This window comes from Streptomyces sp. Wb2n-11 (genome assembly GCF_001049855.1).
Classification (GTDB): Bacteria; Actinomycetota; Actinomycetes; order Streptomycetales; family Streptomycetaceae; genus Streptomyces; species Streptomyces altiplanensis.
The window spans coordinates 4,701,201-4,758,871 of the sequence record NZ_CVPB01000001.1; the positions used below are offsets into that span (position 1 = coordinate 4,701,201).

The window sequence follows — 57,671 nt, forward strand, 5'->3', positions numbered from 1 at the left end:
CGCGGCGAGAAGCCGGAGCGCTGGGTGCGCCAGACCGACTTCAGCAACGACGAGGCCGTGGGCTACCTCGCGGACCGCCTCAGCCGTCTCGGCGTCGAGGAGAAGCTGATGAAGGCCGGTGCCCGTGCGGGCGACGCCGTCGCGATCGGCCCCGAGGAGAACGCGGTCGTCTTCGACTGGGAGCCGACGGTGATGGCGGGTGCGGAGATGCTCGGCCGCCGTGGCGAGGACCACCGCCTGGACGCCCCGCGTCCGGCGGCTACGCGCCGCCGGGACCGCGAGGCCCAGCGCGACGACCCGCAGCGCGAGTACGACGAGTTCAACCCCTTCTAGGGGAGCGCGGCCGCGGCCGGCGGGCGGACTCCGCCCGCCGGCCGCGGCTGTGGCATCGCTCACCCCCGGGAGTGGACCCCCGGACACCTCCCGCACCGGCCCCCCACCACCGCACAGGCTCAAATGCGCGCGCCTGTGCGGTGGTTGGGGGCCGGCAAAGGTTTCGTACAGGTGTCGGCAGGGGGGCGTCCACCTTGCGAGACGGTCACGGAGAGTGCAACCATCGTGTGTCTCCCAGTCCTCGCGAGGTAGGTCGTCTGTGTCTGTGCAGCCCATAGCCAAGCCCCGAACCACAGCAGTCGTGCTCGCCGGTGGTACCGGTCAGCGCGTGGGCCTGTCGATCCCAAAGCAGTTGCTGAAGATCGCCGGCAAGGCGGTCATCGAGCACACGCTGTCGATCTTCGAGCAGGCGGAGGGCATCGACGACATCATCGTTCTCATGGCGCCGGGCTATGTGCCGGACGTCGAGAAGATCGTCGCGAAGGCCGGTCTCACCAAGGTCACCCGGGTCATCGAGGGCGGTTCGACGCGCAACGAGACCACCGAGCGCGCGATCTCCGCGCTCGGCGAGGGCCTCGCCGAGGGGGAGGACCGGAACGTCCTCTTCCACGACGCCGTGCGCCCCCTCCTGTCACAGCGGGTGATCCAGGACTGCGTCGACGCGCTGGAGCGCTACGAGGCGGTCGACGTCGCCATCCCGTCCGCGGACACGATCATCGTGACGCGCACGCACGGCGGCGACGGCGAGTTCATCACCGAGGTCCCGGACCGGTCCCGGCTGCGCCGCGGCCAGACGCCGCAGGCCTTCAAGCTGTCGACGATCCGCAAGGCGTACGAAGTCGCCGCCGGCGACCCGAACTTCCAGGCCACCGACGACTGTTCGGTCGTCCTGAAGTACCTGCCGGACGTGCCGATCTACGTCGTCGCGGGCGACGAGTACAACATGAAGGTGACGCAGCCGGTCGACGTCTTCATCGCCGACAAGCTGTTCCAGCTCGCCTCCACCGCCGCCCCGCAGCAGGCCGACGAGGCCGCCTACCGCGAGCTCCTCGCAGGCAAGACGCTCGTCGTCTTCGGCGGTTCGTACGGCATCGGTGCGGACATCGCGGCCCTCGCCGAAAGTTACGGCGCCAAGGTGTACGCCCTGGGCCGCTCCACCACCGGCACGCACGTCGAGAACCCCGAGCACGTCGACGACGCCCTGTCGAAGGCGTACGCGGAGACCGGCCGCGTCGACTACGTGATCAACACGGCGGGCGTGCTCCGCATCGGCAAGCTCGCCGAGACGGACAGCGCGACCATCCAGGAAGCGCTGAACGTCAACTACCTGGCTCCCGTGCAGATCGCCCGCGCCGCGCACAAGTACCTCGCCGAGACCAAGGGTCAGTTGCTGCTCTACACCTCCAGCAGCTACACCCGCGGCCGCGCCGAGTACAGCCTCTACTCCTCCACGAAGGCCGCCATGGTGAACCTCACCCAGGCCCTCGCCGACGAGTGGGCCGCCGACGGCGTGCGCGTCAACTGCGTCAACCCGGAGCGCACGGCGACGCCGATGCGCACCAAGGCGTTCGGCGAGGAGCCCGCGGGCTCGCTGCTGTCCTCCGAGGCCGTGGCGCGTACGTCGCTGGACGTACTGCTCTCGGAACTCACCGGTCACGTCATCGACGTACGGCAGGTGGACCCGACGCGTGGCGCGTCCGAGGCGTCGGGATTCGAGCAGGCACTGGCCGCCGTCCTGAATCGCCAGGAAGATGTGTAATACTGCTTGGCAATCTGTGATTCGGGCCTCTGTAGTCGCCAATAAAGCGATGCGCAGAGGCCCGAATTCGTGGAGCGGAATTTTATATTCCTCTTACACTGTAAATGACCGGCACCCCTCTGGAGCAGGTTCTTCGTGATTTCGACCGCCATCCGCCTGGCCCGCGTGGGCAGTGGGTCCGAACTGGCCGCCGCCGCCGTCCTGGGGCTGGGATATCCGTGCATAATGCTGGCGGCACTGATTCCGAACCTCTGGTTCTTCGCGGCCGCCGTGGCCGCGACCTACCTCGCGGACCAGCATCTGCACCAGCGCGGCAGCTACTTGGTCAACCGTCTGGGCAAGGTCCGGGCCGGCCTTTCGATCCGCTTCCTGGTACGCCAGTTGCTGCTGATCCTCCTGCTGGCCCGCATGGAGCTGGCCGAGCAGACGATCTTCTACGTGACGATCGCCGGCCTGCTGCTGTTCTACGCCCTCCAGGCCCCGCACGGCGCGCTCGTCACCCTGATCCGCCTGCGCCGCAGGATGCCGGTGGTGACCCGCAACATCGACCTCTCCATGCTGCGCATCCCGGCGGCCCCGCCGAGGCGGCTGCTGAACCGGTCCGCCGAGAAGATGCTCCACCTCGACGTCTTCGCCGTGGTGGGCGTGCTGGCCGCGGTCGAGAGCGGCCGGAGCGCCTTCGGCTACGCCGGCCTCGCGCTCACCCTGGTCCTGGCGATCGCCTACGTCGCGGCGCTGCTGCCGTTCACCCGGCGCGGCCGCCGGGTCCCGCCGGTGAACACCGTCCTGGAGGGCATCGACGGCTGGCTGCGCGACTACCGCCCGACCACGGTCCTGTACTTCTCCGGTTCCCGGGAGTCGGCGTACCAGGTCAACATGTGGCTCGACACCATGAAGCAGCTCGACGGCAGGCCGCTGATCATCCTGCGCGAGCGCCACATCGTGCCGCAGCTCGGCCCGACGTCGGTGCCGGTCATCTGCGTCCCGAGCGCCACGCACCTGATGAACATGGACCTCTCCACGGTCCGCGTCGCGCTCTACGCCGCCAACGTCGGCAAGAACATCCACATGCTGCGCATCCCCACCATGAAGCACGTCTTCATCGGGCACGGCGACAGCGACAAGGTCGCGAGCATCAACCCGTACAGCAAGGTGTACGACGAGGTGTGGAGCGCGGGCCGGGCCGGCCGCGACCGCTACGCGCTCGCCGACGTCGGCGTCCGCGACGAGGACATCGTCGAGGTGGGCCGCCCGCAGCTCGCCCCGATCCAGACCTGGGGCGGTACGCCGAAGAACCCGGTCCCGACCGTCCTGTACGCCCCCACCTGGGAGGGCTGGGACGACAACCCGGGCAACACCTCGCTCCTGCTCGCCGGCGAGAACATCGTCAGGCGCCTGCTGGAGGCCCGGGAGCCGGTCCGGGTGCTCTACAAGCCGCACCCCTTCACCGGGACCCGCAGCCCCCAGGCCAAGGCCGTCCACGAACGCATCACCGCCATGGTGGAGAAGGCCGCGACCGAGCGCGCCACCGACCCGCGCTGGGCGCAGGAGAGTTCCGCGCTCCGGGCCGAGCAGAGCGCGGCGCGGGCCGAGCTGGCCCGTATCGAGGCACGCCTGGGCGAACTCGGAGCCGACGGCAACGGCAAGACGAGGGCCGGCAAGGACGAGGCGGAGACCTCGCGTGACGCCCTGCCCGACCTGGCGCGCGAGGCCGAGCTGGCGACCCTCGGGGACGAGTGGAACGCCGCGTACTGGCGCTCGTTCGGGTGGTGGGAGCACCGGGTCGTCACCGGCGCCGAGCCGCGTCTGTACGACTGCTTCAACGAGTCGGACGGCATGGTCTCCGACATCTCCAGCGTCGTCTCGGACTTCATCGCGAGCGGCAAGCCGTACGCGGTGACCGACTCCGCGGAGCTGGGCGCCGAGGAGTTCAAGAAGCAGAACACCGCCGTGCGCGCCGCCGTGATCCTCTCCAACGACGCGCAGCAGCTCGGCGAGTTGCTCGCCGCCATCACGGGCGGCGAGGGCGCCGACACGCTGGCAGAGGACCGGCGCGAGCTGAAGGAGTACCTGCTGGGCCCCGACGAACCGGCGTCCATCGTGCAGTTCAACGACGCCGTACGGGCGCTCGCGGCCAAGTCCGAGGCCCGCAACCTGGGGGTGGCCCAGCGCACCGGCGTCGAGGTCGCCGTCACCGCGGCGGACCCGAGCGACTCCGCGCCGGAGGCCACGGGGCTCGACACGACCGTGGCGGGCTGACCCCCGACATCCGGACGACACTCGCACGAAGATCTGAATTCGGCCCGGCAGGGCGTCTTTCGAGACGTTCTGCCGGGCCGTTCGTGCGTGTTGTGGCAGGCGTCACGTGGAAAAGTAACGATGGTGAACAACCCTTACCCCTGTAACGGCGGTCTTGGATGTCGATGAACGAGAATGGGACGGGTATGGCCTCAGCTGAAATTCCCGATGTAACCGTGATCATCGGTGCCTACGAGGCGATGCCCTACTTGATCCCCTGCCTGGAATCGGTCGAAGCCCAGACGCTGGGCGCGGACCGCTTGGAGATCGTGGCCGTCAACGACGGCTCGACCGACGGGACCGGAGAATATCTCGACGATTTCGCGGCCAGGAGCAAGGTCAGGACGCGCGTGGTCCACCAGGAGAATTCCGGTGGTCCCAGCAAGCCCCGCAACGTGGGCCTCGACATGGCCCGCGGCCGTTATGTCTTCTTCCTCGACGCCGACGACTACCTCGGCGCGGAAGCCCTGGAGCGGATGGTCGCGATGGCCGACCGCAACGGCACGGACGTCGTGCTGGGCAAGATCGAGGGCATCGGACGCGGCGCGCCCAAGTCCATGTTCGGGCGCACCCTGGAACGCACGGACGTCTTCTCGTCCAACATCAAGATGACGCTCAGCGCGGAGAAGCTCTTCCGGCGCGAACTGCTGGAGAAGCACAAGATGCGCTTCGACCAGCAGCTGTACACCGGTGAGGACGCGCGCTTCACCCTTGAGGCATATGTGCGCAGCGCCGGGGTCTCGGTCATCGCCGACTACGTCTGCCTCTACATCGTGCGCCGCGACGACGGCAAGCACATCACGCAGAGCGGCAGTTACGCGATGCGCTTCGACTCGGCGAAGGCCCTGATGGACCTGATCGCCGAGCTCTACCCGCCCGGTGACAAGCGCGACGATCTGATGATCCGGCCGTTCGTGATCACGCTGCTGCCGCAGTTCGACCACCGCTGGCTGAAGGCCAAGGCCGGCACGCGCCAGGACAAGCTGGACCTCGCGCGGCCGCTCATGGAGAAGTACTGGACGCCGGGCGTGGCCCGCCGGCTGAAGGTGCCCGAGCGGCTGCGGATGCACTACGTCGCCGAGGGGCGGGCCGATCTCCTGGAGGACCACCTCACGTTCCTCCAGGAGAAGAAGGTGCCCGAGGTGATCCGCAGGGGCGCGGCGGCCAAGCCCTACCTCGCGTATCCGCACTTCGAGGACGAGGCGGCGGGCGTACCCGCCGAAATGTTCGCGGTCACGGTCTCGGAGTGGGTCGACGGGGTACGTGTCACCGCGCCCAGGGGGACCGTGCCCCAGCGTGCCGTACCCAAGCCGTCCTTCGCCCGGCGCGTGGTGCGCAAGCTGCGCAGGATGGCCCGCGGCGCGATGGCGGGCCGCCGCCCGGCCCGCTCCTGACGCAGGCTCACCAGACCCCTGGTCCGTCTCCCGGCCCTCCCGGAACCGGCGGGAGACGGACCAGGGGCGGTGTCCGGCCGGAAGCCCGGGCGGCGCGAACGCCGTCCGTACGACGACCGGCGGTCCAGCGGGCGGAATGCGCAGGCGCCGCCCGGAGCGGCTCACGTACATTGCGGGGAGAACCGGGCGAGCAAGAGTGGGGTCTGTACGTGTCAGGGGCAAGGCAGGGCGTCGCGGAGGCCCGCAGGATCGTCGTCAAGGTCGGTTCCTCATCGTTGACCACCGCGTCGGGGGGTCTCGACGCCGACCGCGTCGACGCGCTCGTCGACGTACTCGCCAAGGCGCGCAGCGGCGGCGAGAAGGAGATCGTGCTGGTGTCGAGCGGCGCCATCGCCGCCGGGCTGGCGCCGCTGGGGCTCGCCCGCCGCCCCAAGGACCTGGCCAGGCAGCAGGCCGCCGCCAGCGTCGGCCAGGGGCTGCTCGTGGCCCGCTACACCGCCTCCTTCGCGCGGTACGGCGTGCGCGTCGGACAGGTGCTGCTGACCTCCGACGACACCAGCCGCCGCGCCCACTACCGCAACGCCTACCGGACACTGGACCAACTCATCACCATGGGCGCGGTCCCGGTCGTCAACGAGAACGACACCGTCGCCACGGACGAGATCCGCTTCGGCGACAACGACCGGCTCGCCGCCCTCGTCGCCCATCTCGTCCGGGCCGACCTGCTGGTGCTCCTCTCGGACGTGGACGGGCTGTACGACGGCGACCCCAGCACCCCCGGCGCCTCGCGCATCGGCGAGGTGCACGGCCCCGGCGACATCGCGCACGTCTCCATCGGCAGCGCGGGCAAGGCGGGCGTCGGCACCGGCGGCATGGTGACCAAGGTCGAGGCGGCCCGTATCGCCGCGGCCGCCGGCATCCCCGTCGTCCTCACCTCCGCCAGCCACGCCGCCGACGCCCTCGCGGGCCGCGACACGGGCACGTACTTCCACCGCACCGGCCGCCGCAGCGCCGACCGGCTGCTGTGGCTCGCGCACGCCTCGACGCCGCAGGGCGCGCTCACGCTCGACGACGGGGCGGTACGGGCCGTGGTGGAGCGACGCACCTCGCTGCTGCCCGCCGGGATCGCCGGGGTCGAGGGGGAGTTCAGCGCGGGCGACCCCGTGGAGCTGCGGGACACGGCGGGCGTGGCCGTCGCCCGGGGGCTCGTCAACTACGACGCCAAGGAGATCCCGCAGCTGCTCGGACGCTCCACCCACGACCTGGCGAAGGAGCTCGGGCCCGCGTACGAGCGCGAAGTCGTACACAGGGACGATCTGGTCGTTCTCCACCCCTGAAACGGCTGAAAGACCCGATCCGGGACGGAGACCTTCGCGAAAACCGCCCCGCGCCGGGCCCAGGACTGGTCAACTTTGTTGCGGGGATCCAGGGGGACACGGCACAGCGACACATCAGAGGAGGCCGCCGGTGAGACGAGTACGTCCGGGGGCGCTGCCCCGAGGCACGGTCGGGCGAACCCTGACCAGTGTCGGGGCGGGAGCGGACTTCGACGGAGGCCCGGAGCCGGATCAGGCGCCGGGCACCGGCCGGGAGGCCCACGACAGCCGGGAAGCGTCGAGGCTCTGGCACATCACCCTCAGCGTCTCGGGGGCCGAGACGCCGCTGCAGGAGGTCAGACGAGGTCTCGAACAGCTCGCCCACGACCATCCCTTCCTGCTGACCAGCAGGTACGCCAACGACCACGCGGAGATCCGCTACTGGGAAGAGGCCCGGGACCTGCACGACGCCGCGGCCGTCGCGCTGCGCCTGTGGGGCGAGCACCGGTCCACGTCGAAACTGCCGCCGTGGGAGATCGTGGGCCTGGAGGTCATCGACCGGGACACCTACCACCAGCGGATCGCCGAGGGGTACGGCCCGCCGCCCGCGGCCCCGGTCGGTGTGCACCCGTACTGACCGGCCGCCGCACCGCCGGGGCGGCCGGGTCCCGGCGTGCGCTGTCTCGCGGAACGGGATACCCGGTGGATGCCCGCGGAGCGCGCATTAGTCTGCGGGTATGACCTCGCACTCTCCTCTCGCCGACTCCGACACGACCGCCGCCGGGTCCCCGGTCGCGTCGACCGCACGCCGTGCCCGCGTCGCCGCCGACGCGATCGCGCCACTTCCGCGCTCCGCCAAGGACGCCGCGCTGCTGGCCGTCGCCGACGCGCTGGAGGCCCGTACGGACGAGATCGTCGAGGCCAACGCCCGGGACACCGCGAAGGCCCGCGCCGCCGGGACGAGCGACACGGTGATCGACCGGCTGACGCTGACCCCGGAGCGGATCGCCGCCATCGCCTCCGACGTCCGGGACGTGGCCGCGCTGCCCGACCCGGTCGGCGAGGTCGTACGCGGCTCCACCCTTCCCAACGGCATCGACCTGCGACAGGTGCGCGTGCCGCTCGGCGTCGTCGGGATCATCTACGAGGCCCGCCCGAACGTGACCGTGGACGCCGCCGCGCTCTGCCTCAAGTCCGGCAACGCGGTGCTGCTGCGCGGCTCGTCGTCGGCGTACGCCTCCAACACCGCGCTCGTCGGCGTCGTGCGCGACGCGATCGCCGGGGCCGGTCTGCCCGCCGACGCCGTGCAGCTCGTACCGGGGAAGTCCCGCGTCTCGGTACGCGAGCTGATGCGCGCCCGCGGCCTGGTCGACGTCCTGATCCCGCGCGGCGGCGCGTCCCTGATCCGTACGGTCGTCGAGGAGTCCACCGTCCCGGTCATCGAGACGGGCACCGGCAACTGCCATGTCTACGTGGACGCCGAGGCCGACATCGACATGGCCGTCGAGATCCTGGTCAACTCCAAGGCACAGCGGCCCAGCGTCTGCAACGCCGCCGAGACGCTCCTCGTCCACCAGGACATCGCCGGCGCCTTCCTGCCGCGCGCCCTGGACGCGCTCGCCGGGGCGGGCGTCACGGTCCACGGCGACGAGCGGGTGCTCTCGTACGCCGAGGGGTCCAAGGCGGCTGTCGTGGCCGCCACGGAGGAGGACTGGGAGACCGAGTACCTCTCGTACGACATCGCCGCCGCCGTCGTCGACTCGCTGGACGGGGCCGTCACCCACATCCGCCGCTGGACCTCCGGGCACACCGAGGCGATCGTCACGACGTCGCAGGCCGCGGCCCGCCGCTTCACGCAGCTGGTGGACTCGACGACGGTCGCGGTGAACGCGTCCACCCGCTTCACGGACGGCGGTCAGTTCGGTTTCGGCGCCGAGATCGGCATTTCGACGCAGAAGCTGCACGCCCGCGGTCCGATGGGCCTGCCCGAGCTGACCTCGACGAAGTACATCGTGACGGGCGACGGCCACACGCGTTAGCGAACTCCTCGTTCGCACGTTCTCTGCCCAAAACGACCGTCCCGGTCTACGCTGAACGGGTGCCGGACGACGTGGGGGGCAAGCCGTTCGAGGACGGCTGGGAGCCCAGCGACGACCGCGGGGGCGCGGACGAGGACTTCGCCTCCGTGGTATTCGACGAGGATTTCGTACGGGCCGCCGAGGTCCATGAGCCGACCGCTGTCGAGCGGCTGCTGGCGGCCGCCCAGGCGCGCGCCGAGGCCGAGGCGGCCAGGGCGCGGGCCGGCAAGGTCCCCCCGGACGACGACCTCTACGAGGACCTCTACGACGACGGGTACGGATCCGGCTACGGCGCCCGCGGGTACGGCCACGACGGCGCGTACGGCCCGTTGGACGACGAGGACGAGTACGGCGACGGCACGGGCCCGTACGGGCGGCACGGCGGTGCCCTGCGCCCGTACCGCGGGAACGCGCGCTGGCACCGGCCCGTGGCGTGGATGCTGGCCCTGCTGATGGGCATCGGGATGGTGGCGCTCGCCTTCACCGCGGTCTACCGGGGCGCGTCGGCGGGGCGGCACGACCAGGTGCCGCTGCCCGCGACGAGTGACAACTCCCGGCCCGGCGGTCCCTCGGCCTCCGCCGAGTACTCCGCGCCGGCCGCGCCCGCGGTTCCGCGTACCACGCCCTGACCGGCGGGAACGGCCGCGGAGGGGCCGCCCGCCGAGCGGGCCGGGCTCGGGCGGGAACCGGTCACGACTTGGCACATACCAGGGCGTTTACCTCCGCCTCCGCCGACCTACTCTGAAGGTATGGCAGGGCGCGGAGACCCGCCGGAAGGCCCGCCCGAGGGCCTCTCCGGTGGCAGCGACGACGAATACCGGTCCGTCGTCTTCGACGAATCGTTCGTGCGGGCTGCCCGCCTCCAGGAATTCTCCGCGCAGGAGCGGATGAACGACCACGCGGAGGCCGTGCGCAGCCGGCCCGCCCGAGCGGCGTCCCGCCATGGCGGCAGCGGTGGCCGCCGCAGGGGCACGGGGGCCAAGCAGGCGCTGGCGCTCGTCCTGGTGGTCGCGCTCGCCTTCGCCATGGCGATCTACCTGGGCGTACGCCACCCCTACCAGCCGTCGCCAGCCCCGCACGCCGGACCGCTGCGGATGTCGGTGGTACCGCTGGCCCCGGAGAGCACGGTGCCGGGCGGAGCGCCCGCCGAGCTCTTCGAGCACAGCCCGGCCGCGCGGTTCCGGACGGGCGCGGAGGGCATCGCCCTGCCGACCGCACGGCGCACCGCACACTTCTCGGAGGGCCAGGTGCTGTCCGCCCTGACCATCGCGAAGGACTACCTCGTCGCGTCGTCCCTCGTCCCGGACGTGCTGAAGGGCTCCACCGTCCGTCCGGTGCGCGTACTGCTCGACCCCGACCAGCTGACGCAGTTCGACCGCAGCATCGACGCCCCCGCCGGTGACGGCAGGCACGCGGCCACGGGCTGGCTGGTGCGCTTCGATCCGGCGAAGGCGGCGCTCGCGTCCCCGCAGGTGCGCGTCCGGGGCGTACTGCGCGTCGAGGAGACGGGGACCGGCCGTCTCGAAGTGACCTCCGACCACACCTTCGTGTACGCGCTGCGGCCGGCGGGGGACTCCGCCGGGCTGCCGCGGGCGGACGGCGCGTCGCTGTTCACCGTCCGCCGCGAACTGCACTTCCGCTTCGACCGCGACGACCTGCGGATGCACCGGGCCGAGCTGCTCTTCTCGTCCGTCCAGGCCGGGCCCCAGGCATGCGCGGCCGACGCGGCGGACCGCCTGCGGCCCGTGCTGGCCGGGCAGCGGGCGGCGGACGGCCGGGGTCCCGCCGGGACCGATCCGTACGCGACGGGCCGGGCCACGACGGCGCTGTGCGGGACACTCGCGCCGAGCGCCATGCCCAGCATCCGGGACGACGGCTGACCCGGGGCGCCGCCCGGATCCGGGCCCGGGACGGGGCTCAGGACCGGAACCCGGACCCGGGATCCGGTGCTCAGCCGTCGGACGGGCTCGCCTTGCCTCCGCCGTTGAACTTGTCCCGCAGCTTGCCGCCGAGGTCCCCCGCACCGCCCGCGATGTCGCCCACGAGCTTCATCAGCGGGTCCTTGCTGGTGCGCACCGTGTCGGCGTAGTGGGAGGCGGACTCGCGGAAGGAGTCCGTGACGGACGTGTCGCCGTCCTCGTCGCGCTTCGGGTAGTGGCCGTCCATGATCCGCTGGTGGTCGCGGCTCTCGGCCCACTTCTTCAGCTCGGCGGCCCGGACCGTGGTGAACGGGTGCGAGCGCGGCAGGACGTTGAGGATCTTCAGCACGGAGTCGCGCAGGTCGCCTCCCGCTTCGTACTCCTCGGCCTGCTCCAGGAACGCGTCCACGTTCATCTCGTGCAGGTGATTGCCACCGGCGATCTTCATCAGGCCGCGCATCGACGCCTGGAGGTCCTGGCCGACCAGCAGGCCGGCCCGGTCGGCGGAGAGCTCCGACTTGCGGAACCACTCGCGCAGCGCCGTCACGATCCCCATGATCGCGATGTTGCCGAGCGGGATCCAGGCGACCTTGAGCGCCAGGTTCGTGAGGAACAGCAGGATCGTCCGGTAGACGGAGTGCCCGGACAGCGCGTGGCCCACCTCGTGGCCGACGACCGCCCGCATCTCCTCCTCGTCGAGCAGCTCGACCAGGCCCGTGGTGACCACGATGATCGGCTCGTCGAGGCCGATGCACATGGCATTGGGCTTCGGGTCCTGCGTGACGTACATCGGAGGGACCTTCTTGAGGTCCAGGATGTAACAGGCGTCCAGCAGCATCGTGTGCAGATGCGCGAACTGGGCCTCGCCCACCCGCACCGAGTCGGAGAGGAAGAGCAGCCGCAGGCTGCGCTCGGGAAGCAGGCCGCTGAGTGCCTTGAACACCGTGTCGAAGCCGGTGAGCTTGCGCAGGGCGACCAGGGCCGAGCGGTCCGCCGGGTGTTCGTACGCCCTGGACGAGATGTCCGGGAAGCGCCGGCGATTGCGGCTCGGTACGTTCTCGTGATTGCCGTCGGTCATGGATGGCCCCCTGTCTACGAGTGTTTCCCGTCCCCCGGACGGCCCCAGCGTATGTGCTCACGTGCGCCGCGCTCGGCCGGTTCCCGGAGCCGGTCATTGCGTGAACGACTGAGTCGGCGTGAGCGTGCCCGGGCCGCCCGCATACGATGTTCGTGAAGTCTCCCCTCCGACTCCCGACTCCCGATAGGTCCTGCCGAAGATGAGCCTCCACAGCACCGCCGCCTCCCTCGTGACCCTCGCCTCCGGTGAGGGCGGCGAGCACGGCGGGAACCACGCGTCCCTCAGCCCCTACGTCACCGGCGTCGGCGCGTTCCTCGCGCTCATGCTCCTGCTGTGGATCACCACGCGCTTCAACCGGGACCGCTGAGTCGGGGCCGCGGCAGGGGGCCAGTAGGCTCTGCACGCATGGGAGAGCAGCAAGTGCCGAGCGGTCCGGGCAAGCGCCGACTCGGCGTGATGGGCGGGACGTTCGATCCGATTCACCATGGGCACCTGGTGGCCGCCAGCGAGGTGGCCGCCCATTTCCACCTCGACGAGGTGGTGTTCGTGCCGACCGGGCAGCCGTGGCAGAAGAGCCACAAGCAGGTCTCCCCGGCGGAGGACCGCTATTTGATGACGGTCATCGCGACCGCGTCCAACCCGCAGTTCTCGGTGAGCCGGATCGACATCGACCGTGGCGGTCCGACCTACACCATCGACACGCTGCGGGACCTGCGTGAGCTGAACAGCGACTCGGACCTCTTCTTCATCACCGGCGCCGACGCGCTCGCCCAGATCCTCACCTGGCGGGACGCGGAGGAGCTGTTCTCGCTCTCCCACTTCATCGGTGTGACCCGGCCCGGTCACGACCTGACGGACGACGGTCTGCCCAAGGGGGGCGTCTCCCTGGTGGAGGTGCCGGCCCTGGCGATCTCGTCGACCGACTGCCGGGCGAGGGTCGCGGCGGGTGAGCCTGTCTGGTATCTCGTTCCGGACGGTGTGGTCCGCTACATCGACAAGCGCGAGCTGTACCGCCGCTGAGCGGTCGGCCCGGCCGTACGGGGAGCACAGACCAGCAGGGAGAGGGCCACCGGTGAACGACCGACAGCACCCGTACGACCCGTACGACCCGTATGCCCAGCAGCCGGAGATCATCGGTTACGACGCGTACGGGCAGCCGGTGTACCAGCAGGCGCAGCAGTACGACACGCAGCAGTACGACACGCAGCAGTACGACGCGCAGCAGTACGACACGCAGCAGTACGGCGCGCAGCAGCAGGGTTACGGCTACGACCCGTACGCCCAGCAGCCGCCGTACGACCCGTACGCCCAGCAGCAGGAACAGCAGCAGTACGGGTACGTCGACACCGCTCAGCAGCAGTGGATCCCGCAGCAGGCCGCACCCGCATCCGATCCCGCGCCCGTCCCTGAGCCCGCTCATGTGCCGGACCCGGACCCGGAGCCCCAGGTCGATTCCGTGCCCCAGCAGCGCCGCCCCACGCCCGAGTACGCGACCGAGCAGTTCTCCTTCGTCGAGGAGCCGGACGAGAACTCCGAAGACGTCATCGACTGGCTGAAGTTCACCGAGAGCCGCACCGAGCGCCGCGAGGAGGCCAGGCGCCGCGGCCGCAACCGTGTCGTCGCCCTGGTCGCCGCGGTGGCGCTGGTGGTCGCAGGCGGCGTCGGCTACCTCTGGTACGCGGGAATGCTGCCCGGCCTCTCCGGCAAGGAGGACACGCCGCCCGCCGCGGCGGGCGGCCCGCAGAAGCGCGACGTGATCGTGGTGCACCTGCACACCAGGGAGGGCGCCACCTCCACCGCACTGCTCGTGGACAACGTCACCACGAAACAGGGCACCACCGTCCTGCTCCCCAACTCGCTCGCCGTGGCGAGCGACGACGGCACCACGACCACGCTCGGCAAGTCCGTCGACGACGACGGTTCGGCGGGCACGCGCGAGGCGCTCGGTTCCGTACTGGGGACGAAGATCGGCGGCTCCTGGCGGCTCGACACCCCGTACCTGGAGAACCTCGTCGAGCTGGTCGGCAACGTGGAGGTCGACACCGACACCGATGTGCCCGACTCCAAGAAGGGCGCGTCACCCGTGGTGCGGCAGGGCAAGGGGCAGACGCTGAGTGGCCGCATGGCCGTCGCGTACGCCACCTACCGCGCGCCCGGTGAGGCCGAGGCCGAGCAGCTCCGGCGCTTCGGGCAGGTCATGCAGGGCGTGCTGAAGAAGATCTCGGACGACCCGCAGGCCGCGACCACCACCGTGCGCTCGCTGGCGCAGATCCTCGACCCCTCACTGCCGGAGAAGGACCTGGGCGCGTCGCTCGCCAAGCTCGCCGGACACGCCAAGGCCGGCGACCACCGGACGGCGCAGCTGCCGGTCCAGCCCGACGGCACGCTGAGCGACTCCGACGCCGAGAGTGTGGTGAAGGACATTCTCGGCGGCTCGGTCAGCAGCCCGGAGCAGGGCGCGGCCGTGCGGGTCGGCGTCAGGAACGCCCAGGGGACCACCGGCGCCACCGAGACCGCGAGGATTGACCTGGTCAACGGCGGATACGCGTTCGTGGACGCCGGCCAGGCCGCCTCCGTGGTCACGTCGTCGCAGGTCAGCTACGGCGACGCGGCGAAGAGGGCGACGGCGGAAGAGGTGGCGAAGACGCTGGGTCTGCCGACGGGCGCGGTGCGCAAGGGCAAGGCGGCCGCGAACGCCGACGTGACGGTCGTACTGGGCCAGGATTTCAAGGTGGAGTAATCCCGTCGGCGCCGTCGGCGGTCCGTGAGACCCTGGGGGTATCTCTGACCGCCGACGAAAGCCTGCTTGTGACCGCCACTGACCGTTCCATCGAGCTCATCAACGCCGCCGCTCAGGCGGCCGCAGACCGGCTCGCGCACGACATCATCGCGTACGACGTCAGCGATGTGCTCTCCATCACCGACGCCTTCCTGGTCGCCTCGGCGCCCAACGACCGCCAGGTCAAGTCGATCGTCGACGAGATCGAGGAGCGGCTGAACAAGGACCTTGGCGCCAAGCCCGTGCGTCGCGAGGGCGACCGCGAGGCCCGCTGGGTGCTTCTCGACTACGTCGACATCGTCGTCCACGTCCAGCACAGCGAGGAGCGCGTCTTCTACGCGCTGGAGCGCCTCTGGAAGGACTGCCCCGAGATCGCCCTGCCCGAGGACGCCGTCAAGACCCGCGGTCTGGCCGAAGAGCACGCGAAGCTGCATGCGGCCGGCGAAGTGGACGGAGACCTGAGCTGAACGCCAGCGACACCGGCAAGCGGAGCCGGGGCCGCAGGATCATCCTGTGGCGACACGGCCAGACCTCCTGGAACCTGGAGCGCCGCTTCCAGGGCAGCACGGACATCGAGCTGACCGAGACCGGCGTCGCCCAGGCGCGCCGGGCCGCGAGGCTGCTCGCCTCCCTGAAGCCGGACGCGATGATCGCGTCCGACCTCAAGCGGGCGGCGGCCACGGCCGGTGAGCTGTCGGCCCTGACCGGCCTCGACGTGACGTACGACGCGGGACTGCGCGAGACGTACGCGGGTGCCTGGCAGGGACTGACGCACGAAGAGATCATCGGGCGGTTCGGCGAGCAGTACGCGGCGTGGAAGCGCGGCGAGCCGGTGCGGCGCGGTGGTGGCGAGCTGGAGACCGAGGTCGCCGACCGGGCGGCTCCCGTCGTACTCGCGCACGCCGACAAGCTGCCCGACAACGGCACGCTCGTCGTGGTCAGCCACGGCGGCACCATCCGTACCACCATCGGACGGCTCCTGGGCCTGGAGTCGTACCACTGGGAGGGCCTCGGCGGCCTCTCCAACTGCTGCTGGTCGGTGCTGGGCGAGGGCGCCCGCGGCTGGCGGCTGACGGAGCACAACGCCGGGACGCTCCCGGAGCCGGTGCTCGGCGACGACGACTGACGGATTTCGCTTTCCGGCAGGTCGCAGGCTAAAGTTCTTCTTGTTCGCAGCGCACAGCGCAGAGAACAGCGGGGCTATAGCTCAGTTGGTAGAGCGCCTGCATGGCATGCAGGAGGTCAGGAGTTCAATTCTCCTTAGCTCCACAATCAGGATCCCGGTTCCTCCTCCAGGAGGGGCCGGGATTTCTTGTTGTGCTCGCCGTCGGGGGTGTGGGCGACGTTCCGGCGTTCCGTCGGCGGACAGCGACAGCGACACCGGCGCCGGGCTCGGCGCCATGGCGACGGCCCCACCTGCAAGTCCCGTATCCGGTAAGGGACCTGCCCCTGACGACTGCCCCGGGCCGGTTGCCCGGTGCGGCGGCATTCGGCACCCGCTTTCCGAACCGGCTGAAGGAGTCGGGGCGCACGCATACGCCGATGCGCTGTGGGTATGCGCCCTTGCGCCGGCTGCCGCGTCGATCTTCGGCGCCGCGGCGGGCCTCCTGTGCCCACGTCGCTGCCCCCTTGCGGAGCCATGGCAGAATCGGACGGCCGGAGGGGGACGACGGTCTGACGGGGAGGGAGAGCGCGATGCCCGTGAGCATCCTCGATGCGGTCCGTGCTCTGCCCGGCAGCGACAACGGAGGTATCGCGTACGTGTGCACGGCCTGCCGCCACAGCTGGAACTGAGTGATGGGCGCACACAGGCGGAAATGCGACTGGTGCGGCAGTGGCACGCCCATCGTCAGGGACATGGAACCGGTCAACGCCGACTACCAGTACTGGTGCGAGGAATGCGCCCGGGCGCTGATCATAAAAGGCGACCCCATCGAGACGTACCGCGAACTCGAGGGTGAGCCCATCTACGGCCGGCTGCTCGACGAGCACTGCACGCTCAAGCGTTTCTACTCCTTCGCCACAGCGTGAGCGCACCGTCGGTCATATGCGGACAGAACGGGCGTGTGGGTAAAGGATTTGGTGGAGCGCCGGGGGGCCGGTAATGTTGGCGGAGCCGCCGGGGAAGCCCGGGAAGCGGCAGAACGCACGGGGCTATAGCTCAGTTGGTAGAGCGCCTGCATGGCATGCAGGAGGTCAGGAGTTCAATTCTCCTTAGCTCCACAGAAGGAAGATCCCGCCCGGTCGAATCGACCGGGCGGGATTTTCTCTTTCCGGTGGGCCGGCCGGCTCAGCCCCGGCCGCCGCCCAGGGCCTTTCTGCCGCCACCCGGCAGCGCGGGCCGCCCCGGCCGTTCGGGGGCCTCCCGCTCGATGCGCAGCGCCAGCGCGGGGCAGCGTCGCACGGCGCGCTGGGCGGCCCCCTGGATGTGCACCGGAACCGACGCGTCCGCGAGGGTCGGATAGCCGTCGGGGCCGAGCCGGATCAGCTCCGGGACGATGTCGGCGCACAGCCCGTGGCCCTTGCACAGCGTCCAGTCCACCGCGAACTTCTCGCCGCTCGGGACGCCCTCCTCGTGACCGGGGCCCGGCAGCGGCAGTACGCCCAGCGTCTCCCGGCCGCAGCCGCCGCCCAGGACGTGCGCCGCCAGGTCGTCGGTGAAGGCGCTGAGGGTGGAGACGAAGAAGCGCACCGAACCGTCGGGGTGCTTGCACGCGCCCCGGCCCTTCACGGCCCGCGTCACTTCGCGCAGGGCCTCCAGTGCGGCCTGGCCGCCACCGTTGAGTACGTCGGAGAGGCCGCCGGCGGCGGCGGGCAGCCCCAGCCGGCAGGGGCCGCACTGGCCCGCCGTCTCCGCCGCCAGCCAGTTCGCGACGCGCAGTGACTCGCCCAGCGGGCAGGTCTCCGGGCCGATCGGGAGGATCGCGCCCGCGCCGAGCGCGCCGCCGAGGGAGGCGAGGGACTCGCGGGAGATCACGGCGTCGTGCGCGGCGACCGCGTCGATCCAGTTGCCGTGGTAACCCCCCGTCAGCACGCCCTGGGGCAGCGGCGGGGCGCCGGCCATCTGGAGGACGTAACGCAGCGGCACTCCGGTGGGCACCTCGACCACCATGGGGCGCGAGACCGCGCCGGAAAGGGTGAGCATGACCGTGCCCGGCTCGTCCACCAGGCCGGTGTGGCCGTAGCGGCGGGCACCGGTGCGGGCGGCGACGGCGAGCTGCGCGAAGGTCTCCGTATTGGACAGCAGGGTGGGAGCGCCCCCCACCCCTGTCTCGGAGGCGCGCTCGCGGCGGCCGGGCGGCAGGGCCGGGCCGCCGTTCGCGGCGCGGATGAGGGAGGACGCTTCGCCGGAGACCATGCGCTCGGGAGTGCGTACGATCCGCGCGCGCAATTGCTGACCGCGCCGGTCGGACAGGCCGCGTTCGGCGAAGGCGGCGCGGACGGAGGCCTCGGTCGAGTTGCGGGTGACGCCGACGACCAGGGTGCGGGCGCCGAGCGCCTCGGCCGCGAGCAGGGCGCCGTCGAGCGCGAGGTGCGGGGCGCGGTTGAGCAGGACGGTGTCCTTGCGGCAGGCGGGCTCGCCCTCGCTGCCGTTGATGACGACCACGGGCCGCACGCCGCGCCGGATGGAGGCCTGCGCGACCGCCCGCAGTTTCCTGCCGAAGGGGAAGCCGGCGCCGCCGCGGCCGCGCAGCGAGATGTGGTCGGCGAGTTCGGCCAGGCGTTCTCCGGCCATCGGTTCCAGCGGGCCGTGCACTTTCAGGTGCATACCGAGGTCGAGGCGCTCGACCAGGTCGAAGCCGGCCGTCAGCTGGGGGAGGCCGACCACGCGTACCTCGGGGACGTCGGGAAGGGGGGCGTTCAACGTCGGTCTCCTGCGGGTGCGTGCCAGGGTTCTCCGGCGGCGGGCCGGTAGAGCGGACCCGGCGCGGGTTCGGTGCCGTCGTGGGGGCGGGGGTGGGGGAGCGGTCCGGCGGGCGCCCGGGGAGCGTGCGCGGGGCGTTCGGGGACATACCCGGAGAGGCCGGGGGCGGCTCCCGGGCCGTACACCGCGCGGTCAGGGTCGTACGGCGGGCGGGCGGCCTGTGCGGGGGGAGGGGGCGACGGGGTCGGCCAGCGGGGCGGGGGAGGCGCCGTCTGGAGGGGGATCTCCTCGGTCGGGGGAAGGCGCTGCGCCGGGGGGATCTGTCCGGTGGGGGCCGAATCGGCGGAGGCGGCCGCGGCGGATACGGCGCGGTACGCCGCCGATATGCCGTTGTCCGGCGCCGCACGGAGCCCGTCGGGGGAGTGCCCGGCCTCGTACAGCGGTGGGGCGGGGGCCGCCGGCCGCTGGTGCTGCGGCTGCGGCTGTGGCTGCGGCGGTGCGAAACCGCCGCCCGGCAGCGGGGAGAGCGTGGCGTCACGGGGCGCCGGGCCGGGTGCCCCGGCCCGGGACCCGGACGTGGCCAGGGCCACGATCCGTTCGGCGGCGGCCCGCTTGAGCGGGGGCGGGAGCAGGCGCAACGACAGGACCGTCGCGACCGCCGCAAGGGACAGGGCGTACATCGTGACGACCCACCCGGCGGCGGGCCGGCCCGCGAACAGGCCGTGCACCAGGGCCGATCCCCAGGCCGGGTAGGAGAGCATGTGCAGCGCCCGCCAACGGCCGGCGATGCGTCCCGGGGTGGCGAACGCGCTGCGCAGCGCCCCTGTCGAAGCCGCGACGACCATGAGGAATCCGGCGAGGGAGCCGAATCCGATGAGGCCGGCCGTACCGCTGATTCCGAGGCCGAAGGGGACCAGGGCTCCGAGGAGCGCCACGTGCCCCAGCGAGACCTTGACCGAAACGTGCAGCAGCAGGAAACCGAGGGAGGCGACCGCGGTGGCCCGGTGGACGGCCTGGGCGAGAAGGCGGTGGCGCGGCCGGAGCAGCAGCCGGTCGGTGGCCAGCAGGCCCCAGGCGACGGCGGCGGTCAGGGAGACCAGGGAGAGGACGCCGGTGGTGAAGTCGAGCGCGGCCCGCAGACTGTCGCTGCCGGCCGTGGCGAGCAGGGGTATGAGAATCAGCGCGGCGGCGGTCAGGCCCCCTTGGGCGGGGCGGCTCAGTGCGGGGAGAGCGGGGGAGGAGCGGGTCTTTCGACGAGAGGCCGGGTGGGTGTCCGGGCGAGGGGCCGGGCGAGAACTCGGATGAGAGTGCGGATGAGGGCTCATGGGGCGACTCCGAATGCTTCGGCAAAGTGGTCCCGTTGCCGCATGCTAGGTCGCTCCATACTGGGCAGTACGGCGTTTGGAGGTTTAGCGCGCGGGCTGTGGGAAAACTTGCTCGGACGTTGCCCCGGATAGGGTCGATACGCGGAGTAACCCCGGCGGCGAGGGGAGCCCGGTCCGCCGGACGGACGCTCGATGCGGCCGTCCCGGGCCCTGCGGTACCCTGACGCCATGCGTGCCGTACGCCTTCTGCTTGGCGAGCCGCGCTGATCAGTCCCGACGGATGGAAGATCCGGTCGGAATCGGCGCGGCGTCCCCTCCTGTGCGAGGGGATTTTTCATTCCCGGATGTCACAGCGTGCATGTCCGTGAATGTCACAGCCTGAATGTCGCAGCCGCTGGCAGAGACGATTGATGGAGCTTTGAGGATCATGAGCGAGACGAATTCTGCTGCCGAGGTGGCAGCACCGCACCGCTATACGGCCGCGATGGCCGCTGACATCGAGGCACGCTGGCAGGACTTCTGGGACGCGGAGGGCACGTACGAGGCGCCGAATCCCAGCGGCGACCTGGCAGGCGACGCGGCGCTGGCCGCCAAGCCGAAGAAGTTCATCATGGACATGTTCCCGTACCCCTCGGGTGCGGGTCTGCACGTCGGCCACCCGCTCGGCTACATCGCGACCGACGTCTTCGCCCGCCACCAGCGCATGACCGGCCACAACGTCCTGCACACGCTGGGCTTCGACGCCTTCGGCCTGCCCGCCGAGCAGCACGCGGTCGCCACCGGCACGCACCCCCGGGTGTCGACCGAGGCCGCCATGGACAACATGAAGCAGCAGCTGCGCCGGCTGGGCCTGGGCCACGACAAGCGCCGGTCCATCGCGACGATCGACCCGGACTACTACAAGTGGACCCAGTGGATCTTCCTGCAGATCTTCAACTCCTGGTACGACGCGGAGGCCGGCCGGGCGCGGCCCATCGCCGAGCTGGTGGCGCAGTTCGAGAGCGGGGAGCGCACCACGCCGGACGCGCGCCCCTGGAGTGAGCTGAGCGCCGCCGAGCGCGCCGACGTCCTGAGCGAGTACCGCCTGGCGTACGCCTCCGAGGCGCCCGTGAACTGGGCCCCGGGCCTGGGCACCGTACTGGCCAACGAGGAAGTCACCGCCGACGGCCGCTCCGAGCGCGGGAACTTCCCCGTCTTCAAGGCCAAGCTGCGCCAGTGGAACATGCGCATCACCGCCTACTCGGACCGCCTGCTGGACGACCTGGACGGCCTGGACTGGCCCGAGGCGATCAAGCTGCAGCAGCGCAACTGGATCGGACGGAGCGAGGGCGCGCGCGTCGACTTCCCGGTCGACGACCACGCGATCACCGTCTTCACCACCCGCCAGGACACGCTGTTCGGCGCGACCTACATGGTGCTGGCGCCCGAGCACGAGCTGGTCGAGAGGATCGTTCCGGCCTCCTGGCCCGAGGGCACGCACGACGTGTGGACCGGCGGCCACGCCACCCCGGCCGAGGCCGTCGCGGCGTACCGCGCGCAGGCCGCCTCGAAGTCCGACGTCGAGCGGCAGGCCGAGGCCAAGGACAAGACCGGCGTCTTCACCGGCGCGTACGCCGTCAACCCGGTCAGCGGCGAGCAGGTCCCCGTCTTCATCGCGGACTACGTGCTGATGGGCTACGGCACCGGCGCGATCATGGCCGTACCGGCGCACGACTCCCGCGACTTCGCGTTCGCGCGCGCCTTCGAGCTGCCGATGCGCTGCGTCGTCGAGCCGTCGGACGGCCGGGGCACGGACCCGGCCCAGTGGGACGACGCGTTCTCCTCGTACGACGCGAAGATCGTGAACTCGTCGAGCGGGGACATCTCGCTGGACGGGCTGGGCGTCGTCGACGCCAAGGCGAAGATCACCGAGTGGCTGGCCGCGCGGGGCATCGGCGAGGGCACCGTCAACTACCGTCTGCGCGACTGGCTGTTCAGCCGTCAGCGCTACTGGGGCGAGCCCTTCCCGATCGTCTACGACGAGGACGGCATCGCTCACCCGCTGCCCGAGTCGATGCTGCCGCTGGAGCTGCCGGAGGTCGAGGACTACTCGCCGCGCACCTTCGACCCGGACGACGCTGACACCGAGCCGGAGACGCCGCTGTCGCGCAACGAGGACTGGGTGAACGTCACCCTGGACCTGGGCGACGGCCCGAAGAAGTACCGGCGCGAGACCAACACCATGCCCAACTGGGCCGGTTCCTGCTGGTACGAGCTGCGCTACCTGGACCCGCACAACAGCGAGAAGCTGGTCGATCCCGAGATCGAGCGGTACTGGATGGGGCCGCGCGAGGGGCAGCCGCACGGCGGTGTCGACCTGTACGTCGGCGGCGCCGAGCACGCCGTACTGCACCTGCTGTACGCGCGGTTCTGGTCCAAGGTGCTGTTCGACCTGGGGCACGTCTCCTCGTCCGAGCCGTTCCACAAGCTCTACAACCAGGGCATGATCCAGGCCTTCGTCTACCGGGACTCGCGCGGCATCGCGGTGCCGGCGGCCGAGGTCGAGGAGCGCGACGGCGCCTTCTGGTACCAGGGCGAGAAGGTCAGCCGCGTCCTGGGCAAGATGGGCAAGTCCCTGAAGAACGCCGTCACCCCGGAGAAGATCGCCGCCGAGTACGGCGCGGACACGCTGCGGCTGTACGAGATGGCGATGGGCCCGCTGGACGTGTCGCGGCCGTGGGACACGCGCGCGGTGGTCGGCCAGTACCGGCTGCTGCAGAGGCTGTGGCGCAACGTCGTCGACGAGACGACGGGCGAGGCCACGGTCGTCGACGCCGAGCCCGACGAGGACACGCTGCGCGCCCTGCACAAGGCGATCGACGGCGTCGGCAAGGACATGGCGGGGATGCGCTTCAACACCGCCATCGCCAAGGTCACCGAGCTGAACAACCACCTGACGAAGACGGGCGGGCCGGTGTCGCGGTCGGTCGCCGAGCGGCTGGTGCTGCTGATCGCGCCGCTGGCCCCGCACATCGCCGAGGAGCTGTGGCGCAAGCTGGGGCACGCGGATTCCGTGGTGTACCAGGACTTCCCGGTCGCCGATCCGGCGTACGTCGTGGACGAGACCGTGACGTGCGTGGTGCAGGTCAAGGGCAAGGTCAAGGCGCGGCTGGAGATTTCGCCGGCGATCGGTGACGAGGAGCTGGAGAAGCTGGCGCTGGCGGACCCGGCGGTGGTCGCGGCGCTGGGCGGGGCCGGTATCCGCAAGGTGATCGTGCGGGCGCCGAAACTGGTCAACATCGTTCCCGCGTAACACGGGGTGCGGCGGTAGGTGCTTTCCCCTACGGGCAGGTTGGGGGTTCCGGCGGAACCCTCAGCCCGCCCGTTCCGTTTACGGTGGAGAGACCACACAAGCCGAGTGGCCGAGTGGACCGACAACGGAGGGGCGCTCATGGAAGCCGGCACCGTCATCATGATCCTGGCGTTGCTCTTTGTGGCGTTCGTGGCGGCGGGGGTGTACGTGGGCGTGAAGGCGGTCGGTGCGGCCAAGCGCGGCGTGGACCGCACGATCACGCAGGCGCGGCGCAGCGTCGAGGACACCACCCTGCGGGCGAAGAGCTTCGGGCAGGTGGGCGTCGCCGGGGAGCTGGCCCAGCTGAGGCTCTCTCTGCGTACGTCGATGAGAGCCACCCAGGAGGCGTTGCAGGCGGGCGTCGCGGAGGACGCCTCGCTGTCGGAGTCGATCGGCCTGTTCGAACGGCTGGGCGGGCACGGGCGCGAACTGGACGACGACCTGAAGCGGCTGGAGCGCGAGCCGGACAAGGCGCGGGTCGCGGAGCGGCTGCCGGACCTGCGTGAGCGTACGGAACGGGTGACGCACGCGGCGGACTCGCTGCGGTGGGCGGCGCGGGACCGGGCGCAGCGGTTCGCGGACGACGACCTCGCGTCGCTGAGCGCGCAGATCGAGGTGGAGTCGGGGGCGCTGCGGCACTGGGCCACGTCCCCGGGCGCGGACACGTCCCCCGCAGCGGACGCGGCGGGCAGGGCCGCTCGGGCGGCTGACGGGGCGACCGGCGGGGCGGGCGCGGCGGGTCGGCCCGCCACCGGACCGGAGGCGATCACGGCGCGTGACCCTCAGCGGCAGACCACCTACCCGTGGCAGAAGACGGCCCGTCCCGAGGGCACCGTCTGAGACGGCCCGACGCTCCGGAACGGACTGGAACGGACCGGAACGGATCATTGAGCGGGGCCGGACTGCCGCCGGGTGCCCCCGCCGGGTAACCTCCCGCTCATGTCCCGCCATGTCGCGATCGTCACCGATTCAACGGCCTACCTGCCGCAGCAGACGATGGAGCGGCACGGCATCACCGCGGTGCCGCTGACCGTCGTCATCGGCGACCGGGCCTATGAGGAGGGCACCGAGATCTCGGCCCGCTCGCTGGCCCTGGCGCTCCAGAAACGCCGGTCCGTGACGACGTCGAGGCCGAGCCCCGAGGTCTTCGCCGCGGCCTACCGAGCGGTTGCGGAGGCCGGCGCGACCGGGATCGTGTCGCTGCACCTGTCCTCCGAGTTCTCCGGCACGTACGACGCGGCCGTGCTCGCCGCGCAGGGCGCTCCGGTGCCGGTGCGGGTGGTGGACACCGGGATGGTCGCGATGGCTTTGGGCTTCTGCGCGCTGTCGGCGGCGGAGGCCGCCGACGCCGGCGGCACGGTGGACGAGGCGGTGGCCGCGGCGGAGAAGCGTGCGGCGGGCACGTCGGCGTACTTCTACGTGGACACGCTGGACTACCTGCGCCGCGGGGGCCGCATCGGAGCGGCGCAGGCGCTGCTGGGGTCGGCGCTCGCCGTGAAGCCGCTGCTGGAGCTGGACGGCGGCCGTATCGAGATGCTGGAGAAGGTGCGTACGGCGTCCAAGGCGATCGCCCGGCTGGAGGAGATCGTGGCCGAACGGGCACAGGCGCGCCGTGTGGACGTCGCGGTGCACCACCTGGCGGCCCCCGAGCGGGCCGAACGGCTGGCGGGGCGGCTGCGCGACCGGCTCCCCGGGCTGGCGGAGCTGCACGTCAGCGAGGTGGGCGCGGTGATCGGCGCGCATACGGGGCCCGGGCTGCTGGGGGTCGTGGTCTCGCCCCACTGACCTTCCCTCCGCGGTTGCGTGAGGCTGTGGTCTTGTGAGCTGTGGACCGTGAGCCGTGGCCTTGTGAGCTGTGGCCCATGAGCCGTGGACCGTGAGCCGTGGACCGTGAGCCGTGGTCCTGCGGGGTGGCCGGGATATCCACAACCGGCGAGTTCTCCACGGCAATCGTCCATGATCGGCGGCGTCGGGCGGATGTGCCTACCGTCTCGTGGCATGGCTCTCCGATCACACTCCGCAACCAGTGGACCGGGCCGCGCTCCGGCCTCCGACCCCCGGTCGTCCGACGTCCGCTCGTCCGGCATCCGGGCGCGCCACGGGCACGGCCGCGGCGGGCGCCGCTTGCGCCGCCGAGTAGCTGAATCCGTCCGGTCCACGGCGCTGCGCCGCCGCGCGGAGGCGCTCCTGGCGCCCGTACCGCGACCGGTGCGGCCCGTGCGTCACGGCCTCGGACCGCCCGGGCCGGAACCGCTCGTCCGGCGGGGCGGAGGCCGGGCGGCGACGGATGTCCCGGCCCCGCGCCCGTCCCTGAGCCCGTCCGCACCCACACATCAGCCCACGCATCCATCCATGCCCGCACACCCGTCCGCGCCCGCCACCGGGGCGAGCAATGAGGTTCCAGCGCCGGACGGCGAGGGCGCCGGTGGCGGGAGCGTGGGGCGGGTCCGGTCGGCTGTGCGGGAGCGGCTGCCCGTCTGGGTGCAGTCGCGGTGCGGACTCGAACCCAGGACGCTGGCCGCGCTGGCCGTTGTTCTTGTCGTGGCCGCTGGCTTCGCCGCCCAGCACTTCTGGACCGGGCGGCCACAGCCCGTACAGCCTCCGGAGATCGTGGGCGAAGGACCGGCCGCAGCGCGGCCGGAGCCGTCACCGTCGCCGGGGCCGCCCCCGACGGCGGCAGCCGACGGCCCGGGGCCGGACGAGGGGCGCATCGTCATCGACGTCAGCGGCAAAGTGCGGCAGCCGGGCATCCACCGGCTGCCGGCCGGATCGCGGGTCGCCGACGCGCTGCGGGCCGCAGGCGGCGTCAAGGCGGGCGCGGACACCGCGGGGCTCAACCGCGCGCGCCTGCTCATGGACGGCGAGCAGGTGGTGGTGGGAGTGCCCGCGCCGGCCGGGGCCGCCGGGCCGACTGCCGGCGGCGCTCCGGCGTCCGGTCAGGCAGCGGCTCCGATCGGCCTCGGCTCCGCCACCGCCGAGCAGTTGGAGACGCTGCCCGGAGTGGGGCCGGTGCTGGCACAGCACATCATCGACTACCGGACCGAGCACGGCGGGTTCCGCTCCGTCGACGAGCTTCGCGAGGTGAAGGGGATCGGCGACCGCCGGTTCGCGGACCTCCGGCCGCTCGTACGGCCATGACACGCCCGGCGGTTCACGCCGCGTCCGGGCACCGGCTGGGCGCGTCCGACCCCTGGCAGGAAGGGCCTGCGGATCTGCGGCTGGTGCCGCCCGCGCTGGCCGCGTGGGTGGCGGCCGCCGTGGCGGTGGGGGTCTCGGGACGCTGGGCGGCCGGATTCGCGGTGGGGTGCGTGGTCGTGGCGGCCGGACTGCTGGTGGTCCGGGCGTCGCGGGAGGAGCGCGGCGCCGGGGTGCGGCGCGGGCTGAGCATCACGGCCGTCGCTGCCGTCCTGTTGTGCGCGGCGGCAGGGGCCGCCTCGGGCGGGTTGCACGCGGCCGACCTCCACCGTGGCCCCGTGCCGGCCCTGGCGCACCAGTACGCGCAGGTCACGGTGGAACTGACGGTCACCTCGGACGCGCGCACGACCCGGCCCCGGGTGCGCGGCGACCACACGATGCCGAGGTCGGTCGTACTCAACGCCGACGTCACCCGCGTCACCCGCGCCACTGGGCCGGACCGGGCGGCGGCGACCGTGCGTACGCCGGTCCTGGTGGTCGCACCGGCCCGGGACCCGGCGTCCCGGTGGCAGCGGTTGCTGCCGTCCACCGGGCTGCGGATCACGGCGCGGCTCGCGCCCCCGACGGGCGGCGGGGACCGCATCGCCGCGGTGCTGCGCGTACCGGACGGCAGGTTCCCGGAGACCGTACGCCCGCCGACCGCCGTACAGCGCACCGCCGGTGGGCTCAGGGCCGGACTGCGCGAGGCGACCGAGGACCTCGCCCCGGACGCGCGGGCGCTCCTGCCGGGTCTGGTCGTCGGCGACACCTCCAGAGTGCGGCCCGAGCTGCACGAAGCCTTCGAGGCCACCGACCTCACGCATCTTCTCGCCGTGTCCGGAAGCAACCTCACGATCGTTCTGATCCTGCTGATCGGTCCGCCCGGCAAGGCCCTGCGCGCCGAACGGGGAGGGCTCGCCCCGCGTCTCGGCATCTCCCTGCGGGCGACCGCGCTGCTCGGCGGGGCGCTCACGCTCGCCTTCGTCGTGGTGTGCAGGCCCGAACCGAGCGTGCTGCGGGCCGCGGCCTGCGGGCTCATCACACTGCTCGCCATCGGCACGGGGCGCCGCAGGCAGCTGATCCCCGCTCTCGCCGCCGCCGTCCTGCTGCTCGTGCTGTACGACCCGTGGCTGGCCCGCAGTTACGGTTTCCTGCTCTCCGTACTGGCCACGGGCGCCCTCCTCACCATCGGCCCGCGCTGGAGCGCCGCGCTGCAACGGCACGGCATGCCGCCCAGGCTCGCGGAGGTGCTGGCCGCGGCCGCGGCGGCCCAGGCGGTGTGCGCGCCCGTCGTCGCGATGATGGCGGCCAGGGTGAGCCTGGTGGCGATCCCCTGCAATCTGCTCGCCGAGTTCGCGGTGGCCCCCGCGACGGTGCTCGGATTCGCGGCCCTGGCGGTGGCCCCGGTGGCGATGCCCGCCGCCGAGCTGCTGGCCCGGTGCGCCGCGTGGCCGGCCGGGTGGATCGCCTCCGTCGCCCGCACCGGGGCCGCGCTTCCCGGCGCGGAGGCCGACTGGCCGGACGGCTGGCGCGGCGGGCTGCTGCTGGCGGCCGTGACCGTCGTCACCGTGTTCGCCGCCCGCCGGATCCCGCGCCATCCGTGGCTGAGCGCGGGCCTCGCGCTGCTCCTGGTGCTCGCGATCCTGCGGCCCGTGCCACTCACCAGGATCCTCACCGGCTGGCCGCCGCCGGGCTGGAAGTTCGCGATGTGCGACATCGGGCAGGGAGACGCCTCCGTCCTGGCGGCGGGCGAAGGGACGGCCGTGGTCGTGGACGCGGGCCCGGACCCGCAGCGCGTCGACCGCTGCCTGCGCGCACTCGGCGTCACCCGCGTCCCGCTCGTCCTGCTCACCCACTTCCACGCGGACCACGTGGCGGGACTGCCGGGCGTGCTGCGCGGCCGGTCGGTGGGCGAGATCCGGACGACGACCCTTCAGGAGCCCCGGGAGCAGAGCGAGTTCGTCCGCAGGACGGCCGCCACCGCAGGGGTGCCGCTCCTCCTCGCCGGCCCGGGGGAGCGGCGCCGGGTCGGGCCGCTGTCCTGGCGGGCACTGTGGCCGCAGTCCTTCCCGGCCCTCGTCCCCGAAGAGCCGAACGACGCCAGTGTCACGCTCCTCGTCCGCTCCGGCGGCCTCACCCTGCTCCTCCTGGGCGACCTCGAACCCCCTGCCCAGCAAGGTCTGCTGAGGGCCTATCCGGCACTTCCGCCGGTGGACGTCCTGAAAGTCGCCCACCACGGCTCGGCCTACCAGGACCCCGCCCTGCTCGCCCGTGTCCGTCCCCGGCTCGCCCTGGTCTCCTGCGGCCGCGGCAACCCGTACGGCCACCCGTCACCCCGTACGCTCACCGCGCTCCGCACCGGCGGCGCCGCGGTGCTGCGCACGGACACCGACGGGTCGATCGCGGTGACCGGCTCGGGCCCCGGCCTGCGTGCGGCGCCGACGGGCCCGGACGCCCCATAGGGGGCCACGTCGTGCCCGGTGCGTCCGCGGGCCTTTCCCGCCCCGCCCGCCCCTCTCTCCGGGTGCCCTCCACCGCCGGGCACGCGTCAGACAAGCCAGCGGCCCTCGCGCATCAGTTCACGCTCGGCCAGCTCGTTCACCTCGCGCCATGCCTTCACCGCACGTGGTGTGATGCGGAAGTAGAGCCAGGGCTTCCGGTCGCGCGGGTCCCAGCCGTTCAGCTTCGCGGCGAAGGCGTCGGCCGACTCCGGCGCCAGCTCCGTCCCCTCCACCGGTTCGGCGGTGCCCTCGATGTGGACCACGTCCCTGGTGTGCCCGAGGGTGACCCGCACCTCTCCGGCGGGGGTCAGGTTGCGTGCCGTGGGGTTCGTCCGGCGGGTGCACATCAGCAGCGTGCCGCGGTCCCAGACGAAGGACAGGGGGACGAGGCAGGGTTCACCGTCGGCCGACGCCGTGGCCACCCACATGTCGTCGTCCTGCGCCAGCCGGTCCAGTACGTCCTGCTTGCGCTGTTCCCGGCTGCGCGCCGGCTCCGTGGTCGTCATCCCCGTACGTTATCGACGGCCCGCTCCCGCCCGCCTCGGCCGACGGATCTAGGACCAGCGGCCCATGACGTACGGGAACACCCGGGCGAGACTTCAGTCATGGACGCCACGCCTGACACGGACACGGACACAGGTACAGACAGGGGTACGGGTACGGACACCAGCCCCCCGGACACCGACGCCTACCTCCGCCGCACCGGAGCCGCCCGCCCCGCGCGCCCCGACGCCGGGGCCCTGCGCGACCTTCACGTCCGGCACCTGCGGACCGTCCCTTTCGAGAACCTGTCCATCCACCTCCGCGAGGACATCGTGCTCCGGGCCGAGCCGCTGCTCGCCAAGGTCGTGACGGCCCGCCGCGGCGGCTTCTGTTACGAGTTGAACGGTGCCTTCACCGAGTTGCTGCGTGCCCTCGGCTTCCGCGTGACCCTGCTCCAGGCCCGCGTCTTCGGCCCAGACGGTGTCCTCGGCATCCCGTACGACCATCTAGCCCTGCGCGTCGAGACCGACGACGCCACCGGGCCCTGGCTCGCCGACGTCGGCTTCGGCGACCACAGCCACCACCCACTGGCACTCGACGGGCGCGGCGACCAACGGGACCCCGGCGGTACGTTCCGGATCACCGAGGCGCCCGAGGGCGACCTCGACGTACTGCGGGACGGCAAGCCGCAGTACCGCCTCGACCAGCGCCCGCGCGTCCTGGCCGACTTCGAGGCCGGCGCCTGGTGGCACCGCACCTCACCCGCGTCCCCCTTCGTGCGTTCCCTCGTCTGCTCCCGCCTCACCGCCGACGGCCGGGGCCGGGTCACCATCAGCGGCGGCAAGGACGGCGTCCGGCTCGTGACGACCGTGGACGGCGAGCGCACCGAGCTGCCCCTCGCCACCGAAGCCGAGACTCTCGCCGCCTACCGCGACCACTTCGGCATCACCCTCGACCGCGCCCCCCGGCCCCGGCCGACCGGAACGGGCAACGGCGCCCCGGGCCTCTGACGGCAACGGCGCCAAGGAGTCCGGGAGGGAGCAGGGAGCAGGGAGCAGGGAACGGAGAACGGAGCAGAGAGCAGAGGGCAGGATGCAGGGGGCGGAGGACAGGGAACAGGGACAGGGCTAGGGGCGCTCCAGCCACCCTTCGTACTCGCCGGCCAGCGCGTGCAGCTCCCCGGCGTCGAGCCTGCCGTTCGGGTCCTCCACCACGACCAGCCACTGCGCGTCCTCGGCATCGTCCTCGCCGGCCAGCGCGTCCCGTACGAGCTGCGGTTCCTCAACGGCTCCGAAGCGCTCGCAGACCTCCACGGCCACCTCCTCCGCGGCATCGCGGTCGGGCAGTACCAGTACGTGTCTCACATCGCTCACCTGCCCATTCTCCAATACGGACAGGGCTGTCAGCGGGTCATGGGATGCTGGACCACGATGGCCACCAGGAAGAATTCGACCGACGACCCGCTCGCCCCCGTCACCCTCGCCGTGGGGCAGGAGGACCTGCTGCTCGACCGCGCCGTGCAGCAGGTGGTGGCGGCCGCCCGCGCCGCCGACGCCGACACCGACGTACGCGACCTCACGCCCGACCAGCTCCAGCCCGGCACCCTCGCCGAGCTGACGAGCCCCTCGCTCTTCGCCGAGCGCAAGGTCGTCGTCGTGCGCAGCGCGCAGGACCTCTCCGCCGACACGGTCAAGGACGTGAAGTCCTACCTCGAAGCCCCTGCCGAGGAGATCACGCTCGTACTGCTCCACGCGGGCGGAGCCAAGGGCAAGGGGCTGCTCGACGCCGCCCGCAAGGCAGGGGCCCGCGAGGTCGCCTGCCCCAAGACCACCAAGGCCGCCGAGCGCCTGTCGTTCGTACGGTCGGAATTCCGCACGCTGGGCCGCTCCGCGACCCCCGAGGCGGGCCAGGCCCTGGTCGACTCCATCGGCAGTGACCTGCGCGAGCTGGCCAGCGCCGTGGCGCAGCTCGTCGCCGACGTCGAGGGGACGATCGACGAGGCCGTCGTCGGGCGGTACTACACGGGCCGCGCCGAGGCCTCCAGTTTCACGGTCGCCGACCGCGCCGTGGAGGGCCGGGCGGCCGAGGCCCTGGAGGCCCTGCGCTGGTCCCTGTCCACCGGCGTCGCCCCCGTCCTGATCACCAGCGCCCTCGCCCAGGGCGTACGGGCCATCGGCAAGCTGTCCTCCGCCCGGGGCGGCCGCCCCGCCGACCTCGCCCGCGAACTCGGCATGCCCCCGTGGAAGATCGACCGGGTACGGCAGCAGATGCGCGGCTGGACGCCGGACGGCGTGGCCCTCGCGCTGCGGGCCGTCGCCGAGGCCGACGCCGGCGTCAAGGGCGGTGGCGACGATCCGGAGTACGCGCTGGAGAAGGCGGTCGTCACCGTCGCCCGCGCCGCCCGCCACAGATAGCGGCGCAACAGCGGTTCAGCAGCAGCACGAAGGCCCCGGCCGCCGTCCTCGGGAGGAGGACGGGCGGCCGGGGCCTTCGAGTGAAGCCCTGAAGCCTGTCAAAGCCTTGATGCGCCGCACCCGCGTGGCGAACGCAGGCCGCGTGCGGCGCGAGGTTGCCGGATCAGGAGCGGAAGAGAGGGCCCGCTGAGTCCCTACCGGCGATCGTGCGGGTCGTGCAAGCGGATGCTCAGCCCTGCAGGGAGGCAACCTTGTGCGCCAGCGCCGACTTCTTGTTGGCGGCGGCGTTCTTGTGGATGACTCCCTTGGAGACTGCCTTGTCGAGCTTGCGGGAAGCCTCGCGGACGGCCACGGTGGCCTTCTCGAGGTCACCGGCGGTGACAGCCTCACGGGCCTTGCGGATCGACGTCTTGAGCGCAGACTTGACGGCCTTGTTGCGCAGGCGCGCCTTCTCGTTCGTCTTGTTCCGCTTGATCTGGGACTTGATGTTCGCCACGAAAGAGCCTCTACAGGTTCGTTGGATCTTCGATGAGCGTCCCGCCGCTCAGAAGGCTGCGAGACACAGCTGCTCAGCGTACCAGCGGCCCGCCGGGCGGCCCAAACCGAGGCCCGCCCGCCGTCCGTGGGACCATGGAAGCTACGTATCGATCCAACATCGCCCCGAGACGAGACCCTGCGTGCCCGCGACTCCTACCAACGTGCCCGAGCCGAGCCGTACCGACCCGGCGCTGATCCGCAACTTCTGCATCATCGCGCACATCGACCACGGCAAGTCCACGCTCGCCGACCGGATGCTCCAGCTGACCGGTGTCGTCGACCAGCGGCAGATGCGTGCTCAGTATCTCGACCGGATGGACATCGAGCGCGAGCGCGGCATCACGATCAAGTCCCAGGCGGTCCGGCTGCCCTGGGCGCCCACCGAGGGTCCGGACGTGGCCAGGACCCACATCCTGAACATGATCGACACTCCGGGCCACGTGGACTTCACGTACGAGGTCTCGCGCTCGCTCGCCGCGTGCGAGGGCACGGTGCTCCTCGTCGACGCCGCCCAGGGCATCGAGGCGCAGACCCTCGCCAACCTCTACCTGGCGATGGAGAACAACCTCACCATCGTCCCGGTGCTCAACAAGATCGACCTGCCGGCCGCCCAGCCGGAGAAGTTCTCCGAGGAGCTGGCGAACCTCATCGGCTGCCAGCCGGAGGACGTGCTGAAGGTCTCCGCGAAGACCGGCCTCGGCGTGGACGCGCTCCTCGACCGGGTCGTACGCGACGTGCCGGCCCCGGTCGGCGTCGCCGACGCGCCCGCCCGCGCGATGATCTTCGACTCGGTGTACGACTCGTACCGCGGCGTCGTCACGTACGTACGTGTGGTCGACGGCCAGCTCAACAAGCGCGAGCGCATCCGCATGATGTCGACCAACGCGACCCACGAGCTGCTGGAGATCGGCGTCTCCTCCCCGGAGATGACGCCGTCCGACGGCATCGGCGTCGGCGAGGTGGGCTACATCATCACCGGCGTGAAGGACGTCCGTCAGTCCAAGGTCGGTGACACGATCACCTCCATGAACAAGGGCGCCACCGAGGCCCTCGGCGGCTACAAGGACCCGAAGCCGATGGTCTTCTCGGGCCTGTACCCGCTGGACGGCTCGGAGTACCCCGACCTGCGCGAGGCCCTCGACAAGCTCCAGCTCAACGACGCCGCCCTGGTGTACGAGCCGGAGACCTCCGCGGCGCTCGGCTTCGGCTTCCGCGTCGGCTTCCTCGGCCTCCTGCACCTCGACGTGATCCGCGAGCGCCTGGAGCGCGAGTTCGGGCTCGACCTGATCGCCACCGCGCCCAACGTGGTCTACCGCGTCGTCATGGAGGACGGCAGGGAGCACACGGTCACCAACCCGAGCGAGTTCCCCGAGGGCAAGATCTCGGACGTGTACGAGCCGGTCGTGCGCGCCACGATCCTCGCCCCGAGCGAGTTCATCGGCGCGATCATGGAGCTCTGCCAGACCCGCCGCGGCACGCTGCTGGGCATGGACTACCTCTCCGAGGACCGCGTCGAGATCCGCTACACCCTCCCGCTCGCGGAGATCGTCTTCGACTTCTTCGACCAGCTGAAGTCCAAGACGCGCGGTTACGCCTCCCTCGACTACGAGCCCACCGGTGAGCAGGCCGCGTCCCTCGTCAAGGTCGACATCCTGCTGCACGGCGACCGGGTCGACGCCTTCTCCGCCGTCACGCACAAGGACGCGGCGTACGCGTACGGCGTGCGGCTCGTCGCCAAGCTGCGCGAACTCATCCCGCGCCAGGCCTTCGAGATCCCCATCCAGGCAGCCATCGGTTCCCGCGTCATCGCCCGCGAGACCATCCGCGCCATCCGCAAGGACGTCCTCGCCAAGTGCTACGGCGGTGACATCTCCCGTAAGCGGAAGCTGCTGGAGAAGCAGAAGGAAGGCAAGAAGCGGATGAAGATGGTCGGCAGCGTGGAGGTCCCCCAGGAGGCCTTCATCGCGGTGCTGTCCAGCGACGACTCCGGCGGTGGCAAGAAGAAGTAGCCGCGGGAACGGCGGAAGCGGCAGAAGAAGCAGCCACGCCGACAGCACGCGAAAGCGCCCGTCCGCACCGCGGACGGGCGCTTTCGCGCAGCATGGGAGGGCGGTGGACCGGCGGTCCGTTCCGTTATGAAGCCGCGCGCCGCATCCTCTTACGCCCCGGGCCCGTGCGCTTTACTCTGATCACCACTCGAAGGTTACTCGCCAGTTAAATACCAGCCAGTCGTGCAGCATGCCGCAGGCCCGGAGGACGTCGTGAGCGACACACAGACCTTGATCGAGAACCGGCCGCCGTCGGTGGCGGCCCTCTTCGTTGAGCGCGTAACAGCCACGCCCGATGCCGAGGCATACCGCTACCCCGTACCGGCCGCGCCGGGGCGGGGGGCCGACTCCTGGAAGTCGCTGAGCTGGGGGCAGGCGGCCGAGCGCGTGTACGCCATCGCCGCAGGTCTGATCGACCTCGGCGTGCAGCCGGAGGAACGGGTCGCGCTCGCCTCCAACACCCGGGTCGAGTGGATCCTCACCGACCTCGGCGTGATGTGCGCCGGCGCCGCGACGACCACGGTCTACCCGTCCACCAACGCCGAGGAGTCCGCCTACATCCTGGCCGACTCCGAGAGCCGGGTGCTCATCGCGGAGGACGCGTCGCAGCTCGCCAAGGCACGGGAGCGCCGGGCCGACCTGCCGAACCTCGCCCACGTCGTCGTCATCGACGCCAAGGACGCCGAGCCGGCCGAGGACGACCCCCAGGGCTGGGTGCTCACGCTCGCCGACCTGGAGGCGCGCGGGGCGGCCCACCTGGAGAAGCACCCGCGGGCCGTCACCGAGCGGGTCGACGCCATCACCGCCGACCAGCTCGCGACGCTGATCTACACCTCGGGCACCACGGGCCGCCCCAAGGGCGTACGGCTGCCGCACGACTGCTGGTCGTACATGGCGAAGGCCACGGTGGCCACCGGTCTGATCAGCGCGACCGACGTGCAGTACCTCTGGCTGCCGCTCGCCCACGTCTTCGGCAAGGTGCTGACCTCGGGGCAGATCGAGGCCGGGCACGTCACCGCCGTCGACGGCCGGGTCGACAAGATCATCGAGAACCTGCCGGTGGTCCAGCCGACGTACATGGCCGCCGTGCCCCGCATCTTCGAGAAGGTCTACAACGGTGTCGCGGCCAAGGCGCGGGCCGGCGGCGGTGCGAAGTACAAGATCTTCCAGTGGGCCGCCGAGGTCGCCCGCGAGTACGCCAAGGTCACGCAGGACAACTTCCGCCGCACGGGCACCGCCTCCGCGCCCTTCGGGCTGACCGCCAAGCACAAGGTCGCCGACAAGCTCGTGTACGCCAAGATCCGCGAGGCGTTCGGCGGCCGGCTGCGCGCCTGCGTCTCCGGCTCGGCCGCGCTCGCGCCCGACATCGGCTTCTTCTTCTCCGGCGCCGGCATCCACATCCTGGAGGGCTACGGACTCACCGAGTCCAGCGCCGCCTCCTTCGTCAACCCCGGCGAGGCGTACCGCACCGGCACGGTCGGCAAGCCGCTCCCCGGCACCGAGGTGCGCATCGCGGACGACGGCGAGATCCTGCTGCGCGGCCCCGGCATCATGCAGGGCTACCACCAGCTGCCCGAGAAGACCGCCGAAGTGCTGGAGTCGGACGGCTGGCTGCACACCGGGGACATCGGCGAACTGTCCGTCGACGGCTACCTGCGCATCACGGACCGCAAGAAGGACCTGATCAAGACGTCGGGCGGAAAGTACATCGCGCCCGCCGAGGTCGAGGGCCGGTTCAAGGCGGTGTGCCCGTTCGTCTCCAACATCCTGGTGCACGGCGCGGACCGGAACTTCTGCACCGCGCTGATCGCGCTCGACGAGCCGACGATCCTCGGCTGGGCCGAGGAGAACGGCATGGGGGGCAAGTCGTACGCCGAAGTCGTCGCCTCCGAGAAGACCGAGGAACTGATCGAGGGTTATGTGAAGCGGCTCAACGAAGGGCTGCAGCGCTGGCAGACGATCAAGAAGTTCCGTCTGTTGCCGCGCGACCTGGACATCGAGCACGGCGAGCTGACGCCGAGTCTCAAGCTCAAGAGGCCGGTCGTGGAGCGTGAGTACAAGGACCTGATCGAAGAGATGTACGCGGGGTCGCGCGAGGCGTAACCGGCGGCGGGGCGCGCGGACGGAGCCGGTCACGGCACCGCCCGCGCGCTCTTTCGTAGGCCACTTCGGTGACACCGTGCTTATGAGCGGCGCCGGTCTGTCACTCTGTTCCATGGCGCCGGCGGCGCCATCACAGAACCGACGGGGAGCCGCACTGTGGGGTCCATTCCGAGACAGCGGGAGACCACCTACCGCTCGACGCACCTTCCGGGCAGCCTGCCCGACGCGCGCTCGGTCGCCTGGACGAGCCTGCCCGGGAACCCGCTCGCGCCGGCCGCCGCGCGGCGGTTCGTCCGGGCCGCGCTCGCCGAGTGGACCGGACTCGGGCTGCCGGCCGCCGACGGCTTCACCGACCGGGTCGCCGACGACGCGGTGGTCCTCGTCAACGAACTGGTGACCAACGCGGTCGTCCACGCGGGCACCAACGTCGAGCTGGTGTGCCACCTGGAGGAGGCGACGGACGACGATCCCGCCGCGCTGGTCGTCGAGGTCTCCGACCACCACCCCGCCCGCGTCGTGCACAACGATCCCGAGGGAGGGCCCGGCCCGGCCGGACGGGGCGGCCAGGAGTTCGGGCGCGGCCTGCACCTCGTCGCCGCCCTCTCCGTGTGCTGGGGCGTCACCTACCGCACCGGCCTGAAGACCGTCTGGGCCCGGATCGCGGTCGAGGGCGCACACCCGGCCCTGCCGGCCGGACCGGCGGACAGCGCCGGCCAGGCCCTGCAGCGCGGGCTGCGCGCCGCCGAGATCCTGGCGCCCGTGCCGCGGCGGACGGCGCGCGAGTACGACAGCGACTGGATCAACCGGGGCGCGCTCTCCTTCCTCGCCGAGGCGTCCGACCTCCTGACGGGCCAGTTCGACGAGGACATGATCGCGGCGCTCGCCGCCCAGCTCCTCGTGCCGAGGCTCGCGGACTGGTGCGCGGTGTGGCTGGAGGAGGAGGGCGCCGCGCCGCGGCTCGCCCGCGTCTGGCACCAGCGCGAGAGCAGCATCGAGGAACTGCGCAGGTGTGTCGAGAAGGAGCCGCCCCGGGCGCCCGGCTCCGCGCGCGGCGGGCCGGTGCCCGTGCCGTGGCCCGCCCCGGGCGATACGGACGGCAGCGACGGCGCCGCGGTCGCGTACCGGCTGATCGCGGGCGGACGCGGGCTCGGGACGCTGGTGCTGGGGCAGGCGGGGGTGACCCGGATGCCGGACGAGGTGACCGGCCTCATCGAGGACTTCGTACGCCGGGTCGCCCTCGCCGTCGCCGCCGCCCGCCAGTACACCCGGCAGGCCACCATCAGCCGCGTCCTGCAGCGGGCCCTGCTGCCGGGACAGATGGCCGACATCCCGGGTGTCGCGAAGGCCCTCGTGTACGAGCCGCGCGGGCAGGGCGTCGCGGGCGGCGACTTCTACGACGTCTTCCCCGGCGCGAGCGGCAGCTGGTCCTTCTCGCTCGGCGACGTCCAGGGCAACGGACCCGAGGCGGCGGTCGTCACCGGTCTCGTCAGGCCCTGGCTGCGGCTGCTCGCGCGCGAGGGCCGGGCGGTCGGCGAGGTCCTCGGCCGGCTCAACGGGCTGCTGCTGGACGACGCGGTCGAGACGGCGGAAGCCACGGCCAGACTGGCGGCGGCAGCGGCCGCCGTGGCACCCGTGGCACCCGGGGCCGGCATCACGGGAGCGGCCGGTGCCGGGGCGGCGGCCGGGCTGTGGGAAGCGCCGCAGCCCCGCTTCCTCTCGCTCCTGTACGGCGAGCTGGTGCCGTTCGCGGCCGAGGACGGCGGCGGGGCGCGCTGCACGCTCGCCTGCGCGGGGCATCCGCTGCCGCTCCTCCTGCGGCCCGACGGGAGCGTGCGGCCCGCCGCAGCCTCCCAGATGCTGCTCGGGGTCGTCGACGGCGTCACGTACGAGAGCGAGACCTTCGTCCTGGAAGCGGGCGACACCCTGCTCTGTGTCACGGACGGCGTGACCGAGCGGCGCTCCGGGCGGCGCATGTTCGACGACGCGGACGGGCTGGCGGCGGCGCTGGGGCGGTGCGTGGGGCTGAGCGCGCAGGGGGTCGCAGAAAGGATCATGCGCGAGGTGCACGACTTCTCGCCGACGCCGCCCGACGACGACCTGGCGCTGCTCGTCCTCCAGGCGATGTGACCGGAGCTGTGACAATGGGGGCATGCCTTCTGTACTGCCCGACGGTGAGCCCATGCCCGAAGACGGGGCGCTGCCGCCGCACGCCCTGGTCGGCGCGGCCGAGCGGCCGCTCGGCTTCTACCTGCACGTTCCGTACTGCGCGACGCGCTGCGGCTACTGCGACTTCAACACTTACACGGCGACCGAGCTGCGCGGCTCGGGCGGTGCGCTGGCCTCGCGCGACAACTACGCGGACACCCTGCTGGAGGAGGTGCGCCTGGCCCGCAAGGTCCTCGGCGACGACCCCCGGCCGGTACGGACCGTCTTCGTGGGCGGGGGGACGCCGACGCTGCTGGCGGCCGGGGACCTCGTACGGATGCTGGGAGCGATCCGGGACGAGTTCGGGCTCGCGGACGACGCGGAGATCACCACCGAGGCGAATCCGGAGTCGGTGAATCCGGCGTATCTGGAGGAGCTGCGGGAGGGCGGCTTCAACCGGATCTCGTTCGGGATGCAGAGCGCGAAGCAGCACGTGCTGAAGATCCTGGACCGTACGCACACGCCCGGGCGGCCGGAGGCGTGCGTCGCGGAGGCGCGGGCGGCGGGCTTCGAGCACGTGAACCTCGACCTGATCTACGGCACACCGGGGGAGTCCGACGCGGACTGGCAGGCGTCGCTGGACGCGGCGGTCGGAGCCGGCCCCGACCACGTCAGCGCGTACGCCCTGATCGTGGAGGAGGGAACGCAGCTGGCGCGGCGGATCCGGCGGGGCGAGGTGCCGATGACGGACGACGACGTACACGCCGACCGGTACCTGATGACGGAGTCCGCGCTGTCGGCGGCGGGCTTCGAATGGTACGAGGTCTCGAACTGGGCCACTTCGGACGCGGCGCGGTGCCTGCACAACGAGCTGTACTGGCGCGGGGCGGACTGGTGGGGCGCGGGTCCGGGCGCCCACAGCCACGTGGGCGGGGTGCGGTGGTGGAACGTCAAGCACCCGGGCGCGTACGCGCAGGCGCTGGGGGACGGACGCTCGCCCGGAGCCGGGCGCGAGGTGCTCCCGGCGGAGGACCGGCGCGTGGAGCGCATCCTGCTGGAACTGCGGCTCGCGGACGGCTGCCCGCTGTCCCTGCTGGCCCCGGCGGGGCTGGCGGCGGCGGAGCGGGCGCTGGCGGACGGGCTGCTGGCGGGCGGGCCGTTCGGCGAGGGGCGGGCGGTCCTGACGCTGCGGGGGCGGCTGCTGGCGGACGCGGTGGTCCGGGACCTGGTGGACTGACCCGGGGCGCGGGTGCGGGGGTGCCGACGGCGCCGTTCCCCCACCCGCGCCTCCCGGTACCGGGCACCCCACCCCCCGGGCACCCCCCGGGCACCCCCCGGGCCCCCAGCCCCCTCCGGGCGTGTCCTCAACCGCGTGAGGGGCTCGGACCGAGCCCCTCACGCGGCGGAGCCGCACAAGGTCCCAGCGGGAAGGGGCGGCCCGTACCCCCGTCACGTCCCCGTCACGCGCCGGGCGGCGCCGTAACGAAGTCGATCAGCTCCTCCACCCGCCCCAGCAGCGCCGGCTCCAGATCCCGGTACGAACGGACCGACGCCAGGATCCGCTGCCACGCCGCCCCCGTGTTCTCCGGCCAGCCCAGCGCCCGGCACACGCCCGTCTTCCAGTCCTGGCCCCGCGGGACCACCGGCCAGGCCCCGATGCCCACCGCGGACGGCTTCACCGCCTCCCACACGTCGATGTACGGGTGGCCGACGACCAGGACGTTCGCGCCCGTGACCTGCGCCGCGATACGGGACTCCTTCGAGCCCGGCACCAGGTGGTCGACCAGGACACCGAGCCGCGCGTCCGGGGCCGGGGCGAAGTCCGCGACGATCGCCGGGAGATCGTCGACGCCCTCCAGGTACTCGACGACCACGCCCTCGATGCGCAGGTCGTCGCCCCAGACCCGCTCGACCAGTTCCGCGTCGTGGCGCCCCTCGACGTAGATCCGCCCGGCCCGCGCCACCCTCGCCCGCGCCCCCGGCACGGCCACCGAACCCGACGCCGTACGGGCGGGCCGGACCGGAGCGGCGGAGGCCGGGCGCACCAGGGTGACGACGCGGCCCTCCAGGAGGAAGCCGCGCGGCCGCATCGGGAACACCCGGTGCTTCCCGAAGCGGTCCTCCAGGGTCACGACCGGCCCTTGCGCCGTCTTCTCGCACCGGATCACCGCACCGCAGAAACCGGTGGTGACCTCCTCCACGACAAGATCGGCCTCGGCGGGGACTTCGGGGACGGGGGCGGTCTTCTTCCACGGCGGGGTGAGATCGGGCCCGTACTGTCGGCTGCGCATTCGGCCGACGATAGTCCGGTGCGCCGGTCCGGTGCGCTTCGTCACACGGCGAAACGGGCCGCCAGCGCGTCGCGTTGCGCGCGGACGTACGCCGCGTCCACCACCGCCCCGTGCCCCGGCACGTACGCCGCCCTCTCGCCGCCCAGCGCCAGCAGCCGGTCCAGGGCCGCCGGCCAGTGGGACGGGTGGGCGTCCGGGCCGGCCTGGGGAGTGCCCGACTCCTCCACCAGGTCGCCGCAGAAGACGACCTCGGGACTGCCCGGCACCAGTACCGCCAGATCGTGACCGCTGTGTCCGGGGCCGACGTTCGCCAGCAGCACCTGGCGGCCGCCGCCCAGGTCCAGCGTCCACTCACCGCAGACCATGTGGTGCGGCGCGACCAGGACGTCCGCCGCCTCCGCCGCCGCGCCCCGGTCGACCCCGTGCCGCACGGCGTCGTCCCGCACCGCATCCCGCTCCCGCCGCAGCAGTTCGTCGACGCCGACCGCTCCGTACACCTCGGTTCCCGCGAACGCGGCCGTGCCCAGGACGTGGTCGAAGTGGGGGTGGGTGAGAGCGATATGCGTCACTCTCCGGCGGGGGCCCAGAAGCCGCTGTGCCTGGGCGCGGAGCTCCGCACCCTCGCGCAGTGTCGCTCCCGTGTCGATCAGCAGCGCGGAGCCGCAGCCCTCGTCGTCCCCGGTCACCAGGCCCACCGTCGCGTCCCAGACCGGCATGCGCCGCCGTCCCACCCCCGGTGCGAGCCGTTCCCAGCCTGCCTCTTCCCAACTGACGTCCATACCGCGACGCTAGTCCCATCCCCGGGGCCCCCGCCCGCTGAACAGGGCCGTCGCGGGGTAAGGTGACCGGCCGCCCTTGCTAGGTATGCACCTCGCCGCCGTACACTGGCCCGGGGGATTGCTGGCACTCCCCCGCAGCGAGTGCCAGGCAGGCGCCAACGATCGACAGCTGGAGGTGTGCGCGATGCTCAGCGAACGCAGACTCGAGGTGCTGCGCGCCATCGTCCAGGACTACGTGGGCACCGAGGAACCCGTCGGCTCCAAGGCGCTCACCGAGCGGCACAAGCTCGGCGTCTCCCCGGCCACGGTCCGCAACGACATGGCCGTCCTGGAGGACGAGGGCTTCATCGCCCAGCCGCACACGAGTGCCGGGCGCATCCCGACGGACAAGGGCTACCGCCTGTTCGTCGACAAGCTCGCGGGCGTCAAGCCCCTGTCGTCGCCCGAGCGCCGCGCCATCCAGAACTTCATGGACGGAGCGGTCGACCTCGACGACGTGGTGGCCCGTACGGTCCGGCTGCTCGCGCAGCTGACCCGGCAGGTCGCCGTGGTGCAGTACCCGTCGCTGACCCGTTCGACGGTGCGGCACGTGGAACTCCTCCCGCTGGCCCCCGCCCGCCTGATGCTCGTGCTCATCACGGACACCGGACGGGTCGAGCAGCGCATGATCGACTGCCCCGCGCCCTTCGGCGAGACGTCCCTGGCGGACCTGCGGGCCCGGCTCAACAGCCGGGTCGTGGGACGCCGATTCGCGGACGTACCGCAGCTGGTGCAGGACCTCCCCGAATCCTTCGACAAGGAGGACCGGGGAACCGTTGCGACGGTTCTTTCCACCCTCCTGGAGACTCTGGTCGAGGAGACCGAGGAGCGGCTGATGATCGGCGGTACCGCCAATCTCACCCGCTTCGGACATGATTTCCCCCTCACCATCCGGCCGGTGCTGGAGGCGCTGGAGGAGCAGGTCGTGCTCCTCAAGCTGCTGGGTGAGGCAACGGACTCGGGCATGACCGTACGAATCGGGCACGAGAACGCCCATGAGGGGCTCAGCTCCACGTCCGTCGTCGCGGTCGGCTACGGTTCGGGCGACGAAGCAGTCGCCAAACTCGGCGTGGTCGGACCGACCCGCATGGACTACCCCGGAACGATGGGAGCGGTACGCGCAGTGGCACGTTACGTCGGACAGATCCTGGCGGAGTCGTAAGTGGCCACCGACTACTACGCCGTACTCGGCGTACGCCGCGACGCATCCCAGGACGAGATCAAGAAGGCATTCCGGCGGCTGGCGCGCGAGCTCCACCCGGACGTGAATCCCGACCCCAAGACGCAGGAACGCTTCAAGGAGATCAACGCCGCCTACGAGGTGTTGTCGGACCCGCAGAAGAAGCAGGTCTACGACCTCGGCGGCGACCCGCTCTCGCAGGCGGGCGGCGGAGCCGGCGGCTTCGGCCAGGGCGGCTTCGGGAACTTCTCGGACATCATGGACGCGTTCTTCGGAACGGCGTCGCAGCGCGGCCCGAGGTCGCGCACGCGGCGCGGCCAGGACGCGATGATCCGGCTGGAGATCGACCTCAACGAGGCGGCCTTCGGCACGACCAAGGACATCCAGGTCGACACGGCCGTCGTGTGTACGACGTGCTCGGGCGAGGGCGCCGCTCCCGGCACCTCCGCCCAGACCTGCGACATGTGCCGCGGCCGCGGTGAGGTCTCGCAGGTCACCCGGTCCTTCCTGGGCCAGGTCATGACCTCGCGCCCCTGCCCGCAGTGCCAGGGCTTCGGCACGGTCGTACCGACCCCGTGCCCGGAGTGCGCCGGTGACGGGCGTGTGCGCTCGCGCCGGACGCTGACGGTCAAGATCCCGGCCGGTGTCGACAACGGCACGCGGATCCAGCTCGCGGGCGAGGGCGAGGTCGGCCCCGGCGGCGGCCCCGCCGGCGACCTGTACGTCGAGATCCACGAGCTGCCGCACGCGGTGTTCCAGCGGCGCGGCGACGACCTGCACTGCACGGTTACCATCCCGATGACGGCGGCGGCGCTGGGCACGAAGTGCCCGCTGGAGACGCTCGACGGGACGGAGGAGATCGACGTCCGTCCGGGCACGCAGTCCGGCCAGTCGATCCCGCTGCACGGGCGCGGTGTCACGCACCTGCGGGGCGGCGGCCGCGGCGACCTGATCGTGCACGTGGAGGTGCTGACCCCCACGAAGATGGACCCGCAGCAGGAGGACCTGCTGCGCCAGCTCGCGAAGCTGCGCGGCGAGGAGCGCCCGACGGGCCAGTTCCAGCCCGGGCAGCAGGGTCTGTTCTCGCGCTTGAAGGATGCGTTCAACGGGCGGTAGGCGCGCGCCCGCCAAGGGCCGGAAGCCTCGATTCGGCGCAGTGCGGAGGGCATGAAACTATGCGTTCATGTCCTCCGCACTGACCGATCTTTTCCGTTATCCGATCGTGCAGGCCCCCATGGCGGGCGGCGCCTCCAGTCCTCAGCTCGCCGCCGCCGTCTGTGACGCCGGCGGTCTCGGGTTCCTCGCCGCCGGGTACAAGACCGCGGACGGCATGTACGAGGAGATCAAGCAGCTGCGGGGCCTGACCGGCCGGCCCTTCGGCGTCAATCTCTTCATGCCGCAGCCGAGCCACGTGGACCCGGCCTCCGTGGAGGTCTACCGTCACCAGCTCGCCGGTGAGGCCGACTGGTACGAAACCCCCCTCGGCGAATCCGACAACTGCACCGACGACGGCTACGAAGCCAAGCTCGCCATCCTCCTCGACGATCCCGTCCCCGTCGTCTCCTTCACCTTCGGCTGCCCCGCCCGCCCCGTCCTCGACTCCTTCGCGAAGGCCGGCACCCTCACCGTCGTGACCGTCACCACGCCCGAAGAGGCCCAGGCCGCGCAGTGGAGCGGCGCCGACGCCGTGTGCGTCCAGGGCATCGAGGCCGGCGGCCACCAGGGGACGCACCGCGACGACCCCCAGAACGACGGCGCGGGCATCGGCCTGCTCTCCCTCATCACGCAGGTGCGCGAGACCGTGCAGCTGCCGATCGTCGCGGCGGGCGGCCTGATGCGCGGCGCACAGATCGCCGCGGTCCTCGCGCTGGGCGCGGACGCGGCGCAGCTCGGCACGGCGTTCCTGGTCTGCCCCGAGTCCGGTGCCAATGTCCTGCACAAGCAGGCCATGACCAACCCGCTGTTCGTCCGCACGGAACTCACCCGGGCCTTCTCGGGACGCCCTGCCCGTGGCCTGGTGAACCGCTTCATGCGTGAGCACGGCCCGTACGCCCCCGCCGCCTACCCCCAGGTGCACCACATCACCTCCGGCCTGCGCAAGGCCGCGGCCAAGGCGGGCGACCCCCAGGGCATGGCGCTGTGGGCGGGGCAGGGGCACCGGATGGCGCGCGAGATGCCCGCCGGGCGGCTGGTCGACGTCCTCGCGGCCGAGACCGACGCGGCCCGCGCGGCGCTGGCCCTGCGCGGCGCGGGCGGTGCGGCATGACGGCGCCGGTGTTCGTCGTCGACGCCGTACCGGCGAAGGGGCCGTACGTACTGGAAGGTCCCGAGGGGCGGCACGCCGTCTCGGTGCGGCGGCTGCACGCGGGCGAGGACGTCGTGCTGACGGACGGGCGCGGCACGGGAGCGGTGGCCGTGGTGGTGGCCGCCGAGGGCAAGGACCGGCTCGTCGTCGAGGTGACGGACGTGACGGCGGAGCCGGAGCCGTCCCCGCGCATCACCGTCGTACAGGCACTGCCCAAGGGCGACCGCGGTGAGGTGGCCGTCGAGACCATGACGGAGACCGGCGTCGACGCGATCGTGCCGTGGCAGGCGTCGCGCTGCATCACGCAGTGGCGCGGCGACCGGGGCGCCAAGTCCCTCGCCAAGTGGCGGGCCACCGCGCGCGAGGCGGGCAAGCAGTCGCGCAGGCTGCGCTTCCCCGAGATCGCGGACGCGCTGACGACCCGGCAGGCCGCCGCGCTCGTGGCCACGGCGGACTTCGCGGCCGTACTGCACGAGGACCCGTCGGCGGGCAGCGGGACGCTGGCCACCGCGGACCTCCCCGACGCGGGTTCCATCGTGCTCGTCGTGGGGCCCGAAGGGGGCGTGTCCCCGGAGGAGTTGGCGGTCTTCGCCGGAGCCGGGGCCGAACCGTACCGGCTGGGGCGCAGTGTGCTGCGTACGTCGACGGCCGGCACGGCGGCCGCCGCGCTGCTGCTGGGGCGCACCGGCCGCTGGTCCTGACGGGACATTTCCCGCCCCGTGGCCGCGGCGCGGGCGGATAGCATGCGGCCATACTCGATCACTACATCAGCACATCAGCACACGCTGATCCAGCCGTATCCGAGGAGGCCGGGACCATGACGGGACAACCGCAGGCGGACTGCCTGTTCTGCAAGATCGCCACAGGTGAGGTGCCCGCGACGGTCGTCCGTGAGACGGACACGACCGTCGCGTTCCGCGACATCAACCCCCAGGCCCCGACGCACGTCCTGGTCATCCCCAAGGCGCACCACCCGGACGCCGCCTCGCTGGCCGCCGCCGAGCCGCAGGTCCTCGCGGACGTGCTGGCCGAGGCCGGCAGGGTCGCCGAGGACGAGAAGGTCGACCGGACCGGCTACCGCGTCGTCTTCAACACCGGCTCGGGCGCGGGCCAGACCGTCTTCCACGCGCACGCCCATGTCCTCGGCGGACGCGGCCTCAACTGGCCTCCCGGGTAAGGCAGTTCCTGTGTCCGTACGAGAACTCGTGATCCTCGGCACCGCCAGCCAGGTCCCCACCCGGCACCGCAACCACAACGGTTACTTCCTGCGCTGGGACGGCGAGGGCATCCTCTTCGATCCCGGTGAGGGGACCCAGCGCCAGATGCTGCGGGCCGGCGTGGCCGCGCACGACATCAACCGGATCTGTGTCACCCACTTCCACGGCGACCACTCGCTCGGTCTCGCCGGGGTGATCCAGCGCATCAACCTCGACCGCGTCCCGCACCCCGTCACCGCGCACTACCCGGCGAGCGGGCAGCGCTTCTTCGACCGCCTGCGGTACGCCACGGCCTACCGCGAGACGGTGCGGCTGACCGAGGCGCCGGTCGCCGCCGACGGACCGGTGTCCACCGGCCCGTCGTACGTCCTCGACGCGTGCAGGCTCTCGCACCCCGTGGAGTCGTACGGCTACCGGCTCACCGAACCCGACGGGCGCCGCATGCTGCCCGGGCTGCTCGCCGAGCACGGCATCAAGGGCCCCGACGTCGGTCGCATCCAGCGCGAGGGGGAGCTCGGCGGTGTCACGCTCGACCAGGTCAGCGAGGTGCGGCGCGGGCAGCGTTTCGCGTTCGTCATGGACACCCGGCTCTGTGACGGGGTGTACGCCCTCGCCGAGGGCTGCGACATGCTCGTCATCGAGTCGACCTTCCTCGACGAGGACGAGCAGATGGCCGTCGAACACGGCCATCTGACCGTGGGCCAGGCGGCCCGGGCGGCGCGCGACGCCGGCGTGCGCCACCTCGTCCTCACCCACTTCTCGCAGCGCTACAGCGACCCCGAAGTCTTCGAACGCCAGGCCCGCGCGGCCGGTTTCGACGGTGAACTGACCGTCGCCGCCGACCTGCTGCGGGTCCCCCTGCCCAAGCGCCACCCGTGAACCCCTGAACGAGAAGACCCCCCATGCACCTCCCCAAGGCCGAACTCCACCTCCACATCGAAGGCACCCTCGAACCCGAGCTGGCCTTCGAGCTCGCCGCCCGCAACGGCGTGGAACTGCCCTACGCCACCACCGAGGAGCTCCGCCGCGCCTACCTCTTCGACGACCTCCAGTCCTTCCTCGACCTGTACTACGCGCTCATGGCCGTCCTGCGCACCGAGGACGACTTCGACCGGCTCGCCGACGCCTACCTGGCGCGGGCGGCAGGACAGGGCGTACGGCACGCGGAGATCTTCTTCGACCCGCAGGCGCACACCGCGCGCGGGGTGGAGATCGGCACGGTCGTCGGGGGCCTGGCCCGCGCCCTGGACAGGAGCGAGGAACGGCACGGGATCTCCACACAGCTGATCATGTGCTTCCTGCGCGACCAGTCCGCCGAGTCGGCGCTGGAGACCCTGGACGCCGCCAAGCCGTACCTGCACCGGATCGCGGCCGTCGGCCTGGACTCGGCGGAGGTCGGCAACCCGCCGTCGAAGTTCCGTGAGGTGTACGAGGCGGCCGCCGCGCTGGGGTTGCGCAAGGTCGCGCACGCGGGGGAGGAGGGCCCGCCGGCGTACGTCTGGGAGGCTCTGGACGTCCTCGGTGTCGAGCGCGTCGACCACGGGCTGCGCTCCATGGAGGACCCGGAGCTCGTCGAGCGGCTGGTGCGGGACCGGGTGCCGCTGACGCTGTGCCCGCTGTCCAACGTACGGCTGCGGGCCATCGACATCCTGGAGGAGCACCCGCTGAAGGAGATGATGGCGGCCGGACTGCTGGTCACCGTGAACTCCGACGACCCCGCCTACTTCGGGGGCTACGTCGGCGACACCTTCCACGCGGTGCACGAGGCGCTCGGTCTCGGCCAGGAGCAGTTGCGCGAGATCGCCCGCAACTCCTTCCTGGCGGCCTTCCTCGACCACGACGAGGAGCGCAGGGCGGCGTACCTCGCCGAGGTCGACGCGTACGTCTTCCCGTAAGGGGCGGGGCCGGACGGCCCGGAGGGCGTGATCCCCGCCTCGGCGGGGGTCACGCCCTCCGGACGCGGAACGGCGCGGGAGCGGCGGGCGCGGTGCGCTCAGCCCCTGCCCACCTGGATGACGACGGTGCTGCACACCTTGTCGGCGAAGGTCTGCTTCTTGTCGTCCCACAGCGGCCACAGCCAGCCCAGGTAGCACGCGATGCTGTCCAGGAAGTGGGCCAGCTTGCGGACGAAGGCCATGCCGAAGCCGAGGGGGACGCCGTCCCTCTCCCGGCGGAGGCTGATCCCGAGGGCCTTCTTGCCGATGGTCTGGCCGGTCCTGCCCTCCTTGTAGAGCTGGAAGATGCCCATTGCGAAGGCGTACAGCATGCCGATGAGGCCGAAGACACCCGGGCTGGACGGGTCCTGGCTGCCGGCGAGGTCGATGAAGCCCAGCGCGTACATCGGACCGACGATGATCAGCATGTCGAGCAGGTAGGCGCCGACCCGCTGTCCCCAGTTGGCCAGCGGAGGCATGCCGGCTCCCGGCATGCCCGGCATGCCGGCCGGCGGGTAGGCCCCGTAGGGAGACTGCTGCGGGTACCCGTACTGCGGAGGCATGCCCTGCGGCGGTACGCCCTGCGGGGCCTGCTGCGGGTGGCCGTAGCCGCCGGCGGGCTGGCCCTGCTGCGGGTAGCCGTAGCCGGCGGGCTGGCCCTGCGGCGGCTGCTGTGCGTAGGGGTTGTTGGGGTCGCCAAAGCTCACGGCGAGATACCTCCGGGGTGTTCCAGGAGCCGGGCGATACGGACAAACGGCGCGGTCCGCAGCCGGCAGAGAGTTGATCAGCGGCCCCATACTTTCCGAGCGGGGGCGGGAAGTCGAACCGCGCCCGGCGGACCGCCTCGGGCGGGACCGGAGGCCACGGGGAACGGACGGCGTCCGTGCCGCTCCGCCGGCCGTGGGGAAGCGCCGTCGCACGACCGCGGGCCCCGTGGGCGCGTATCGGGCACACTGGCCTGAATCCGCACCACACCACGGGAGCACAGGGTGAGCACGGTGAGAAAGCACGCGGCGACGACCGACCACACCGGGCAGCAGGAGGGGGCCACGCACCTCGATCCGCTGGACGGACTCCGTGCCCCCGACGGCCCCCGCTGCGACGTGTTCCTCACCGGCACGGTCTTCCTCGACATCATCTTCACCGGCCTCGACAGCGCTCCCGTGCGCGGCACCGAGTCCTGGGCGCGCGGCATGGGCTCCAGCCCCGGCGGCGTCGCCAACATGGCCACCGCGCTGGCCCGGCTCGGCCTGCACACGTCGCTGGCCGCCGCCTTCGGCGACGACCACTACGGGGAGTACTGCTGGGACGCGCTCGCCGACGGCGAGGGCATCGACCTGGACATGTCCCGGACCGTGCCCGGCTGGCACTCACCGGTCACCGTCTCCATGGCGTACGAGGGCGAGCGGACCATGGTGTCCCACGGCCACGAGGCCCCGCCGCCCGCCGAACCCGGCCCCTTCCCCGACTGCCCGCCCCGTGCGCGGGCCGCCGTCGCCGCCCTCACCCCCGGCCGCACCGAGGAGTGGATCGCCTCGGCCGCCCGCCGCGGCGCCAAGATCTTCGCCGACGTGGGCTGGGACGAGACGGGCCGCTGGGACCTGGCGGGCCTCACCGACCTGGAGCACTGCGAGGCGTTCCTGCCCAACGCCGAGGAGGCGATGCGCTACACCCGCACCGGCTGCCCGCGCGCCGCCGCCCGCGCCCTGGCCGACAAGGTGCCGGTCGCGGTGGTCACGCTGGGCGCGGAGGGCGCGTACGCCGTGGACGGCTCGACCGGGGAGACCGCCGAGGTCCCCGCCATCGACGTCGAGGCGCTCGATCCGACCGGAGCCGGTGACGTCTTCGTCGCCGGATTCGTCACCGGTACGCTCGCGGGCTGGCCGCTCGCCGACCGCCTGGCCTTCGCCGGGCTGACCGCCGCCCTGTCGGTGCAGGAGTTCGGCGGGTCGCTGTCGGCGCCCGGCTGGTCGGAGGTCGCGGGCTGGTGGGAGCGGGTGCAGGCGCTCGACGGGCAGAACCCCCAGGCACTGCGCCGCTACGCCTTCCTGGACGAACTGCTGCCGGCCGCGGCGGCCCGCGTGTGGCCCCTGCGCAGGGCGGTCCCGACGATCGGCTTCCGCAGGACGGCGTGAGCTGCCACGCCGAAAAACTCTCGGCCTTGTCGGTGCACCGACGTACGCTTGATGTTCCAGAGGTTGTCGATCGGCGAGAACCCTGCAACAGGAGGTATGCGCAGGCCATAGTGCCGGCCCATGACTCAGACACCCACACAGCCACAGGCCCGCGCCCAGTTCACCGTCCCGGACAGGCACCCCATGGTGATGGTTCTGGGTTCCAGCGATTCCCTGTTGCGCGTGATCGAGAAGGCGTTCCCCGGCGTGGACATCCACGTCAGGGGGAACGAGGTCAGCACGACCGGTGACGCGACGGAGGTCGCCCTGGTCCAGCGTTTGCTGGCCGAGATGATGCTGGTGCTCCGCACCGGACAGCCGATGACGGAGGACTCAGTGGAACGATCGATCGCCATGCTCAGAGCGGCGGACGGCGTCGGGGAAGCGGTCACCGAGACCCCGGCCGAGGTGCTCACCCAGAACATCCTCTCCAGCCGCGGCCGCACCATCCGCCCCAAGACGCTCAACCAGAAGCGGTACGTCGACGCCATCGACAAGCACACGGTCGTCTTCGGCATCGGCCCCGCCGGTACGGGCAAGACCTACCTCGCCATGGCCAAGGCGGTCCAGGCCCTGCAGTCCAAGCAGGTCAACCGGATCATCCTGACCAGGCCCGCCGTCGAGGCGGGCGAGCGGCTCGGCTTCCTGCCCGGCACGCTCTACGAGAAGATCGACCCCTACCTGCGCCCGCTCTACGACGCCCTGCACGACATGATCGACCCCGACTCGATCCCGCGCCTGATGGCGGCGGGCACGATCGAGGTCGCCCCACTGGCGTACATGCGGGGTCGGACCCTCAACGACGCGTTCATCATCCTCGACGAGGCGCAGAACACCAGCGCCGAGCAGATGAAGATGTTCCTGACGAGGCTCGGCTTCGACTCGAAGATCGTCATCACGGGCGACATCACCCAGGTCGACCTGCCCGGCGGGACCAAGAGCGGTCTGCGTCAGGTGCAGGGCATCCTGGAGGGCCTCGACGACGTGCACTTCTCCCGCCTCACGTCGCAGGACGTGGTCCGGCACAAGCTGGTCGGCCGTATCGTCGACGCGTACGAGAAGTACGACGACAGCCAAAAAGGGCTGTGACGGACGAGCAGGGGTAGAACCAGCACCATGTCGATCGATGTCAACAACGAGTCCGGAACCGAGGTCGACGAGCAGGCGATCCTCGACATCGCCCGCTACGCACTCGCCCGGATGCGGATCCACCCGCTCTCCGAGCTCTCGGTGATCGTCGTGGACACGGCCGCCATGGAGCAGCTCCACATCCAGTGGATGGATCTGCCGGGCCCGACCGATGTCATGTCCTTCCCGATGGACGAACTGCGTCCGCCGTCCAAGGACGACGAGGAGCCCCCGCAGGGGCTCCTCGGTGACATCGTGCTCTGTCCCGAGGTCGCCAAGAAGCAGGGCGAGGACGCCGAGACGCAGCACTCCATGGACGAGGAGCTCCAGCTCCTCACCGTCCACGGAGTGCTGCACCTGCTCGGCTACGACCACGAGGAGCCGGACGAGAAGGCCGAGATGTTCGGCCTCCAGGCGGCGATCGTGGACGGCTGGCGGTCGGAGAAGGGCCTGACCGGCCCGTCCCCCGCGCCGACCGTTTCATGACCGCGCAGCTGATCACGGGCGCGGTCCTCCTCGTCGTGGTCGCCTGGCTGGCGGCCTGCGCCGAGGCCGGCATCGCCCGTGTCTCCACCTTCCGGGCCGCCGAGGCCGTACGGTCGGGCCGGCGCGGCGGCGCCCGGCTGGCGCAGGTCGCCTCCGACCCGACCCGCTACCTGAACGTGGCCCTGCTGATGCGGGTGGCCTGCGAGATGGCCGCCGGGGTCCTCGTCACGTACGCCTGCCTGCGGGAGTTCGACGAGACCTGGGAGGCGCTCACCGTCGCCATCGTGGTGATGGTCCTCGTCTCGTACGTCGCCGTGGGCGTCTCCCCGCGCACCATCGGCCGCCAGCACCCCATGAACACGGCGACCGCCTCCGCGTACGTCCTGCTCCCGCTGGCCCGGATCATGGGGCCGGTCCCGCAGCTGCTGATCCTCATCGGCAACGCGCTCACCCCCGGCAAGGGCTTCCGCAAGGGCCCCTTCGCCAGCGAGGCCGAGCTGCGCGCGATGGTCGACCTGGCCGAGCAGGAGTCCCTGATCGAGGACGACGAGCGCCGCATGGTGCACTCCGTCTTCGAGCTCGGCGACACGCTCGTGCGCGAGGTCATGGTCCCCAGGACCGACCTGGTCTCCATCGAGCGCTTCAAGACGATCCGCCAGGCCCTCACCCTCGCCCTGCGCTCCGGTTTCTCCCGCATACCGGTGACCGGCGAGAACGAGGACGACATCGTCGGCATCGTCTACCTCAAGGACCTGGTCAGGAAGACCCACATCAACCGCGACTCCGAGTCCGAGCTGGTCTCCACCGCGATGCGTCCCGCCGTCTTCGTCCCCGACACGAAGAACGCGGGCGACCTGCTGCGCGAGATGCAGCAGGAGCGCAACCACGTCGCCGTCGTCATCGACGAGTACGGCGGCACGGCCGGCATCGTCACCATCGAGGACATCCTCGAGGAGATCGTCGGCGAGATCACCGACGAGTACGACCGCGAACTGCCGCCCGTCGAGGAGCTGGACGACGGCTGCTACCGGGTGACCGCCCGGCTCGACATCGGCGACCTCGGCGAGCTCTTCGGCTTCGACGAGTTCGACGACGAGGACGTGGAGACGGTCGGCGGGCTGCTCGCCAAGGCGCTCGGCCGGGTGCCGATCGCGGGCGCGTCCGTGACGGTGGACCTGCCCGACGGGCGCGCGCTGCGCCTGACCGCCGAGTCCCCGGCCGGCCGTCGCAACAAGATCGTCACAGTGCTGGTGGAGCCGGAGGAGAAGAAGGAGGCGGCATGACGCCGCAGGAGCTCAGGGCGTTCTGTCTGGACTTCGACGGGGCGGCCGAGGAATTTCCCTTCGGCCCCGAGATCTCCGTCTTCAAGGTCCTCGGGAAGCTCTTCGCGCTCGGCGCGCTGGACGCCGAACCGCTCACGGTCAATCTCAAGTGCGACCCGGAGATCGCCCTGAGGCTCCGCGAGGAGCACGAGGAGATCGTCCCCGGGTGGCACATGAACAAGCGCCACTGGAACACGGTCACCGTCGACGGGAAGCTCCCGGACCGCATGGTCCGAGAGCTGATCGAGGACTCGTACGACCTGGTGGTGGCCGGCCTCCCGAAGGCGGAGCGCCTGCGGCTCGACCGGGCCTGAGCCCCTGCTTCCGCCTCCGCAGCCCCACACCCACCGCCACCGCCGCGACCAGCACGATGCGTACCCCGTCGTCGGCACGCTGGTCATGGAGGCGGCCCAGCTGCGGGTCCCGGCCCGCCCCGACCTGGCGATCGTGCTGCACACACCGCTCCCGGCGGCGGACACGGCGGCGAAACCGGAGTGGCTGGCCTCGCCGGAGGGGCGGCGCGGGTCGATGTACCCGGTCGCGGGATGACCGGGGTCCGCTCCCTATGCTCTGGGCATGACTGAGACCACTCCGAGCGCCGAGCTCGACGCCGAGGACCGCAAGATCATCACGCTGGCGCGGAGCGCGCGTGCCCGCAACGGGGTGCCGGAGGGGGCGGCCGTACGGGACGAGACGGGGCGCACGTACGTCGCCGGGACCGTCGAACTGGACTCCCTCAAGCTCAGCGCGCTGCGTACCGCGGTCGCGATGGCCGTCGCGAGCGGCGCGAAGTCGCTGGAGGCGGCGGCGGTCGTGACCGAAGCGGACACGGCTTCGGAGGAGGACCGGGCGGCGGTGCGGGACCTGGGCGGTTCCGGGACGCCGGTGCTGGTGGCGGGGCCGGACGGGGCGCTGCGGGGCAGCGTCACCGCGGGCTGACGACCGCGGACGCCCTTCGGGCGTGTCCTCGGACGCCGGAGCGGCTGGAGAATCCAGCCGCTCCGGCGTCCGAGGAGCGGAGCCCCCGCGCGGCGGAGCCGCGACACGGCACAGCGGGAAGGGGCGGGCAGGGGAAAAGCCCCGCAGGGCCGTTCCCCGGGCCGCACTGGTCGGCCTCGGGGCGTACATCGGGGAGAATGGCACGCATGAGCGCTCGCACCCTGTCTTCCGAGGCCCCCCACCGGGCCGGCTTCGCCTGCTTCGTCGGCCGCCCCAACGCGGGCAAGTCCACCCTGACGAACGCTCTGGTCGGCCAGAAAGTGGCCATCACCTCCAGCCGCCCGCAGACCACGCGTCACACCGTGCGCGGCATCGTGCACCGCCCTGACGCGCAGCTGATCCTGGTCGACACCCCGGGGCTCCACAAGCCGCGCACGCTGCTGGGCGAGCGGCTCAACGACGTCGTACGGACCACCTGGGCCGAGGTCGACGTGATCGGCTTCTGCCTGCCCGCCGACCAGAAGCTCGGCCCCGGCGACAAGTTCATCGCCAAGGAGCTCGCGGGCATCAGGAAGACGCCGAAGGTCGCGATCGTCACCAAGACCGACCTCGTCGACTCCAAGCAGCTCGCCGAGCAGCTCATCGCCATCGACCAGCTCTCCAAGGAGCTCGGCTTCGAGTGGCAGGAGATCGTCCCGGTCTCCGCCGTCGCCGGCAGCCAGGTCTCGCTCCTCGCCGACCTGCTGATCCCGCTGCTGCCCGAGAGCCCGCCGCTCTACCCCGAGGGCGACCTCACCGACGAGCCGGAGATGGTGATGGTCGCGGAGCTGATCCGCGAGGCCGCCCTCGAAGGCGTACGGGACGAACTGCCGCACTCCATCGCGGTCGTCGTCGAGGAGATGCTGCCGCGCGAGGACCGCCCGGCGGACAGGCCGCTGCTGGACATCCATGCGAACGTCTACATCGAGCGTCCCAGCCAGAAGGGCATCATCATCGGCCCCAAGGGCCAGCGCCTGAAGGACGTCGGGACGAAGTCGCGCAAGCAGATCGAGGCCCTGCTGGGCACCCCGGTCTTCCTGGACCTGCACGTGAAGGTCGCGAAGGACTGGCAGCGCGACCCGAAGCAGCTGCGCAAGCTGGGGTTCTGAGCCGGCGGGCGGCAGTCGTCGCCCCCCAGCTGCCGCAGAGCTTCGTCATGCCGTCGTGTCGTCGACATCGGACGTCGGTGTCGCGACCGGTCCCGGCTGCCTGAGGGCCGCCTCGGCGACGGTCGCGCCGACGGCGTACTCGTGGCCGTGCGGCCCGGCGTCCTCGAACGGCCGGGCCGCGGTCTTCGCGTGGGTGACTCCGACGACCGTGCCGGCGCTGATGACCAGGTCTGCCCGGCCGCGCCGCGTCGAATCGACGAGCGCGGTCGCCGTGCGGTCCTCGGCGTCCCGGCGTGCCGGGTTTCACGCGCCTTCTTCGAGGACCTGAGAGATGAGCCGGGTCTGCGCCTCCGTCAGCCGCGGGTCCGCGCAGTAGACGGTCCTCCCGTCGACCGTGATCTGGTAGCTGAACCCGTCCGGTACGCCGACGGGCGGCGTGCCCCGGCCTTCGGCGACCGCCGACTCGGCCAGGGCGTGCCACTCGCCGGCATCGGGCCGTTCCGAGGTGTCCACCTCCGCGTACCGCTCGATGCCGGCGAAGCCTCCCGTACGTCTTACCGCGATTCGCATGCTCTCCGTTCTAGTACGGATACGGCTCAGCCGGTAGGCACCCCGACCCGGGACCATGCTTTCAGCAGAGCCTCCCGCTCCTCACCGTCACCGAAACGGGCCTGCGCGGCGGCCGCGGTGGCGCGGGCGAAGCCGGTGAAGTCCACGTCGGCCTCCAGGTTCCCGGCGGTCAGGGTGTCGTACCAGATCTGCCCCGCCCGCTCCCACGCCTTGCCGCCGAGGGCGGTGGCGAGCAGGTAGAAGGCGTGGTTGGGGATGCCGGAGTTGATGTGGACGCCGCCGTTGTCCCGGGTGGTGCGGACGTAGTCGTCCATGGTCGCGGGCTGCGGGTCCTTGCCGAGCAGGTCGTCGTCGTACGCCGTGCCGGGCGCCTTCATGGAGCGCAGGGCCACTCCGTTGACCCGCTCGGTCAGCAGGCCCGCGCCGATCAGCCAGTCGGCCCGGTCGGCGCTCCGGTCGTCGACGTACTGCTTGACCAGGGAGCCGAAGACGTCGGACACGGACTCGTTGAGCGCGCCGGACTGGCCGAAGTACGTGAGGTTGGCCGTGTACTGCGTCACGCCGTGGGCCAGCTCGTGGGCGATGACGTCCACGGGGAGGGTGAAGTCGCGGAAGATCTCGTCACCGTCGCCGAAGACCATCTGCTCGCCGTCCCAGAAGGCGTTTCCGTAGTTCTCGCCGTAGTGGACGCTCGCGACGAGCGGCAGGCCGTTGCCGTCGACCGAATCGCGGCCGAACGCCTTCAGCAGCAGCTCGAAGGTCGCGCCGAGACCCGCGTACGCCCGGTTGACGGTCGCGTCCTGGTGGGGCTCGTCGCTCTCGCCGCGCGCTTTTCGGCCCGGCAGGTTCTGGAGGTGCTCCGCGTCGTGGACGGTGCGGTGGGGGGTGCGGGCGGCGGCGTCCCCGGGCGGGGCCGCCGACGCGGCGCCGAGCACCGGGGCGAACTGGCGGCGGGCGCGCTGCGCGGCGTCCGCTTCGAGGGTCCGCCGGGCGGGGCCCGCGAGCGCGGGGTCGTCGGCCCGGGCCAGCTTGTCGAGGACGTGGGGCGGCACGATGGTGCAGAAAACGGGATGCGTGGCTTTCATGACGGCAATGTGGCACTGCGTAACCCAAGCGTCTCCCCTTGTCACCATGATTGACGAAATCGAGTGAAGGATCACTCTCAACCCCTTATCGGTGACCGGTCCCGCATACTGATACAGGACCGGCGCTCCCGGCGCCCCTGGGCTAGGCTGCGGCACATCATGCGTTACGGGCTGCTCCTCCTTAGCTGCCGCGG

51 protein-coding genes, 2 tRNA genes and 2 pseudogenes (1 of these 55 only partly in view) are annotated in these 57,671 nt (G+C 71.7%); 43 read left to right on the forward strand and 12 right to left on the reverse strand.

Annotated elements, in window-relative coordinates:
- The 9 genes from obgE to BN1555_RS21345 form a co-directional block, all read left to right on the forward strand.
- Positions 1-333: the 3' portion of a GTPase ObgE gene (gene obgE, locus BN1555_RS21305; protein ID WP_093800875.1), read on the forward strand. The gene continues 1,101 nt to the left of window position 1, outside the view; the window shows 333 of its 1,434 coding nt (coding positions 1,102-1,434); its start codon lies beyond the left edge, outside the window; it ends in the stop codon at positions 331-333.
- Between the two features lie 259 nt (positions 334-592).
- On the forward strand, positions 593-2,092 hold the full coding sequence (locus BN1555_RS21310; protein WP_093800876.1) for a bifunctional cytidylyltransferase/SDR family oxidoreductase: 1,500 nt from the start codon (positions 593-595) through the stop codon (positions 2,090-2,092).
- A gap of 135 nt (positions 2,093-2,227) precedes the next feature.
- Positions 2,228-4,351 carry a coiled-coil domain-containing protein gene (locus tag BN1555_RS21315; RefSeq protein WP_093800877.1) on the forward strand — a complete coding sequence of 708 codons (2,124 nt, stop codon included), beginning with the start codon at positions 2,228-2,230 and terminating at the stop codon, positions 4,349-4,351.
- A gap of 185 nt (positions 4,352-4,536) precedes the next feature.
- Complete coding sequence (locus BN1555_RS21320) at positions 4,537-5,784, forward strand: glycosyltransferase family 2 protein (RefSeq protein ID WP_093800878.1); 1,248 nt, start codon at positions 4,537-4,539, stop codon at positions 5,782-5,784.
- Between the two features lie 209 nt (positions 5,785-5,993).
- The gene (gene proB / locus BN1555_RS21325; RefSeq protein WP_093800879.1) at positions 5,994-7,121 is read left to right on the forward strand and encodes a glutamate 5-kinase; all 1,128 of its coding nucleotides are present in this window, start codon (positions 5,994-5,996) and stop codon (positions 7,119-7,121) included.
- Between the two features lie 130 nt (positions 7,122-7,251).
- Positions 7,252-7,737 (forward strand): hypothetical protein, encoded by a 486-nt coding sequence (locus BN1555_RS21330; RefSeq protein WP_093800880.1) that lies wholly within the window; start codon positions 7,252-7,254, stop codon positions 7,735-7,737.
- Between the two features lie 100 nt (positions 7,738-7,837).
- Positions 7,838-9,139 carry a glutamate-5-semialdehyde dehydrogenase gene (locus BN1555_RS21335; protein WP_093800881.1) on the forward strand — a complete coding sequence of 434 codons (1,302 nt, stop codon included), beginning with the start codon at positions 7,838-7,840 and terminating at the stop codon, positions 9,137-9,139.
- 59 nt (positions 9,140-9,198) lie between these two features.
- A complete protein-coding gene (locus BN1555_RS21340) occupies positions 9,199-9,807 on the forward strand; it encodes an SCO2584 family spore wall biosynthesis protein (protein WP_093800882.1) in 609 nt (202 codons plus the stop codon).
- Between the two features lie 120 nt (positions 9,808-9,927).
- Complete coding sequence (locus tag BN1555_RS21345; protein ID WP_093800883.1) at positions 9,928-11,058, forward strand: SCO2583 family membrane protein; 1,131 nt, start codon at positions 9,928-9,930, stop codon at positions 11,056-11,058.
- 70 nt (positions 11,059-11,128) lie between these two features.
- On the opposite strand, the gene BN1555_RS21350 is transcribed toward BN1555_RS21345, so the two are convergent.
- Entirely contained in the window at positions 11,129-12,175 is a 1,047-nt protein-coding gene (locus tag BN1555_RS21350; protein ID WP_093800884.1) for a M48 family metallopeptidase, read from the reverse strand.
- A gap of 199 nt (positions 12,176-12,374) precedes the next feature.
- Here BN1555_RS21350 and BN1555_RS21355 point away from each other — a divergent pair, with 199 nt between their 5' ends.
- The 8 genes from BN1555_RS21355 to BN1555_RS21390 all read left to right on the forward strand — a co-directional run bounded on the left by BN1555_RS21355 (position 12,375) and on the right by BN1555_RS21390 (position 17,177).
- Positions 12,375-12,542, forward strand: a complete 168-nt coding sequence (locus tag BN1555_RS21355; RefSeq protein WP_093800885.1) for a hypothetical protein — start codon at positions 12,375-12,377, stop codon at positions 12,540-12,542.
- Positions 12,543-12,580: 38 nt separating this feature from the next.
- On the forward strand, positions 12,581-13,195 hold the full coding sequence (nadD, locus tag BN1555_RS21360; protein ID WP_093800886.1) for a nicotinate-nucleotide adenylyltransferase: 615 nt from the start codon (positions 12,581-12,583) through the stop codon (positions 13,193-13,195).
- 52 nt (positions 13,196-13,247) lie between these two features.
- The gene (locus BN1555_RS21365) at positions 13,248-14,915 is read left to right on the forward strand and encodes an LCP family protein (RefSeq protein WP_093800887.1); all 1,668 of its coding nucleotides are present in this window, start codon (positions 13,248-13,250) and stop codon (positions 14,913-14,915) included.
- A 68-nt stretch (positions 14,916-14,983) separates the two neighbouring features.
- A complete protein-coding gene (gene rsfS / locus BN1555_RS21370) occupies positions 14,984-15,421 on the forward strand; it encodes a ribosome silencing factor (protein ID WP_093800888.1) in 438 nt (145 codons plus the stop codon).
- On the forward strand, positions 15,418-16,080 hold the full coding sequence (locus BN1555_RS21375; RefSeq protein ID WP_093800889.1) for a histidine phosphatase family protein: 663 nt from the start codon (positions 15,418-15,420) through the stop codon (positions 16,078-16,080). Before rsfS ends, BN1555_RS21375 begins: the two co-directional genes overlap by 4 nt.
- 70 nt (positions 16,081-16,150) lie before the next feature.
- Positions 16,151-16,223: transfer RNA gene (locus tag BN1555_RS21380), tRNA-Ala, on the forward strand.
- A gap of 528 nt (positions 16,224-16,751) precedes the next feature.
- Positions 16,752-16,985 (forward strand): hypothetical protein, encoded by a 234-nt coding sequence (locus tag BN1555_RS21385; RefSeq protein ID WP_028813478.1) that lies wholly within the window; start codon positions 16,752-16,754, stop codon positions 16,983-16,985.
- A 119-nt stretch (positions 16,986-17,104) separates the two neighbouring features.
- A tRNA-Ala gene (locus tag BN1555_RS21390) sits at positions 17,105-17,177 on the forward strand.
- A gap of 67 nt (positions 17,178-17,244) precedes the next feature.
- Here the strand turns inward: BN1555_RS21390 and BN1555_RS21395 are convergent.
- Positions 17,245-18,819, reverse strand: coding sequence for an NADH-quinone oxidoreductase subunit NuoF family protein (locus tag BN1555_RS21395; RefSeq protein ID WP_093800890.1), 1,575 nt, complete (start codon positions 18,817-18,819; stop codon positions 17,245-17,247).
- Positions 18,816-20,039, reverse strand: a complete 1,224-nt coding sequence (locus BN1555_RS21400; protein ID WP_093803539.1) for a ferric reductase-like transmembrane domain-containing protein — start codon at positions 20,037-20,039, stop codon at positions 18,816-18,818. The genes BN1555_RS21395 and BN1555_RS21400 overlap by 4 nt, the downstream gene beginning before the upstream one ends.
- A gap of 532 nt (positions 20,040-20,571) precedes the next feature.
- On the opposite strand from BN1555_RS21400, the gene leuS reads away from it, so the two are divergent.
- From leuS to BN1555_RS21425, 5 genes are all read left to right on the forward strand, one after another.
- Complete coding sequence (gene leuS / locus BN1555_RS21405; protein ID WP_093800891.1) at positions 20,572-23,436, forward strand: leucine--tRNA ligase; 2,865 nt, start codon at positions 20,572-20,574, stop codon at positions 23,434-23,436.
- A gap of 138 nt (positions 23,437-23,574) precedes the next feature.
- Positions 23,575-24,315 carry a hypothetical protein gene (locus BN1555_RS21410; RefSeq protein WP_093803540.1) on the forward strand — a complete coding sequence of 247 codons (741 nt, stop codon included), beginning with the start codon at positions 23,575-23,577 and terminating at the stop codon, positions 24,313-24,315.
- 99 nt (positions 24,316-24,414) lie between these two features.
- Positions 24,415-25,260, forward strand: a complete 846-nt coding sequence (locus BN1555_RS21415) for a DegV family protein (RefSeq protein ID WP_093800892.1) — start codon at positions 24,415-24,417, stop codon at positions 25,258-25,260.
- A 567-nt stretch (positions 25,261-25,827) separates the two neighbouring features.
- Positions 25,828-26,613, forward strand: a complete 786-nt coding sequence (locus tag BN1555_RS21420) for a ComEA family DNA-binding protein (protein WP_369688989.1) — start codon at positions 25,828-25,830, stop codon at positions 26,611-26,613.
- Positions 26,610-29,111 carry a ComEC/Rec2 family competence protein gene (locus BN1555_RS21425; protein WP_093800894.1) on the forward strand — a complete coding sequence of 834 codons (2,502 nt, stop codon included), beginning with the start codon at positions 26,610-26,612 and terminating at the stop codon, positions 29,109-29,111. The genes BN1555_RS21420 and BN1555_RS21425 overlap by 4 nt, the downstream gene beginning before the upstream one ends.
- An 86-nt stretch (positions 29,112-29,197) precedes the next feature.
- Here BN1555_RS21425 and BN1555_RS21430 read toward each other — a convergent pair whose 3' ends face one another.
- Positions 29,198-29,656 (reverse strand): pyridoxamine 5'-phosphate oxidase family protein, encoded by a 459-nt coding sequence (locus tag BN1555_RS21430; RefSeq protein WP_093800895.1) that lies wholly within the window; start codon positions 29,654-29,656, stop codon positions 29,198-29,200.
- Between the two features lie 99 nt (positions 29,657-29,755).
- Between BN1555_RS21430 and BN1555_RS21435 the strand changes: the two genes are divergently transcribed.
- Positions 29,756-30,643, forward strand: coding sequence for an arylamine N-acetyltransferase family protein (locus tag BN1555_RS21435; protein ID WP_093800896.1), 888 nt, complete (start codon positions 29,756-29,758; stop codon positions 30,641-30,643).
- Positions 30,644-30,760: 117 nt separating this feature from the next.
- Here BN1555_RS21435 and BN1555_RS21440 read toward each other — a convergent pair whose 3' ends face one another.
- A complete protein-coding gene (locus BN1555_RS21440; protein WP_093800897.1) occupies positions 30,761-31,006 on the reverse strand; it encodes a hypothetical protein in 246 nt (81 codons plus the stop codon).
- Positions 31,007-31,063: 57 nt separating this feature from the next.
- Between BN1555_RS21440 and holA the strand changes: the two genes are divergently transcribed.
- A complete protein-coding gene (gene holA / locus BN1555_RS21445; protein WP_093803541.1) occupies positions 31,064-32,047 on the forward strand; it encodes a DNA polymerase III subunit delta in 984 nt (327 codons plus the stop codon).
- Positions 32,048-32,276: 229 nt separating this feature from the next.
- Here holA and rpsT read toward each other — a convergent pair whose 3' ends face one another.
- Positions 32,277-32,543: a 30S ribosomal protein S20 gene (gene rpsT / locus BN1555_RS21450; protein ID WP_093800898.1), complete on the reverse strand. Its 267-nt coding sequence runs from the start codon at positions 32,541-32,543 to the stop codon at positions 32,277-32,279.
- 181 nt (positions 32,544-32,724) lie between these two features.
- On the opposite strand from rpsT, the gene lepA reads away from it, so the two are divergent.
- From lepA to hemW, 4 genes are all read left to right on the forward strand, one after another.
- The gene (gene lepA, locus BN1555_RS21455; RefSeq protein ID WP_093800899.1) at positions 32,725-34,593 is read left to right on the forward strand and encodes a translation elongation factor 4; all 1,869 of its coding nucleotides are present in this window, start codon (positions 32,725-32,727) and stop codon (positions 34,591-34,593) included.
- Between the two features lie 252 nt (positions 34,594-34,845).
- The gene (locus tag BN1555_RS21460) at positions 34,846-36,735 is read left to right on the forward strand and encodes an AMP-dependent synthetase/ligase (protein WP_093800900.1); all 1,890 of its coding nucleotides are present in this window, start codon (positions 34,846-34,848) and stop codon (positions 36,733-36,735) included.
- 216 nt (positions 36,736-36,951) lie between these two features.
- A complete protein-coding gene (locus tag BN1555_RS21465) occupies positions 36,952-38,862 on the forward strand; it encodes an ATP-binding SpoIIE family protein phosphatase (protein WP_255306446.1) in 1,911 nt (636 codons plus the stop codon).
- Between the two features lie 22 nt (positions 38,863-38,884).
- Positions 38,885-40,117, forward strand: coding sequence for a radical SAM family heme chaperone HemW (hemW, locus tag BN1555_RS21470; RefSeq protein ID WP_093800901.1), 1,233 nt, complete (start codon positions 38,885-38,887; stop codon positions 40,115-40,117).
- Positions 40,118-40,340: 223 nt separating this feature from the next.
- Here hemW and BN1555_RS21475 read toward each other — a convergent pair whose 3' ends face one another.
- The gene (locus BN1555_RS21475; RefSeq protein WP_093800902.1) at positions 40,341-41,171 is read right to left on the reverse strand and encodes a DUF3097 domain-containing protein; all 831 of its coding nucleotides are present in this window, start codon (positions 41,169-41,171) and stop codon (positions 40,341-40,343) included.
- A gap of 41 nt (positions 41,172-41,212) precedes the next feature.
- Positions 41,213-41,950 (reverse strand): MBL fold metallo-hydrolase, encoded by a 738-nt coding sequence (locus BN1555_RS21480; protein ID WP_093800903.1) that lies wholly within the window; start codon positions 41,948-41,950, stop codon positions 41,213-41,215.
- Positions 41,951-42,134: 184 nt separating this feature from the next.
- Here BN1555_RS21480 and hrcA point away from each other — a divergent pair, with 184 nt between their 5' ends.
- From hrcA to BN1555_RS21515, 7 genes are all read left to right on the forward strand, one after another.
- Positions 42,135-43,151, forward strand: a complete 1,017-nt coding sequence (gene hrcA / locus BN1555_RS21485) for a heat-inducible transcriptional repressor HrcA (protein WP_093800904.1) — start codon at positions 42,135-42,137, stop codon at positions 43,149-43,151.
- Complete coding sequence (gene dnaJ / locus BN1555_RS21490; RefSeq protein ID WP_093800905.1) at positions 43,152-44,285, forward strand: molecular chaperone DnaJ; 1,134 nt, start codon at positions 43,152-43,154, stop codon at positions 44,283-44,285.
- Between the two features lie 67 nt (positions 44,286-44,352).
- The gene (locus tag BN1555_RS21495; protein ID WP_093800906.1) at positions 44,353-45,435 is read left to right on the forward strand and encodes a nitronate monooxygenase; all 1,083 of its coding nucleotides are present in this window, start codon (positions 44,353-44,355) and stop codon (positions 45,433-45,435) included.
- Positions 45,432-46,175, forward strand: a complete 744-nt coding sequence (locus BN1555_RS21500) for a 16S rRNA (uracil(1498)-N(3))-methyltransferase (RefSeq protein WP_093800907.1) — start codon at positions 45,432-45,434, stop codon at positions 46,173-46,175. Before BN1555_RS21495 ends, BN1555_RS21500 begins: the two co-directional genes overlap by 4 nt.
- A gap of 116 nt (positions 46,176-46,291) precedes the next feature.
- Positions 46,292-46,651, forward strand: coding sequence for a histidine triad nucleotide-binding protein (locus BN1555_RS21505; protein WP_093800908.1), 360 nt, complete (start codon positions 46,292-46,294; stop codon positions 46,649-46,651).
- Positions 46,652-46,661: 10 nt separating this feature from the next.
- A complete protein-coding gene (locus BN1555_RS21510) occupies positions 46,662-47,570 on the forward strand; it encodes a ribonuclease Z (RefSeq protein WP_093800909.1) in 909 nt (302 codons plus the stop codon).
- Between the two features lie 23 nt (positions 47,571-47,593).
- Positions 47,594-48,586 carry an adenosine deaminase gene (locus BN1555_RS21515; RefSeq protein WP_093800910.1) on the forward strand — a complete coding sequence of 331 codons (993 nt, stop codon included), beginning with the start codon at positions 47,594-47,596 and terminating at the stop codon, positions 48,584-48,586.
- A 98-nt stretch (positions 48,587-48,684) separates the two neighbouring features.
- Here the strand turns inward: BN1555_RS21515 and BN1555_RS21520 are convergent, their stop codons facing one another.
- Positions 48,685-49,332 carry an RDD family protein gene (locus tag BN1555_RS21520; protein WP_093800911.1) on the reverse strand — a complete coding sequence of 216 codons (648 nt, stop codon included), beginning with the start codon at positions 49,330-49,332 and terminating at the stop codon, positions 48,685-48,687.
- Between the two features lie 291 nt (positions 49,333-49,623).
- Here BN1555_RS21520 and BN1555_RS21525 point away from each other — a divergent pair, with 291 nt between their 5' ends.
- From BN1555_RS21525 to era, 8 genes and pseudogenes are all read left to right on the forward strand, one after another.
- The gene (locus tag BN1555_RS21525) at positions 49,624-50,760 is read left to right on the forward strand and encodes a carbohydrate kinase family protein (protein ID WP_093803544.1); all 1,137 of its coding nucleotides are present in this window, start codon (positions 49,624-49,626) and stop codon (positions 50,758-50,760) included.
- Between the two features lie 120 nt (positions 50,761-50,880).
- Positions 50,881-51,888, forward strand: a complete 1,008-nt coding sequence (locus BN1555_RS21530) for a PhoH family protein (RefSeq protein ID WP_093800912.1) — start codon at positions 50,881-50,883, stop codon at positions 51,886-51,888.
- Between the two features lie 27 nt (positions 51,889-51,915).
- Complete coding sequence (gene ybeY / locus BN1555_RS21535) at positions 51,916-52,413, forward strand: rRNA maturation RNase YbeY (protein ID WP_093800913.1); 498 nt, start codon at positions 51,916-51,918, stop codon at positions 52,411-52,413.
- Positions 52,410-53,696, forward strand: coding sequence for a hemolysin family protein (locus BN1555_RS21540; RefSeq protein ID WP_093800914.1), 1,287 nt, complete (start codon positions 52,410-52,412; stop codon positions 53,694-53,696). The genes ybeY and BN1555_RS21540 overlap by 4 nt, the downstream gene beginning before the upstream one ends.
- Positions 53,693-54,049 (forward strand): MmcQ/YjbR family DNA-binding protein, encoded by a 357-nt coding sequence (locus tag BN1555_RS21545; protein WP_093800915.1) that lies wholly within the window; start codon positions 53,693-53,695, stop codon positions 54,047-54,049. Before BN1555_RS21540 ends, BN1555_RS21545 begins: the two co-directional genes overlap by 4 nt.
- Before the next feature lie 61 nt (positions 54,050-54,110).
- Positions 54,111-54,284, forward strand: a pseudogene (locus tag BN1555_RS21550) (XRE family transcriptional regulator); the annotation flags it as partial.
- Between the two features lie 27 nt (positions 54,285-54,311).
- Entirely contained in the window at positions 54,312-54,674 is a 363-nt protein-coding gene (locus tag BN1555_RS21555; RefSeq protein ID WP_093800916.1) for a cytidine/deoxycytidylate deaminase family protein, read from the forward strand.
- Positions 54,675-54,871: 197 nt separating this feature from the next.
- Positions 54,872-55,822, forward strand: coding sequence for a GTPase Era (gene era, locus BN1555_RS21560; RefSeq protein ID WP_093800917.1), 951 nt, complete (start codon positions 54,872-54,874; stop codon positions 55,820-55,822).
- A gap of 34 nt (positions 55,823-55,856) precedes the next feature.
- Here the strand turns inward: era and BN1555_RS40485 are convergent.
- The 3 genes and pseudogenes from BN1555_RS40485 to BN1555_RS21575 all read right to left on the reverse strand — a co-directional run.
- Positions 55,857-56,056: pseudogene (locus BN1555_RS40485) on the reverse strand (DNA-binding protein); the annotation flags it as partial.
- 69 nt (positions 56,057-56,125) lie between these two features.
- A complete protein-coding gene (locus BN1555_RS21570) occupies positions 56,126-56,392 on the reverse strand; it encodes a protealysin inhibitor emfourin (RefSeq protein WP_093800918.1) in 267 nt (88 codons plus the stop codon).
- 26 nt (positions 56,393-56,418) lie between these two features.
- Positions 56,419-57,477 (reverse strand): M4 family metallopeptidase, encoded by a 1,059-nt coding sequence (locus tag BN1555_RS21575; protein ID WP_093800919.1) that lies wholly within the window; start codon positions 57,475-57,477, stop codon positions 56,419-56,421.
- Positions 57,478-57,671 lie beyond the last annotated feature (194 nt).

Coding starts and splice junctions, on each gene's coding strand:
- BN1555_RS21320 (WP_093800878.1), top strand. CDS start 4,537: ATGGCCTCAGCTGAAATTCCCGATGTAACCGTGATCATCGGTGCCTAC.
- BN1555_RS21335 (WP_093800881.1), top strand. CDS start 7,838: ATGACCTCGCACTCTCCTCTCGCCGACTCCGACACGACCGCCGCCGGG.
- BN1555_RS21345 (WP_093800883.1), top strand. CDS start 9,928: ATGGCAGGGCGCGGAGACCCGCCGGAAGGCCCGCCCGAGGGCCTCTCC.
- BN1555_RS21350 (WP_093800884.1), bottom strand. CDS start 12,175: ATGACCGACGGCAATCACGAGAACGTACCGAGCCGCAATCGCCGGCGC.
- BN1555_RS21355 (WP_093800885.1), top strand. CDS start 12,375: ATGAGCCTCCACAGCACCGCCGCCTCCCTCGTGACCCTCGCCTCCGGT.
- nadD (WP_093800886.1), top strand. CDS start 12,581: ATGGGAGAGCAGCAAGTGCCGAGCGGTCCGGGCAAGCGCCGACTCGGC.
- BN1555_RS21385 (WP_028813478.1), top strand. CDS start 16,752: ATGGGCGCACACAGGCGGAAATGCGACTGGTGCGGCAGTGGCACGCCC.
- leuS (WP_093800891.1), top strand. CDS start 20,572: ATGAGCGAGACGAATTCTGCTGCCGAGGTGGCAGCACCGCACCGCTAT.
- BN1555_RS21410 (WP_093803540.1), top strand. CDS start 23,575: ATGGAAGCCGGCACCGTCATCATGATCCTGGCGTTGCTCTTTGTGGCG.
- BN1555_RS21415 (WP_093800892.1), top strand. CDS start 24,415: ATGTCCCGCCATGTCGCGATCGTCACCGATTCAACGGCCTACCTGCCG.
- BN1555_RS21420 (WP_369688989.1), top strand. CDS start 25,828: ATGCCCGCACACCCGTCCGCGCCCGCCACCGGGGCGAGCAATGAGGTT.
- BN1555_RS21425 (WP_093800894.1), top strand. CDS start 26,610: ATGACACGCCCGGCGGTTCACGCCGCGTCCGGGCACCGGCTGGGCGCG.
- BN1555_RS21430 (WP_093800895.1), bottom strand. CDS start 29,656: ATGACGACCACGGAGCCGGCGCGCAGCCGGGAACAGCGCAAGCAGGAC.
- BN1555_RS21435 (WP_093800896.1), top strand. CDS start 29,756: ATGGACGCCACGCCTGACACGGACACGGACACAGGTACAGACAGGGGT.
- holA (WP_093803541.1), top strand. CDS start 31,064: ATGGCCACCAGGAAGAATTCGACCGACGACCCGCTCGCCCCCGTCACC.
- hemW (WP_093800901.1), top strand. CDS start 38,885: ATGCCTTCTGTACTGCCCGACGGTGAGCCCATGCCCGAAGACGGGGCG.
- BN1555_RS21475 (WP_093800902.1), bottom strand. CDS start 41,171: ATGCGCAGCCGACAGTACGGGCCCGATCTCACCCCGCCGTGGAAGAAG.
- BN1555_RS21480 (WP_093800903.1), bottom strand. CDS start 41,950: ATGGACGTCAGTTGGGAAGAGGCAGGCTGGGAACGGCTCGCACCGGGG.
- hrcA (WP_093800904.1), top strand. CDS start 42,135: ATGCTCAGCGAACGCAGACTCGAGGTGCTGCGCGCCATCGTCCAGGAC.
- BN1555_RS21495 (WP_093800906.1), top strand. CDS start 44,353: ATGTCCTCCGCACTGACCGATCTTTTCCGTTATCCGATCGTGCAGGCC.
- BN1555_RS21500 (WP_093800907.1), top strand. CDS start 45,432: ATGACGGCGCCGGTGTTCGTCGTCGACGCCGTACCGGCGAAGGGGCCG.
- BN1555_RS21505 (WP_093800908.1), top strand. CDS start 46,292: ATGACGGGACAACCGCAGGCGGACTGCCTGTTCTGCAAGATCGCCACA.
- BN1555_RS21515 (WP_093800910.1), top strand. CDS start 47,594: ATGCACCTCCCCAAGGCCGAACTCCACCTCCACATCGAAGGCACCCTC.
- BN1555_RS21530 (WP_093800912.1), top strand. CDS start 50,881: ATGACTCAGACACCCACACAGCCACAGGCCCGCGCCCAGTTCACCGTC.
- ybeY (WP_093800913.1), top strand. CDS start 51,916: ATGTCGATCGATGTCAACAACGAGTCCGGAACCGAGGTCGACGAGCAG.
- BN1555_RS21540 (WP_093800914.1), top strand. CDS start 52,410: ATGACCGCGCAGCTGATCACGGGCGCGGTCCTCCTCGTCGTGGTCGCC.
- BN1555_RS21545 (WP_093800915.1), top strand. CDS start 53,693: ATGACGCCGCAGGAGCTCAGGGCGTTCTGTCTGGACTTCGACGGGGCG.
- BN1555_RS21555 (WP_093800916.1), top strand. CDS start 54,312: ATGACTGAGACCACTCCGAGCGCCGAGCTCGACGCCGAGGACCGCAAG.
- era (WP_093800917.1), top strand. CDS start 54,872: ATGGCACGCATGAGCGCTCGCACCCTGTCTTCCGAGGCCCCCCACCGG.
- BN1555_RS21570 (WP_093800918.1), bottom strand. CDS start 56,392: ATGCGAATCGCGGTAAGACGTACGGGAGGCTTCGCCGGCATCGAGCGG.
- BN1555_RS21575 (WP_093800919.1), bottom strand. CDS start 57,477: ATGAAAGCCACGCATCCCGTTTTCTGCACCATCGTGCCGCCCCACGTC.